Origin of the sequence: Amycolatopsis sp. cmx-11-32, assembly GCF_047608695.1 — a bacterium.
GTDB lineage: Bacteria > Actinomycetota > Actinomycetes > Mycobacteriales > Pseudonocardiaceae > Amycolatopsis.
This window is the reverse complement of sequence record NZ_JADNQN010000009.1, coordinates 1-57671: the sequence shown is the minus strand read 5'-3', so window position 1 is coordinate 57671 and position 57671 is coordinate 1. Positions and strand designations below refer to the sequence as shown.

At 69.1% G+C, this 57671-nt stretch carries 44 protein-coding genes; 11 read left to right on the top strand and 33 right to left on the bottom strand.

The features are described 5' to 3' along the window. Nucleotides 1-1337: 1337 nt before the first annotated feature. From ACM6LR_RS25585 to ACM6LR_RS25575, 3 genes are all read right to left on the bottom strand, one after another. On the bottom strand, nt 1338-1526 hold the full coding sequence (locus ACM6LR_RS25585) for a hypothetical protein (protein WP_414938334.1): 189 nt from the start codon (nt 1524-1526) through the stop codon (nt 1338-1340). 101 nt (nt 1527-1627) lie between these two features. After that, nucleotides 1628-2011, bottom strand: a complete 384-nt coding sequence (locus tag ACM6LR_RS25580; protein ID WP_414938333.1) for a hypothetical protein — start codon at nt 2009-2011, stop codon at nt 1628-1630. Nucleotides 2012-2014: 3 nt separating this feature from the next. After that, the gene (locus ACM6LR_RS25575) at nt 2015-2656 is read right to left on the bottom strand and encodes a TetR/AcrR family transcriptional regulator (protein WP_414938332.1); all 642 of its coding nucleotides are present in this window, start codon (nt 2654-2656) and stop codon (nt 2015-2017) included. A 127-nt stretch (nt 2657-2783) separates the two neighbouring features. On the opposite strand from ACM6LR_RS25575, the gene ACM6LR_RS25570 reads away from it, so the two are divergent. Next, nucleotides 2784-3110 (top strand): hypothetical protein, encoded by a 327-nt coding sequence (locus ACM6LR_RS25570; RefSeq protein WP_414944654.1) that lies wholly within the window; start codon nt 2784-2786, stop codon nt 3108-3110. 676 nt (nt 3111-3786) lie between these two features. Here ACM6LR_RS25570 and ACM6LR_RS25565 read toward each other — a convergent pair. Further along, on the bottom strand, nt 3787-4473 hold the full coding sequence (locus tag ACM6LR_RS25565; RefSeq protein ID WP_414944653.1) for a hypothetical protein: 687 nt from the start codon (nt 4471-4473) through the stop codon (nt 3787-3789). A 133-nt stretch (nt 4474-4606) separates the two neighbouring features. Here ACM6LR_RS25565 and ACM6LR_RS25560 point away from each other — a divergent pair, with 133 nt between their 5' ends. Then, nucleotides 4607-5881, top strand: a complete 1275-nt coding sequence (locus ACM6LR_RS25560; protein ID WP_414944652.1) for a right-handed parallel beta-helix repeat-containing protein — start codon at nt 4607-4609, stop codon at nt 5879-5881. Between the two features lie 61 nt (nt 5882-5942). On the opposite strand, the gene ACM6LR_RS25555 is transcribed toward ACM6LR_RS25560, so the two are convergent. Next, on the bottom strand, nt 5943-6293 hold the full coding sequence (locus ACM6LR_RS25555) for an ArsR/SmtB family transcription factor (protein WP_414938328.1): 351 nt from the start codon (nt 6291-6293) through the stop codon (nt 5943-5945). A gap of 46 nt (nt 6294-6339) precedes the next feature. On the opposite strand from ACM6LR_RS25555, the gene ACM6LR_RS25550 reads away from it, so the two are divergent. Further along, the gene (locus tag ACM6LR_RS25550; RefSeq protein ID WP_414944651.1) at nt 6340-7680 is read left to right on the top strand and encodes an MFS transporter; all 1341 of its coding nucleotides are present in this window, start codon (nt 6340-6342) and stop codon (nt 7678-7680) included. Between the two features lie 140 nt (nt 7681-7820). Here the strand turns inward: ACM6LR_RS25550 and ACM6LR_RS25545 are convergent, their stop codons facing one another. Beyond that, a complete protein-coding gene (locus ACM6LR_RS25545) occupies nt 7821-9452 on the bottom strand; it encodes an FAD-binding oxidoreductase (protein WP_414944650.1) in 1632 nt (543 codons plus the stop codon). A gap of 144 nt (nt 9453-9596) precedes the next feature. Here ACM6LR_RS25545 and ACM6LR_RS25540 point away from each other — a divergent pair, with 144 nt between their 5' ends. Further along, nucleotides 9597-12473 (top strand): BTAD domain-containing putative transcriptional regulator, encoded by a 2877-nt coding sequence (locus tag ACM6LR_RS25540; protein ID WP_414938325.1) that lies wholly within the window; start codon nt 9597-9599, stop codon nt 12471-12473. A gap of 83 nt (nt 12474-12556) precedes the next feature. Here ACM6LR_RS25540 and ACM6LR_RS25535 read toward each other — a convergent pair whose 3' ends face one another. Together ACM6LR_RS25535 and ACM6LR_RS25530 are read right to left on the bottom strand one after the other, a co-directional pair. Then, a complete protein-coding gene (locus ACM6LR_RS25535) occupies nt 12557-14062 on the bottom strand; it encodes an FAD-dependent oxidoreductase (protein ID WP_414944649.1) in 1506 nt (501 codons plus the stop codon). A gap of 1 nt (nt 14063) precedes the next feature. Next, entirely contained in the window at nt 14064-14981 is a 918-nt protein-coding gene (locus tag ACM6LR_RS25530; RefSeq protein WP_414938323.1) for an AurF N-oxygenase family protein, read from the bottom strand. Between the two features lie 110 nt (nt 14982-15091). Between ACM6LR_RS25530 and ACM6LR_RS25525 the strand changes: the two genes are divergently transcribed. From ACM6LR_RS25525 to ACM6LR_RS25505, 5 genes are all read left to right on the top strand, one after another. Beyond that, on the top strand, nt 15092-15940 hold the full coding sequence (locus ACM6LR_RS25525; protein ID WP_414938322.1) for an alpha/beta fold hydrolase: 849 nt from the start codon (nt 15092-15094) through the stop codon (nt 15938-15940). 562 nt (nt 15941-16502) lie between these two features. Next, entirely contained in the window at nt 16503-17573 is a 1071-nt protein-coding gene (locus ACM6LR_RS25520; protein ID WP_414938321.1) for a cytochrome P450 family protein, read from the top strand. 148 nt (nt 17574-17721) lie between these two features. Beyond that, nucleotides 17722-18138: a histone-like nucleoid-structuring protein Lsr2 gene (locus ACM6LR_RS25515; RefSeq protein WP_414938320.1), complete on the top strand. Its 417-nt coding sequence runs from the start codon at nt 17722-17724 to the stop codon at nt 18136-18138. Between the two features lie 257 nt (nt 18139-18395). Continuing rightward, nucleotides 18396-19160 (top strand): NB-ARC domain-containing protein, encoded by a 765-nt coding sequence (locus ACM6LR_RS25510; RefSeq protein ID WP_414938319.1) that lies wholly within the window; start codon nt 18396-18398, stop codon nt 19158-19160. Next, nucleotides 19126-19530, top strand: coding sequence for a tetratricopeptide repeat protein (locus ACM6LR_RS25505; RefSeq protein ID WP_414938318.1), 405 nt, complete (start codon nt 19126-19128; stop codon nt 19528-19530). The genes ACM6LR_RS25510 and ACM6LR_RS25505 overlap by 35 nt, the downstream gene beginning before the upstream one ends. Before the next feature lie 482 nt (nt 19531-20012). Here the strand turns inward: ACM6LR_RS25505 and ACM6LR_RS25500 are convergent, their stop codons facing one another. The 10 genes from ACM6LR_RS25500 to ACM6LR_RS25455 all read right to left on the bottom strand — a co-directional run bounded on the left by ACM6LR_RS25500 (nt 20013) and on the right by ACM6LR_RS25455 (nt 32692). After that, entirely contained in the window at nt 20013-20471 is a 459-nt protein-coding gene (locus tag ACM6LR_RS25500; RefSeq protein WP_414938317.1) for a histone-like nucleoid-structuring protein Lsr2, read from the bottom strand. 162 nt (nt 20472-20633) lie between these two features. Then, nucleotides 20634-21071, bottom strand: a complete 438-nt coding sequence (locus ACM6LR_RS25495; protein WP_414944648.1) for a hypothetical protein — start codon at nt 21069-21071, stop codon at nt 20634-20636. Nucleotides 21072-21171: 100 nt separating this feature from the next. After that, nucleotides 21172-21585, bottom strand: a complete 414-nt coding sequence (locus ACM6LR_RS25490) for an acyl-CoA thioesterase (protein ID WP_414938315.1) — start codon at nt 21583-21585, stop codon at nt 21172-21174. Beyond that, on the bottom strand, nt 21585-27056 hold the full coding sequence (locus ACM6LR_RS25485; protein WP_414944647.1) for an SDR family NAD(P)-dependent oxidoreductase: 5472 nt from the start codon (nt 27054-27056) through the stop codon (nt 21585-21587). The genes ACM6LR_RS25490 and ACM6LR_RS25485 overlap by 1 nt, the downstream gene beginning before the upstream one ends. Then, a complete protein-coding gene (locus ACM6LR_RS25480) occupies nt 27053-28039 on the bottom strand; it encodes an enediyne biosynthesis protein UnbU (protein ID WP_414944646.1) in 987 nt (328 codons plus the stop codon). Before ACM6LR_RS25480 ends, ACM6LR_RS25485 begins: the two co-directional genes overlap by 4 nt. After that, a complete protein-coding gene (locus ACM6LR_RS25475) occupies nt 28036-29934 on the bottom strand; it encodes an FG-GAP-like repeat-containing protein (RefSeq protein ID WP_414944645.1) in 1899 nt (632 codons plus the stop codon). Before ACM6LR_RS25475 ends, ACM6LR_RS25480 begins: the two co-directional genes overlap by 4 nt. A gap of 32 nt (nt 29935-29966) precedes the next feature. Continuing rightward, nucleotides 29967-30893 (bottom strand): DUF1702 family protein, encoded by a 927-nt coding sequence (locus ACM6LR_RS25470; protein WP_414944644.1) that lies wholly within the window; start codon nt 30891-30893, stop codon nt 29967-29969. A gap of 565 nt (nt 30894-31458) precedes the next feature. Further along, on the bottom strand, nt 31459-31968 hold the full coding sequence (locus tag ACM6LR_RS25465) for a VOC family protein (protein ID WP_414938310.1): 510 nt from the start codon (nt 31966-31968) through the stop codon (nt 31459-31461). Next, nucleotides 31969-32319: a PadR family transcriptional regulator gene (locus ACM6LR_RS25460; RefSeq protein WP_414938309.1), complete on the bottom strand. Its 351-nt coding sequence runs from the start codon at nt 32317-32319 to the stop codon at nt 31969-31971. A 4-nt stretch (nt 32320-32323) separates the two neighbouring features. Continuing rightward, on the bottom strand, nt 32324-32692 hold the full coding sequence (locus tag ACM6LR_RS25455; RefSeq protein WP_414944643.1) for a VOC family protein: 369 nt from the start codon (nt 32690-32692) through the stop codon (nt 32324-32326). Nucleotides 32693-32764: 72 nt separating this feature from the next. On the opposite strand from ACM6LR_RS25455, the gene ACM6LR_RS25450 reads away from it, so the two are divergent. Beyond that, entirely contained in the window at nt 32765-33967 is a 1203-nt protein-coding gene (locus ACM6LR_RS25450) for a DNA glycosylase AlkZ-like family protein (RefSeq protein ID WP_414944642.1), read from the top strand. A 75-nt stretch (nt 33968-34042) separates the two neighbouring features. Here the strand turns inward: ACM6LR_RS25450 and ACM6LR_RS25445 are convergent, their stop codons facing one another. From ACM6LR_RS25445 to ACM6LR_RS25375, 15 genes are all read right to left on the bottom strand, one after another. Continuing rightward, nucleotides 34043-34420 carry a helix-turn-helix domain-containing protein gene (locus tag ACM6LR_RS25445; protein WP_414944641.1) on the bottom strand — a complete coding sequence of 126 codons (378 nt, stop codon included), beginning with the start codon at nt 34418-34420 and terminating at the stop codon, nt 34043-34045. Nucleotides 34421-34430: 10 nt separating this feature from the next. Then, entirely contained in the window at nt 34431-34799 is a 369-nt protein-coding gene (locus tag ACM6LR_RS25440; protein ID WP_414938305.1) for a VOC family protein, read from the bottom strand. 89 nt (nt 34800-34888) lie between these two features. Further along, nucleotides 34889-35584, bottom strand: a complete 696-nt coding sequence (locus ACM6LR_RS25435; protein ID WP_414938304.1) for an ester cyclase — start codon at nt 35582-35584, stop codon at nt 34889-34891. Between the two features lie 51 nt (nt 35585-35635). After that, nucleotides 35636-36625, bottom strand: coding sequence for an ester cyclase (locus ACM6LR_RS25430; protein ID WP_414938303.1), 990 nt, complete (start codon nt 36623-36625; stop codon nt 35636-35638). Between the two features lie 208 nt (nt 36626-36833). Then, nucleotides 36834-38222: a cytochrome P450 gene (locus ACM6LR_RS25425; protein WP_414944640.1), complete on the bottom strand. Its 1389-nt coding sequence runs from the start codon at nt 38220-38222 to the stop codon at nt 36834-36836. A gap of 439 nt (nt 38223-38661) precedes the next feature. Continuing rightward, complete coding sequence (locus tag ACM6LR_RS25420; RefSeq protein WP_414938301.1) at nt 38662-39423, bottom strand: VOC family protein; 762 nt, start codon at nt 39421-39423, stop codon at nt 38662-38664. A 37-nt stretch (nt 39424-39460) separates the two neighbouring features. Next, nucleotides 39461-42400: a type I polyketide synthase gene (locus ACM6LR_RS25415; protein ID WP_414938300.1), complete on the bottom strand. Its 2940-nt coding sequence runs from the start codon at nt 42398-42400 to the stop codon at nt 39461-39463. Further along, nucleotides 42387-45974, bottom strand: a complete 3588-nt coding sequence (locus ACM6LR_RS25410) for an FkbM family methyltransferase (RefSeq protein ID WP_414944639.1) — start codon at nt 45972-45974, stop codon at nt 42387-42389. Before ACM6LR_RS25410 ends, ACM6LR_RS25415 begins: the two co-directional genes overlap by 14 nt. Continuing rightward, nucleotides 45971-47254 (bottom strand): serine hydrolase domain-containing protein, encoded by a 1284-nt coding sequence (locus tag ACM6LR_RS25405; RefSeq protein ID WP_414938298.1) that lies wholly within the window; start codon nt 47252-47254, stop codon nt 45971-45973. The genes ACM6LR_RS25410 and ACM6LR_RS25405 overlap by 4 nt, the downstream gene beginning before the upstream one ends. Before the next feature lie 2 nt (nt 47255-47256). Further along, a complete protein-coding gene (locus ACM6LR_RS25400) occupies nt 47257-50166 on the bottom strand; it encodes a type I polyketide synthase (RefSeq protein ID WP_414938297.1) in 2910 nt (969 codons plus the stop codon). Continuing rightward, complete coding sequence (locus tag ACM6LR_RS25395; RefSeq protein WP_414944638.1) at nt 50163-53000, bottom strand: amino acid adenylation domain-containing protein; 2838 nt, start codon at nt 52998-53000, stop codon at nt 50163-50165. The genes ACM6LR_RS25400 and ACM6LR_RS25395 overlap by 4 nt, the downstream gene beginning before the upstream one ends. Next, nucleotides 52997-54223 (bottom strand): serine hydrolase domain-containing protein, encoded by a 1227-nt coding sequence (locus ACM6LR_RS25390; RefSeq protein ID WP_414938295.1) that lies wholly within the window; start codon nt 54221-54223, stop codon nt 52997-52999. The genes ACM6LR_RS25395 and ACM6LR_RS25390 overlap by 4 nt, the downstream gene beginning before the upstream one ends. A 15-nt stretch (nt 54224-54238) precedes the next feature. Continuing rightward, nucleotides 54239-55282, bottom strand: coding sequence for an aldo/keto reductase (locus ACM6LR_RS25385; RefSeq protein WP_414938294.1), 1044 nt, complete (start codon nt 55280-55282; stop codon nt 54239-54241). Nucleotides 55283-55311: 29 nt separating this feature from the next. Continuing rightward, nucleotides 55312-55938, bottom strand: a complete 627-nt coding sequence (locus ACM6LR_RS25380) for a nuclear transport factor 2 family protein (RefSeq protein ID WP_414938293.1) — start codon at nt 55936-55938, stop codon at nt 55312-55314. A gap of 84 nt (nt 55939-56022) precedes the next feature. After that, nucleotides 56023-56715 carry a nuclear transport factor 2 family protein gene (locus ACM6LR_RS25375; protein ID WP_414938292.1) on the bottom strand — a complete coding sequence of 231 codons (693 nt, stop codon included), beginning with the start codon at nt 56713-56715 and terminating at the stop codon, nt 56023-56025. A gap of 211 nt (nt 56716-56926) precedes the next feature. Here ACM6LR_RS25375 and ACM6LR_RS25370 point away from each other — a divergent pair, with 211 nt between their 5' ends. Continuing rightward, entirely contained in the window at nt 56927-57355 is a 429-nt protein-coding gene (locus tag ACM6LR_RS25370) for an ester cyclase (RefSeq protein ID WP_414938291.1), read from the top strand. Nucleotides 57356-57671 lie beyond the last annotated feature (316 nt).

Below are 57671 nucleotides of genomic sequence, written 5' to 3'. Positions count from 1 at the left end.
CGCATCACCCACACGGGGGGCCGGCGTTGCGGGAGGCGCGGGCACGCGGTGAGCAAAGCCCGGCTCGGCAATCATCGGCCACGGAACCGGAGGGGCGGACGCGACGGCCGGTCTGTGATGCGGTGGGCCGCCCTGACGACTGGCGGATGGACCGCGTGATCGTCAACGGCCGGCCCGCGTTCGCTCGTGAGGGTGGGCGCGCCCAGGTTTCGAGACCGACCTGACCTCACGACCCTGACAGCCATCGAAACACTGCCACCGGACTCATCCGAGTCTCGCGCCAGGAAGGTGATACAGGAGGGCTGAGTGGGGGTGGTCGGGCCGAGACCGGTGAAACCTCGGGAACCCGGCTCAGCGCGGCGGCAGCCTGCCTGCCTGCCATCGAGTTGGCCAGGCCGATGGCCAGGTCACACAGTCTTTCCGAGCCGATGTTCTCCTTAATCTCCACGGTCACGTCGGCCAACTCGACCCGCTCGCCGTTCACCGGGTCCGGCACCCGATAAGCCCGGTGCACGATCGTGATCTCGCAGCCGGTGTCGCCATCTCCCTCTTTCTTGCCTGGTTGGACGAAGGCGTTCCGGGAACCGGCTTTGCTCTGTTTACCGTTCGGCCCGTCGGTATGGGGACGACCGCGAAAGAATTCGACGGTTATCCGAAGCGGCGAGTGTTCCCAATAACAGGTCCACTGACCGAAGTCCGGCTCCGGCTTGGCCCCCTCGCTCCCGAGGACCGCGGCCGTCTCGGACGGCCCGAGCAGGTCGCACGCGTTCAGACCGCGCAGTGAGTTCCCCGGCGCCGGGGCCCGGCGAGGTCGCTCGCTTGTCCAAGTGCCTGGCGAGACACCGACCTCGTGTCCGTCCGGCATCCAGATGTACCGCGAGCACTCACCGTCCTCCTGAGCCGGCCGCTGGATGGGCCCGAGCCTGCCCATCCGGTGAGCAGGCGGCGGGGGATCCAGTACACCTCGCAGTTCCACCCGCACCTCGGCGACATCATCGACGCCCGGCCCGATCCCATGGTGCCGATCTGAGATCCGCTCTCGGCCGGGCGCACCCCGGCAGTGGGGCACGCCAAGCGAATCCGGCCGCGAACCCCAACGCCAGCGTCATCACCACACCGAGACAGGCGAGGAGCATCCGCGTCGAGACCGTCGGGCGGCGGCGTTCAGGCCCTACCAGGACGCCGGAGGCAAAGCGTCTCAGGAGGTGGGCGATGGAATGAACTCCACGGGAATTCCCGTGAAGTCCCCTTTTCCCACGCTGAGGTTGACGCTGTTCGTCAATATTTCGGGGAAGAGTCGCGCCAACACTTCATGGAGAATTGGCCAGAACTCCGGATCAGCACGCCTCGGCAACGGGTGGGATGACACAGCACGCACCGGTGAAGCATCCGAACGCGGTTCCGGCCGACTGGTTGGACCAGTGATCGAAATGATCGATGGCGAAGTCGGCCTGCTCCGCCGTCGCGGCGATAATCCCGGTTTCGGCAAGCAGCGACCGGACGTTCTCGGCGACCATGGTCTGCATCGGATTCCCCTCGGCTCGAGGTGTTACTGGGTACCGAAATCCTCTCTCCGGCGACAAGGCGACAACAGTGCGAAGCCTCACCGGGGCGGTATGCCTTTTGCCTACGCCGAACGGCCCAATCGGGCCGCGGCCTGTCGCCACACGGCGGGCGGCTCGGGATCGTCCACGGTCCAGGTGGCGGACCGGATCGTGCCGCGCTTCCGGTACGTGCGCATGATGTCCACGTGGACGGGCAGGCCGACGAAGGCCCGCATGGCTTCCACGTCCCGCCACAGGGAAACCGAACCGGAGCGGCGTCGCCGGACGTCCACCCAGAGCCAGTGACCGACGGCGCCGTCGAGATCCGGCCAAAGTGCCGCGAGGCGGCTGCCCGCGCGGTAGATACCGGGGAGGTCGAGCAGCCGATCCGACGTGAAGTCGGTGACGCTGACCAGCACCCGCCCGCGCGGCTCGGCGGGACCGGGTTTCCACCTGGTTTTGAGCATGGTTCATGCCTCCGGGAGAACGGTGGGATCGGTGGCGGCGGCCCGCAGGCGATCGAGGACGGCGCGACGGGCGAAGTCGAAGGCCGTCTCCCGATCGGACAGCCGAGAGTGGATCACCGCGGATTCGCCGAGGGCGTCGATTTCGTAGGCGAGCTGACCGGCGTCGACCCGGTCGGCGAGTTCCCCCAGGGAGATCGCCTCTTCGATCAGTGCCCGGATGAACCGCAGCCAGTCCTGGAGCGATTCCGCGGTCTTGGCGTGCACGGAACCGGGCCGGTCGTCGAATTCGGTCTGCGCGGCGAGAAAGAAGCAGCCACCCGGCAATACGCCGTCCGCGTAGAACCTCAGCCTCGCCTCGTGGAGCGCGAACACCCGGCGCACACCGGGTGGCGTGCGCGACGCCGGAGCCATGACCTCGCGGGCCCACTGTTCGCGAGCCCGGTCGATCGTGTCGAGTTGCAACCGCTCCTTGTCCTTCCAGTGGGCGAACAGCCCGGACTTGCTGGTGCCGAGATGCTCGGCGAGCAACCCGAACGACAAACCGTGCAGGCCGTGCACCGACGCCAGCGCCACCGCCGCGTCGAGCACCGTTTCCCGCGTGCGCTGCCCGCGCAGCCGACGGCCGTCCCGCCGATCTTCACTCATCACCCGGCCTACAATACTATAAATGCGACCGATCGGTCTTGTTTAAGCTCGGGACTTTCGCCATAGCGAGATCCACCCCTGCAACCCCTCCCGTGAGGTCCTCGGTGAGCCGTAGTGAGATGACAGGATGAGTCGCCGTCCGACGATCGTGGCCGGTCCGCACGACGGCTGGCACGGATGCGGTACGGGAGCCGGCTACGCGAACTTCGGGTTTTTGGAAATCCTGCTGGCACTGGCCGTCGCCACGATGGGTGGCGCGTCGATCATGAGCCACGACGTCCCTCGGCTTGCGGGCGTCGCCGACCGCCCCGGCGTGGCCGTCGGCGACCGCGCCGACCTGCTGCTGGTGGACGGCGAAACCCCGACGAGCGCGGTGATGGACCGCGGCAAGGACCGCACGGTGCTGCACGACGGCGTCGTCGTGGCGGACGGCCTGTCGGTGGTGAGCCTCTGATCGGTTCGTGCACTTTGCCTGGGCGGGAAGAACGTGACCGATGATCACCTCGCCGGCAACGCGTTCTGTGTACCGTGGGCCAGTCCGAATCGGCACTCACGACCACCCCGACCAGGTGCCGCCATGGCTCTCTCTTGAAGTACGTGAAGGTCCCCTTCCTCGCGTCTAGCGAAGTCGCGGAGCTGTCGTTCAGTGCCGCTTTGGCGATCCTGGCCTGTTCTCGCCAAGTATCCGAAAAGGGGTGGGTCGGGGTGGCCGTGAGTGGCGATTCGGACTGGAACCAAGGGTTGGCTCGGATACCCCACTGTCGGTTGGCCGGGTGACGCCGCACTTGACGTCTGAACCACGCTTCGGTCGTGAGTGGGCAAGTCGGGTCAGGGCGGACCGGTAGTTGCTTACCCGCGTATGGTCAGCCCGACGGCGCAGGGCCTCGGACGTTGATCGAGGTCAACTCGGTAGGCAAATACAGGTCCGCCAGACCCGAATCGCCACATACGACCCGCTTGATCACCATCTCGACTTCACGTACTTCAGCAGGTACGAGGGTCGAGTTTCTTCGGCTGAGCCGACCTTCCTCTCGTTTCTGCGATATCCCTCGACACCGGCTCTCTCCGAAGACCGCTTACGGGCACTCGCCCGCCGCTGGATCGGACCGGCCCTGCGCGGCTGAGTCCGGTCAGCTCGGCGAGCTTTCCGGCTTCGGGATCGGGACACAGGGAAAACGACCGGTGTCGACCGTGGCCTCTTTGGTCGGTCCGCACAGCTGGAGACCATCGAGGTTCGCGTTGTCCGCCAAGGTGAATCCGACGACGCCGATCGCGGTCTCGCCCTTGTCGATGGTCTTGCCCAGCAGGGAATCCGCCTGCCATTCCCTGCCACGCCAGGTGTTGTCGGCGACGTCGGTCCTGAGGTCGCTGGCGGGGTATGCCTCACGGAAGCAGTGCTGGGGGACGTCGTCCGGCGAGTACGGGTCGCACTTCTTCCCGTCCGTGTTGTTGCTGCGGAGCTGCAAGTACTTGATCTTGGCCTTCTGCACGCCGCGATCGGCGAGCTCGCCGGTCACGGCGACGTACACCGCGACATAGTGGCTTCCCGCTTTGGCTGACACGCCTGCCAGTTCGGGAGTCCAGACCGCGTCCACGGCCTTCACCTGTATCCCGATGGGCATCCCTGATTCCGTGGTGACGAGAGCCTGGCCGGGGAAGTCGGCGAATTTGGTGTACTTCGGGCCGGACTGGGCCGTCGCCGAGGTGGCGGGCATCGCATCACCGGTGTCCGGCACCGGGTTGTCGCCGCCGCCGGAACACGCGGTGACCAGCAGAGCAGTGCCCGCGACAAGCGCGGGCAGGAGCCGAGTCGACATGGGTGCCTCTCCGTCAGAGAACTGTGACATTTCGCTGTTGGCTGTCACTATGACACGGCGGGGCACCGCGCGGTTCCACGGAAGTCCTGGGACCGGTCCCTGAGACAGCGCTCTATTCTGCGCCTCCATCGCGATGGAACGGGACGAATTCGGCCGGTACGCGGAGAGGGCGGACATGTTTCTACTGGGCAAGATCGCACTGAGCGTGGTCTCGATCATGGCCGCCGGCCTGCTGACGGCGGGAGTGTCGTCGGCTGAGCAGCGCCCGCACGAGGTGCCGCCACCCGTTTCGGGACGGACTCTCACGGTGGGCCCCCACGGCGAGTATTCGACCGTCCAAGCCGCGGCGGATGCCGCCCGGCCCGGCGACAACGTCCAGCTCGAAGCCGGTGTGCACGCCGGCGGTCTCACCATCAAGACCAGCGGGTCACCCGGCGAATACATCACCTTCTACGGTGAGGGCGGGACGGCCGTCATCCACGGGCGAGGTGGGCCCAAGGGCCTGCTCGCGCTAGGGAGCCATTCGTGGCTTCGGTTCCACAACATGACCTTCGCGGGATCACGCGGTTTCGGCGCCTACGCCAGCGGTGCGCACAACCTGGTCTTTCAGGATTTCGGGATCGACGGCTCCCAAGACGGCGGGCTGGTTCTGCTGAACACGAGCGACGTCGTGGTGGACGGCTGCGAGATCCAGCGAACGAACGCGCGGGGAACATCCGCGGATCACGAGGCGCTCACCCTCGGGCACGGATCGCGTGACGTCGAGGTCAAGCACTGCCGAGTCCACGACAACGGCGAAGAAGGCATCGACGTCAAGTACACCGACAACGCCAGGGTCTCGATCCACGACAACGTCTCGTCGAACAACCGGGGGCCGAACATCTACGTGGATTCGTCGTCCGATGTGGAGATCTACAACAACGTGTCCAGCGGCACCAGGAACGAGACGAAGTCCGGAATCGCCCTGGCCGTCGAGGACGCCTCCGAAAGCCGGGAAGTCCGCAACGTCAAGGTGTACAACAACGTCTCCTACGGCAACGCGCAGGCAGGCCTGAGTTTCTGGGTCGAGTCCAGCGGAACCATATCCGGCGTGCAGATCGTCAACAACACGTTCCACGACAACGCCGAAGGCTCGATCGCCTTCTACGGCGGCGACTTCGAGGGCACCAACATCCTCCGCAACAACATTTTCGCGGAAGGACCGGCATCCCACGACGACTTCGTCGACGACCACAACATCTCCGGTGATCCCGGATTCGTCGACCCGGACGCGGGCGACTTCCACCTCAAGCCCGGATCCGCCCGTGCCGTCGATCAAGGATCCGCCGACTCCGCTCCGGCCTTCGACCTCGACAGCAAACCCCGCCCGACCGGTGCGGGCCACGACATCGGAGCCTACGAGCAGTGACCGGTGGCTGCCGGAATCGGTAGCGGAGTATGCGGGTTCCTCGACGGGACAAGCCGGAAGCTCAATCGTGGTCGGGGATGCCGTGGATGTGGTGGTCGGCCGCGTTCATGACCTCCGCGAGCAGGCGGCGGACGTGCCCACCGCGGGCACGGTAGAGGATCCGGCGACCGTCACGACGCTGGCCGACCAATCCGGCCAGCCTGAGTTTGGCCAAGTGCTGTGACACCGCCGGGCGGGCGATGCCGACCGCGGCGGCCAGCGACGCCACGTCGTACTCGCCCCCGCTGAGCAGCCACAACATCCGCATCCGCGTCGGATCGGCCAGCATCCGCAGCGAGGTGGACGCGGCTTCGACCTGATCATCCGGGGGAAGTTCGGCCCACTGATCTCCGAATTTGTCATGTGCGTACATGAGCACCTATCGTGGTGAGGAGTTCTTCAGCGGAGGGTGATGAAGGGTGTCGTTGCTGGGGCATCGGGACTACCGGCATCTGTTCGGGGCGCAGCTGGTCGCACTGTTCGGCACTGGCCTGACGACGGTAGCGCTCGGCCTGCTGGCCTACGACTTGGCCGGCGCGAACGCCGGTGCCGTGCTGGGTACGGCGCTGGCGATCAAGATGATCACCTACGTGACCGTCGCGCCTCTCGCCGACGCCTATGCCTGCCGGATACCGAGGCGCCTGATGCTCGTCAGCCTCGACGCCGCGCGAGCGCTCGTGGTACCGGCACTGTTGTTCGTGGACCAGGTGTGGCAGGTCTACGTCCTGATCGTCGTCCTGCAGTCCGCGTCGGCCTCGTTCACCCCGACCTTTCAGGCAGTCCTTCCCGACATCCTGCCCAGTGAACGCGAGTACACGAAGGCGCTTTCGCTGTCGCAGCTCGCTTCGACGATGGAAAGCCTGCTCAGTCCGCTGCTCGCCGCCGTCGTCCTCGGCTTCGCTTCCTTCCACTGGCTGTTCGCCGGTACCTCGGTCGGATTCATGGTCTCGGGGATGCTGGTGCTGAGCACCCGCATCCCCGACGCGACCCGCGGTGATCGCGGCGGCGTCCGGGACCGGACGCTCGCGGGAATCCGGGTCTTCGCCGCGACGCCGCGCCTGCGCGGAACCCTGGGACTGAATCTGGTGGTCGCCGCCGTCGGATCGGTGGTCATGGTCAACACCGTCAACTACGTCCAGGACACCCTCGGCCGGTCACCGGCCGACGTCGCGCTCCTGCTCGCGGGAAACGGCGTCGGGACGATCCTCGTCGCGCTCCTGCTCCCCCGCGTCCTGGACCGGATCCCGGAACGCACGGTCATGCTCACCGGCGCCGGAGTCCTCCTCGCGGCGATGACGGGTGCGATCGCACTGTCCACAGCGGACAGTGGCGGCCGGCGGTGGACCGCGGCACTGGCGGTGTGGGCGGTCATCGGACTCGGTACCGGACTGGTCCTCACCCCGGTCGGCCGGGTGCTGCGCCGCTCCAGCCACGTGAGCGACCGGCCGTCGATCTTCGCCGCCCAATTCTCGTTGTCCCACGCCTGCTGGCTGCTCGCCTACCCGGTCGCCGGTTGGCTCGCCACCGCCGCCGGGCTCACCACGACCTGGATCGTCCTCGGCTTACTCGGCCTGGCCGGATTCGCACTGGCGACCAGGTCGTGGCCGCGCCGGGATCCCTACTTCCTGGAACACACCCACCGCGGCACCGGCACCGGCCACCTCAGTGGCGCCGAGGAAATCGGCGACGGGCTCTGGCGCCACCGCCACGAATTCGTCATCGACCGCGACCACCGCCGCTGGCCCGCGGACGCTCGCTGACGCACGTGTGGCCAGGATCGTCACGGGGTCCCACCGGTCTCGGATTTTGATCGACGGCGCCGGGGTGAGTCCGGTTGCGGTGTTCCGGTGGCGGTCGGGTCGTGAGGTCAGGTCGTCTACGTCGACAACGGGATGAGCGGCTACCGATCCGGTTGTACGGACAACGGGTGACGGAAGACGTTGCCGGGGTCCCAAGTGGACTTGACGCGCCGCAGCCGAGGGTAGTTTTCCTTGTAGTACAGCGTGTACCACGGCACACCAGAGGTGTTGTGCTCCGGATCGGCGAGGTCGACGTCGGGATAGTTGATGTATGCGCCGTCGTTGACTTCGCCCGGTACGGGCACTCCGCCGGTATCGGCGTACATCTCACGGTAGAAACCCCGGAGCCAGTCGAGGTTCGTCGCGTCCCCGGCGGAAGACGATGGCTCCGGCAGGGTGACCGAATAGATCGCCTTGAAGATCGAATCCCGTTGCGGGAGCGCGGTCGCGGCCGGATCCACGGCGTTGACCGCGCCACCGTAGGCGCCGAGCCACAGCATCGCCGGGCCGATCGCGGGATCGGCGGTGCTCAGTTTTCGATATGCCGTGTCGATCTGCTGTTCGGTGAACGTCCGACGCAGGTAAGCCGATTTGCCCTTCCAGCGGCCGGCGGATCCGGCCGTGCTCTGACCGTCCGCCGTCGCCGACGCGAGCCACGGTATCGCGACCGGCGTGATGCCCGGCCTTCCGCCGACGCCGTCGCTGACAGCGGCGAAGTAGTCGTTCAGCATCTTCGCGGCTCCGGGCGGGGTGCCGTCCATTTGCGCGGCGAGGAACAGGTCGCCGGGGAACGCGTGCGGGCCGGGGCCCTTGTTGATCGACAGCAGGCTGACGAGGCTCGCGTAGGCGGAGCCGGGAGCGCTGTGGCGTTCGTGCCAGGCACCGTGGTTGCGGATCAGTTTGCCGAACGACTCCCGGTTCAGCCCCTCCCATGACCACTGCTGGAACCCCTTGAGCACGGTCGCGGGTGGTTTCGGCAGCAGGGTGCGCGGATCGCCGCCGTCCGCGCCCGGCGTCCGGAACCAGTACCGGGTGACCACCCCGAAGTTGCCGCCACCGCCGCCGGTGTGGGCCCACCAAAGTTCACGATGAGGGTCGTCGGGCTCGCGGGTGGCGACGACCGCGGTGACCTGTCCCGGTTTTCTCGCCACGACCACTTCGACGGCGTAGAGGTGGTCCACGACCGTGCCGTGCAGCCGGGACAACGGGCCGTAGCCGCCGCCCTGGACGTGACCGCCCGCGCCGACCGAACCGCAGTCACCGGCGGGGAGGGTGACGCCCCAGCCCAGGTAGAGCCGCTGGTAGACCTCCGACAGGGTGGCACCGGCCTCGACGACGAACGCGCGGCGCGCCGAGTCGAAGTACACCGCGTCCATTCCGCTCAGGTCGATCACCACCCCTGGCGCCGGATCGCCGGTGAAGTTCTCGTAGCAGTGCCCGCCGCTGCGCAGGCCGATCCGCTGCCTGGAGAGGACCGCGTCGGACACGGCCCGCACCACCTGCTCGGTGGAGTGCACCAGCCGGAACGCGGCCGGTCTGGCCTTGAACCGCTGGTTGATCCGGCGCAGCACGAGGTCTTCGTACCGGGGATCGCCGGGAACGACGGTGACGAGTCCCGCGGGCGGCGGGCATCCCGCCGCACCTGCCGCGTCCGCCGGGGTGGCGCTCCCGATGGAGACCAGGCCCAGCGCGGCGGTACCGCCCAGGAAACCGCGACGGCTCAGCTCCGACATGATTCGTGACCTCCGAGTCGATATGACGGCGGGCCTTGGCGGCCGACCGGCTGGAACCCACCCTGGCCGGGCGACCTTCGGGAAACCTTCGGCGGAACCTTGAACCGTTCGCCGGGAGCGGCTAGACAGGAGCGGGGGGTCGGCATGCGGACAGAGTTCCGGCTGTTGGGCGAGCCGGAGGTGCTCATCGGCGGTGAGCGCGCGGGCATCGGGCACGCGCGTCAACGTGCCGTGCTGATCGCGCTCCTCGCCGATGTCAACCACGCCTTGCCGCCGGATGAGCTGGTCGATCGGGTGTGGGGCGAGCAGCTGCCTCAGCGCCCCCGTGCCGCGCTGTACGGCTACGTTTCCCGGTTACGCGGTGTGCTCGCCGGCGCGGCGGACGTGTCCCTGCGCAAACAAGCGGGCGGGTACGTGCTCGAAGCCGACCCGATGGCCGTGGACCTGCACAGATTCCGGCACCTGATCACGCGAGCCCGCGCCGAGACCGATGACGAACGGGCACTCGCCCTGTACGACGAGGCCATGGGGCAAGGGCACAAGCGGCCGGTCGACCTGCCGGAGACGCCATGGCTCACCGCGTTCCAGAACACCCTGGACAGCCAGCTGGCGGCGGCCCGGCTCGACCGCGACGACCTGCGGCTCCGCCGGGGGCGCCACGCCGAGGTGGTCGAGGACCTGACGAGTGCGGACCCGCACTGGGACGAGCGCCGGGCGGCACAGCTGATGCTGGCGCTGCACCGCTCCGGCCGCCAAGGCGAGGCTCTGGCGCACTACGAGCAGGTCCGCGCGCGGCTGGCCGAGGAACTCGGCGTCGATCCCGGAGAACCGTTGCGGCTGCTGCACCACCGGATCCTCACCGCCGATCCGGCGCTCGCCCCGGCGCCACCGTTGCCCGCCCCGCTGACCACGTTCGTCGGGCGGGACGAGGAGCTCGACCGCGTTCGCCGCCTGCTGGCGCGCGCCCGGCTCGTCACGCTGACCGGACCCGGTGGCACCGGCAAGACCCGGCTCGCCCTCGAAGCCGCCCGTCAGGGCGACGCCCGGTGGGTCGAGCTGGCTCCGCTGACGGAGGGCACCGACGTGGCGCAAGCCGTCGCCGATGCCGTGGGCCTGCACGAAACGTCGTTGACCACGACCGAACGAGGTCGCCCGCTCATCGACCGCCTCACCGGGGCGCTGTCCGGGCGGCGGCTGCTGCTCGTTCTGGACAACTGTGAGCATCTCGTCGACGACGTCGCGGCCTTGGTGGTGCGCTTGCTCACCGGCTGCGGCGATCTGCGGATCCTCGTCACCAGCCGCACACCGCTCGACGTCACCGGCGAACTGCTCTGCCCGGTGCCGCCCCTGCCCCTGCCGCCAACGGACACCACCGCCGCCGCCGCACTGGAGCACGCCGGCGTCCGGCTGTTCGCCGACCGGGCCGCCGCGGGGCTGCCCGGGTTCAGCGTGGACGAGGGCAACGTCGGCGTCGTGCTGCGCATCTGCCGGACCCTCGACGGCCTTCCGCTGGCGCTCGAACTGGCCGCGGCGAGGGTCCGCGCGCTTTCGTTGGCCGACCTCGCGGCCGGGCTGGACGATCGGTTCGCCCTGCTGTCCCGCGGCCGCCGCGCCGCGGAACCCCGCCACCGGACGCTGCGCGCGGCGGTGGCCTGGAGCTGGGAGCTCCTCGAACCTCATGAGCGGCGGCTGGCGGCACGGCTTTCGGTGTTCTCCGGCCGGATCACCGCGGGGACGGCCAAACAGGTCTGCGGGTCGGCGGCGGAAGCACTCGCGGACCTCGCCGACAAATCCCTGCTTCACCGCGTGAACGGCCCGGAACCCGCCTACCGGATGTTGAACACCCTCCGCGAGTTCTGCGCCGAACAGCTCGCCGAATCCGGTGAGCAGCAGGCCATCCGGACCGCTCACCTGGCTTGTTTCCTGAGGCTGTCCCTGGAGGCCCAGCCACATCTCCTTGGCAAGGAACAGGTTCAGTGGCTCCGGCGGCTCGACGCCGAACGCGACAACCTGAACACCGCGTCGCGTTGGGCGTTGGAAACCGAGCCCTCCCAGGCGCTCCAGCTGTTCGGCGCGCTGTCGGCCCACTGGTGGCTGCGCGGCGGTCGCGCACACGCGGCGCGGTTCGCCGCCGACCTTGTCGCCGCCGCCGGGCCCGTTCCGCCGTCCGACGAGCGCGAGACGTACGCGCTATGTCTGCTCACCGACGCCGCACAACGCCCCAGCGCAGCGGATCGGCTGACCGCGGCCGAGTCACTCATCGGCGAACTCGGCCGCCCGGCGGGACATCCCCTGTTCTTCCTGTTCTGGGGCCGGCTCGCCGAGCCGGGCCACGTTCCCGCCGTGCCCCGTGAACGGCTGTTCGGCGCGGACCCCTGGGGGCGCGCCCTGTTGCGGTACGGGGAGGCGTTCGTTCCCCTCGCGAGCGGAGACGTCGAGGCGGGGCGGACCGCGCTGGCCGACGCGCAGCTTGGCTTTCGCGCGCTGGGCGAACGGTGGGGAACCGCGCTGACCCTCTCCGCACAGGCTGGCCTCGCCGAACCACCGGCAGCGGTGGAGCTCCTCACCGAAGCCGTCACGCTCGCCGCCGAGCTCGGGTGCACCCCGGATCAGGCGATTCTGTTGTGCCAGCGAGCCGCATGCCACGTCCGCGCGGGCGAGTTCACCGCGGCCGAAGCCGACTACGACCGAGCCGGTGAGCTCGCGAAGGAGGCGGGCGCACCGGAGATTCTCGCCGAGATACACCGCGGGCTCGGCGAAGTCGCCCGGCGGCGCGGCGATCTGGCCGGGGCACGGCGCCTCGCCACGACCGCACTCGACGCGTGCTCGGCCGACCGGCACAGCTCGTCACAGGTCCTGCCCCGGATCTATGTCACCCTCGGCCTCATCGCCCGCGATGACGACGATCCGCCGGCGGCGACGGAGTGGTTCCGGCGGGCCCTCGCCGAGGTCGTTCCTTGGGACCACGCCGTGACCGCCGAAGCGCGGGAAGGTCTGGCCACGCTGGCCGCCGGTGGTTGACGCACGCTGCACCGAACTCGCGTGCTTGAACACGTGACACACGAGTTCGGCTTTCAAGCACGTGTGTTCCGTGTCCAGTCACGTCACCGGCCGCGGAAGCGGGCGGCCAGCGCGGCGATCGGCGACCGCCGGGGCCGTACCGGGAGCCGGCCGGACGTGATGTCCTCCAGCAGGGTCGCGACGGTTTCCCTGGCGCAGGTGCGGTTCGCGCCGATCCCGCCAGAGGGGCCGCGTTTGATCCAGCCGACCACGTAGGCACCATTCCGGCTGTCGACGCGGCCCGCGGTGTTCGGAATCGTGCCGCGGTCCGCGTCGAACGGCAGGCCCGGCACCGGTGTGCCACGGTAGCCGACCGCACGCATGACCTGGCCGGCGGCGATTTCGACCGGCCCGTCGTGACCGGTGACCCGAAGGCCGCGCACCTGCGTGTCACCGACGATCTCGGTGGGAGCGGAATGGAAGCGCAGGACGATCCGGCGTGAATCCGGGACCGGCGGCGCGGTCAAGTCGACGGTCTCGCGGCCGAGTTCGCGCAGCAGCTTCGCCTTGCCAGTGCCCGCGTCGATCGCGGCCCCGGTGCGCGGGTCCTCGTCGTCGACGACGAGTGGCACACCGGCACGCTGCGCCAGCGCGAGCAGTTCCGGGGAGGTGTAGGCGGCGTCCTCCGGCCCGCGCCGGGCGAGCAGGACGACTTCGCGGACCTTGCTCGTACGCAACAGTTCCAGCGCGTGCCTGGCGATCGTGGTGCCGGTCAGGCCTGCGGGATCGGCGGTGAGGATCCTGGCCACGTCCAGCGCGACGTTGCCGGTACCGACCAGCACGACGCGTTCCGCGGACAGGTCCACCGCGTTCGCGGGGACGTCCGGATGGCCGTTGTACCAGCCGACGACGGTGGTCGCGGCGATGCTGCCGGGCAGGTCCTCGCCGTCCAGGCCGAGGCCGCGTGCGGAGGAGGCGCCGATGGCGTAGACGACCGCGTCGTGGCGCTCGGCCAGCTCGTCGACGGTGACGTGGCGGCCGACCTCGGTGCCCAGGCGCATCCGCAGCCGCGGGTGCTCGTGGAACCGCGAGAAGGCTTCGCCGATCCGCTTCGTGGCGGGGTGGTCCGGGGCGACACCGAAGCGGACGAGCCCGCCCGCGACCGGCAACCGGTCGATCAGGGTGACCCGCGCGTTCGTGTGCAGGAGCAGATCCTCGACGGCGTACATCCCGGCCGGACCGGTGCCGACGACGGCGATGTCCGGCGGCGCGAAGTCGCTCGGGATGGCCCGGTCGAACGTCGGAGGGCTCCAGCGGTGGAAGTTCGGCGCGGGGTCGGCCGCGGGCGCGGTCTCGCGGTCGGCGTAGTACTGCGCGTTGAGACCCGTATAGACCTGCAACGACCCGGTCAGCAGGTCCACCGGGAAGATCGCGTCCACCGGACAGGCGTCCGCGCACGCCCCGCAGTCGATGCACGTGGCCGGATCGACGTAGAGCATCTCCGTGCTGCCGAAATCGGGCTCGTCCGGTGTGGGGTGGATGCAGTTGACCGGGCAGACCGACACGCAAGTGGCGTCGTTGCAACAGGTCTGAGTGATCGCGAAGGCCATGTCAGATCAGGTTCGCCCGCTTGTAGAACACCAGAGCGGGCCGGGTGAGCAGGCCACACGAGCCGAGGAACTCCATCAGGCCGGCGCAACTGGACCGCATCATCGACTTGTGGTGCTCATTGGTCTTCGCCTCGCGCAGCGCGCGCTCGGTGTCGAGTCCCGCGTTCTTGTAGACATCGCGGTTGACCATGCTGCTGACGATGAAATACGACGCGATCGCGATGACCAGCGCGTTGATCCGTCGGCGCAGGAAGCCCGCGCCCTCCAGCTGTTCGCGCGTCTCTTCGCGGGCGAACTTCATGTGCCGGGACTCTTCGACGACGTGGATGTTGTTGATGGTCCGCACGAACGGGACCACCCGCTCGTCACGCATCCAGTCGCGCTGCATCACGTCGAGGACTTCTTCGGCGACGAGGATCGCCGCGTACGCCGCTTCACCAGTGGCTGTCGCCTTGAAGACGCGGCCGAGCTCGACGGCGAGCCTGCGCGGACGATACGGAGGCGCGCCGAGCTTCTCCGCACCACGCGCGAACATGATCGAATGCCGGCATTCGTCCGCGATCTCGGTCAGCGCCCACTGGAACGCCGGATCGGTCGGATCCTTGGCGTAGAAATCGCGCAGCATCATCTGCTGCAGGATCATCTCGAACCAGATACCGGTGCTCGCGACCGAGGCGGCCTCCTGGCGCGTGAGCTCCTTCTGCTGCTCCGGGCTCATTTCCGCCCAGTAACTCGTCCCGTAGAGGGTGCTCCACTCCGGACTCGCGCCGTGGAAGTCCTTGTCCAACGGCGTCTCCCAGTCCACTTCGGTGGCTGGGTCGTAGGACAACATCGCGGAGGAATCGAGGAGCCGCCGCGCGGTCTCGTGGCGGCCGGCACCGGCCGTTCCCGCGCTGCGCGGCACATCGGTGCTGGTCATGAGGGACCTCCCGGACTACGTCGGCTGGGTGTAGATTTAGGCGTTACCGTGGTTCACTGTTACCCAAGGTAACACCTTAACGGCCGTGTCGCGAGTACGGAGACCCGATCATGACCACACCCCGCCGCGTCGACTCCTTCGATCACGACGGGCTCACCTTCGACGTGCGCGACACCGGCCCGCTCGACGGCGCCGTCGTCGTCCTCCTGCACGGATTCCCGCAGACCGGCGCTTCGTGGGCCGAGACCGCCGCACTGCTCAACGAACGGGGATACCGCACGATCGCGCCCGACCAGCGCGGTTACTCACCCCGGGCTCGTCCACGTGGCCGCTTCGCCTACCGGTCGAGCCGTCTCGTGGCCGACACCGTCGCGCTGATCCACGCCATCGGAGCCGGACCGGTTCACCTCGTCGGACATGACTGGGGCGCCAACGTCGCCTGGGCGACCGCGGCCCAACGGCCGGACCTGATCAGGTCACTGACCACCGTGTCGGTCCCCCACGCCGCGGCGTTCCTGCGCTCGATGCTGACCAGTGATCAGCTCATCCGGTCCTACTACATGTTCTTCTTCCAGCTTCCCTTGCTGCCCGAACTCGCCATCCGGCTCCGGCCGAGGGTGCTGGATCGCACACTCGCGAAAACCGGGATGACTGCGGCCCAAATCGACCGAGTCCACCAGGAGATCCTCCGCGGCGGAGCCTTGACCGGCGGACTGAACTGGTATCGCGCGATGCTCCTGCAACACCCGGCGACCCTGCGCACCCGGGTTCCCGTGCCGACCACGCACGTATGGAGTGACGGCGACACGGCCCTGTCCCGTCGCGGTGCCGAACTCGCCGCCCAGTACGCCGACGGCGGCTATCGGCTGGAGATCCTGACCGGCGTCAGCCACTGGGTTCCCGAAGAGGCCGCCACGACACTGGCCGCCATCATCGACCGCACCGCCGCGGACAACTGAGTACTTTCGTCTGTGGGGCTTGAAGGTCTTTGGGGCACAGGGGTTCCCGGCAGAGTCTCGGAGCTGCTGGTCTGCGCTGCTGGCGGTAATCCGGGCTTGACATCGCTAGTGCCGGCCAGGGGCCGAGCGGGGAAGATTGGGGACGTTCAACGTCTGAAATCCTCCCCACTCGGGCATGTGCCGGGGTTCTTGGGGAGGCCTTCACGGACTTTCAGCCGAGGCAATGCTGAGCAAATTGTCGAAGATCTGGTTTCGCATTCCGGAAGTCGCTCCGTACCTGAGGCGCGTGTCCGACAGCCTGAATCGTCACCATTTGGCGAATAGCCCGGCAACCGCTCCACTGGCACGCTGGACTCGGTTCACTCCACCGAGAAAGGGTGATTTCCGGTGACACGTCCCCCGGTGCTGGACCCGAGCGGCAACGACATCCATGCCGAAAACGAGCGGCTGCGCGAGCGCGGTTCGCTCACCAAGGTGGAGCTACCGGGCGGGGTGGTGGCCTGGTCGGTGACGAGCTACGAACTGCTGCGCAGCCTGCTCAACGACCCCCGGGTATCCAAGGATGCCCGACGACACTGGCCGGCACTGGCCGGCACTGGCCGACGTCAGCGCGGACTGGCCGTTACTGGTGTGGGTCTCGGTGCGGAACATGTTCACCGCGTACGGCGCCGACCACAAACGGTTGCGTTCGCTCGTGACGCAGGCCTTCACCGCGCGCCGAATCGCCACACTGGAACCCCGGATCACCCGGATCGTCACCGACCTGCTGGAAACGCTCGCGACCACGCCGCCGGGCAAACCCGTTGACCTACGGGAGAGTTTCGCCTGTCCGGTACCCATCGACGTGATCTGCCAACTGTTCGGGGTACCGGACTCGGCCCGCCGCGTGCTGCGCCACGCCGTCGACGTCTTCTTCCGAGCCTCGGCGAGCCAGGAGGCGATGCTGGCCGCCTATCGAGACATCCATTCGATCTTCACTGAACTCGTCGCGGCCAAGCGGGTGGCCCCTGGCGAGGATCTCACCACCGCGCTCATCGCCGCGCACACCCAGGACGACGGCGCCCGGCTGGACGAAGCCGAACTGATCGACACCCTGATCCTGTTCATTTCGGCCGGTCATGAAACCACCGTGAACCTGCTCGACCAGGCCATCGCCGCGCTGCTCACCCACCCTGACCAACTCGCCCTGATCCGCGCCGGGCGGGTCTCCTGGCGGGCCGCGATCGAGGAGACCTTGCGCTGGCAGGCACCTGTGGCGCAGCTGCCACTGCGGTACGCCGTCGAGGACATCTCCGTCGCCGATGTGGTCATCCGGCAGGGCGAGGCGATTTTGGCGGGCTACGCCGCCGCCGGCCGGGACCCGGCACTGCACGGGCCGGACGCCGACGCGTTCGATGTCACCCGCGCCGACAAGTCGCATGTCGCGTTCGGCTACGGAGTGCACTTCTGCCTCGGTGCGCCACTGGCCCGGCTGGAAGCGGCGATCGCGCTACCGGCCCTGTTCGATCGGTTCCCGGACATGACACCCGCGACCTCACCGGATGGGCTGCGGCACCTCGACTCGTTCATTTCCAACGGGCATCGCACGCTGCCGGTGCTGCTGCACGGCCCGAAGCCGTGCCCCGCACCGTAGGCGGGCTCTGTCCGAAATGGACATAGTTCGCCCGGCTCTCCGACGACAAGGGACCTGCCATTCCGCCGGTTCGGCACACTGCGGCTAGGCTCATTGGCACTGCGCCAACCTGAGGTGGCGTGGAATGACCTAGCGGAAGGCACTATCGATGGCACAAAAGGTATCCGTCCAGATCGTCGACGACATCGACGGTGGCGAAGCCACCCAGACCGTGCCCTTCGCACTCGACGGCGTCACCTACGAGATCGACCTCTCCGACAACAACGCCGTCGCCCTGCGCGAAGAGCTCGAGCGCTACATCGACGCCAGCAGGCGAGTCGGCGGACGCAAGGTGAGGGTCGCAACCGGACAGTCCACCGTGGCCGGTGGTACGGCGAAGACCACCGACCGCGAGCGCAACCAGCAGGTCCGCGCCTGGGCGTCGGCCAACGGCTACGCGATCGCCGAGCGTGGCCGCATTCCCAACGAGATCTATGAGGCGTTCGACAACGCCGAGGCGGCCCCTGAGCCGGTCGCCGAAGAGGCTCCCGTCAAGCGCAAGCGCGCACCTCGCAAGAAGTCCTGAATCGGCTGAATCGCGCTCTTGGCGTCCCTTTCCTGGGTGACCGGGGAAGGGACGTCAAGGGCGCATCACCCATCCCTACCCGTCCCGCCCTGGCCTGGCGCGGACTTCAGACCGGATGGTGCCCCGGCAGCTTCCAGGGTCGGTGCGGGACTTCACCGGCCGGGGCGAGCACCTGGCCGCGGCCGACGCACTGATCCCACCCGGCCCCGACCAGTTCGACGAGCGGCCGCGGTCGGTGGTGATCACCGCGGTCGACGGTGCGGGCGGGATGGGCAAGACCACCCTCGCGCTGCACTGGGCCCACCGGATCCAGCACCGGTTCCCCGGACGGCACCCTGCACGTCAACCTGCGCGGCTACGGACCCGGAACCCCGGTCACCCCCAGCGAAACCCTCAGCGGGTTCCTGCGGGCCTTGGGTGTCGCGGCCCGCACGATCCCCGCCGACCTCGACGCCCAGGCGGCGCTGCTGCGATCACTGCTCGCGGGCAAACGCACGTTACTCGTGCTGGACAACGCCCACAGCGCCGAACAGATCCGGCCCCTGCTGCCCGGCAGCGCGGGCTGCATGGTGGTGGTCACCAGCCGCGACAGCCTGACCGGCCTGGTCGTCACCGATGCCGCTCACCGCCTCACCCTCGACCTGCTCACCCCGCCCGAAGCACTCGACCTGGTCACCGGCATCCTCGGCGCCGAACGGGCCGCCGCGGAACCGGACGCGGTCGGCGAGCTGGTCCGGCTGTGCGCACGGTTGCCGCTGGCACTGCGGGTCGCGGCCAGCCGCGCCGCCGCCCACCCCCATCTGACGGTCGCCGACGTCGTCGCCGATCTGGCCGACGACCACACCCGGCTCGACGTCCTCAGCGAGTTCGGCGATGAGCGGGCCGCCGTCCGGACGGTGTTCGACTGGTCCTACCGGCGACTTCCCCCCGAGCAGGCACGGCTTTTCCGGCGCCTCGGACTGCATCCCGGACCTGGCCGCGTTCGGCGTGTTCGAGCGCGAGCTGGCCGTCGCCGAGGCTGAGATGGGCGGTGCTGAGACTGCCTTCTACCACCGCCTCTATCTGCACCTGCGCCGCCAAGCCGGAGACCCCACCGGCGAAGCATTTGCGTTGACACACATGGCACGAGCCCGGCGCCAACTGGGGGACCCCGAGGCCGCGATCGCTCTATGCCGGGACGCGATAACCCTCGGCCACAGCACACCCGTCAACCGCAGTACCACCATCGCCGATCCGCTGGACGTTCTGGCGACCTGCCTCCACCAGCTCGGTCACACCGGCGAAGCCATTACCTGCTCGCAGGAAGCCGCCACCATCTACGAAGACACCGGCTATCCCAATATGGCCGCCGAAGTCCGCCAGCGTCTCCACGACGCTCAGGCCCAGCCCTGATACATCTGTTGCGCAGGAATGCAAACGTGACAATTCGTGTTCTGACGGAACTGCCGCGACCGAACCCTGACCAGTGCCGCCGCCCCCAATGCCACATTGGAGAAACTCAGTGTCCCCAATGCCGCATTGAGGACATCGGTCCCGCAGTGTGTCGCACCACGCGGAGAAACGTCTCCTTCGCTTTCCTTTCGACAACAGTCACCGGTGCGCGCGGACACCTGTGCCCAAAGCTTGTTGTAGCGTGAAAGCAACACTGAAGAAGGGATCCGCTCCGCCCATGAGCAGTGCCTTCGAAAAGGGCCGACCCACCCATCGTGGCGGGTCCCGGCGACCGGCGGCGCGCTCTCGGCCGGTCAGAGTGAATCGGTCACGACATCGCCCGAAGGTTCTTGCCCGGTTCGGGCAAGAACCTTCGGTGCCGGGATGTCAGGAGTCCTGTCGTACGACGATGGTCGCCGAGATCGACAGTGCCGGAGCCGAGGTCAGTTGTCGGCCTTCGCCTTCCGCGGAGCGCGCTTGCGCTTCGGCTTGACCGGTTCCTCATCCGCAACGTCCGCTTCGACTTCCGCGGGGTTCGAGGAAGCCGGCTCGGCGTTGTCGAAGGCTTCATAGATCTCGTTCGGGATGCGACCGCGCTCGGCGATCGCATAGCCGTTCGCCGACGCCCAGGCACGCACCTGCTGATTGCGCTCACGGTCCGTGGTCCTCACCGCGACACCTTCGCCACCAAGGGTGGTCTGGCCTGCCGCGACACGGATTTTGCGCCCACCGGTGCGGATCCCGCCCTCGACGTAACGCCCCAACAGCCCCCGCAACGCCTCGGCGTTCGCGTCGGACAGATCGATTTCGTACTGTACGCCGTCGAGCCCGAAAGGCACCGTCTGCGTAGCGTCACTGCCATCGAGATCGTCAACGATCTCGACAAGAACCTTCTGAGCCATCCGCAGAGCCTTTCACCATGTCGAACCGGGTATTACGCGTCAACGACAATCCTACCCGGCGGCACGGCCGACGAAACCGGGCCATCCGGATTTGCAGGCCGAGGCGTCATCTGCTCGGCTACCGGCCCCGCGACGGAGACGAACCAGGCCACCCGTCCGACTTCAGAGCGCCTCGAGCAGCGCGGAAATTCTGGCGACTCGATCATGCGAATCGAATTCGAAATGCGCACAGTGTTTATTGACCTCGTACCGCCCGAAAGGGGGACCGACACGTTCCGGATCACCCAGGAGTGCGATGACTTCGGCGCGCGTTGCGGTGGGTGACAGTCCCTTCACCAGCGCCGCCGGCCGTGGATACCACCCGTAGGTGTCATCCGGCCGCGTCCGCACCATGCTCATTTCCAAAACGTCTTCTTCGAAGGCCATTTCCGTTCCGACGGGCTTGAAGAGGAGGTGCGTCGAGTTCTCGCCATCGAAGTGTGCTCCCATCAGTACGATCGCTTCGAGGATTCGACTGTCACCCTGGCGGTGGTCCGGCACATCCAGCACGATTTCGCCGTAATCGTCGTCACATCCCTTCTTTCGATTCGCCTCGCGCATCTAATCGAGGGCCGCGTCCGCATCCTCGGGCGAGTGGCCGAGATCGATGAGGTTCTTGCGTGCCGAGCACGGAGTCCTGATCCCCTGAGTGGGCGGGGTGTCAGCTGAAGTTCGCCAGCGCGTGCTCCAGTTCGGCCGGTATCCCGGCGGGCCGGACCCCGCCGTCCGCCCGGCGCATACAGGCGACCGTCTGGGTTCCGCGCGCGGTCAGCGTCCCGCCGCGGCGGAATTCGAAACCCATCTCGATCCGGTTGCCGGAAGTGGCCCGCAGGGTCATTTCGACGCCGACCTCGTCGAGGGCGAAACACTCGGCGTAGTAGTCCATCGAACAGGAAACGGTGACCATCACGAAGTCACCGGCGCGCAACGCTTTCAGCACACCCGGCGCGTGCTCGGCGAGGAAGAACTCCCGGCAGTGTCCTTGCCAGTGCACGTAATGCGCGAAATACACATTGCCGACCAGGTTCGTCTCGTCCAGGGTCACCACGTGGTCGTGGCGATAGACCGCCGGCATCAGCGCCGCCCGATCGCGAGCGCGATCACGACCGGGTCCCCGGTTTCCCGCACCCGCACCTTCGCGGTGAGCACTCGCAGCGCATCGGAACTCGCGACCACGACGCCGTCTTCGGTGACCTCGTCGATCCGCAACGGTGCGAGCGCGGACTCCCCGAGCGCCTCCCGGTACGACCGCACCCTGGTCGCGGCCGTACCGACGTCCTCGCCGAGTTTGTCCACGAGCGACGCGGCGAGTTCGCTGTCCGCCGGGTCCAGGCCCGCATCGGTGCCCGTGACGGGGGTGGCGGCCCAGCCGGTGCCCGGCGGCGGTGCGGTGAGCGCGATCGGGCTTCGCACACCGGCGTCGGTGCTCAGTTCCAGGCGGTCCTCGATCCCGCATTCGATCAGCCGCCGCGAAAGCCACGGGCCGATCAGCCGCACCGGCATCCCGTCCGGCCAGTCACGGGTGCCCACCGCGCGCAGCCGCAGCGACCGCCACCCGGCGACCGCGAGCCCGTCGGGGCGGACGAGGCCGACGTCGAAACAGTATTCGCCGTCGGTGTGCGAAAGCTCGGTCCCCAGTACGCGCAACGGCCCGGACGGTTCGCGCCAGACGGTGAACTCCTCGGCCCCGATCGGCAGGGCGAGCCGGTGCGGGACGCAGGCGAGCAACGCGTGCAGGGTGGCGTCGTGCGCGGCGGGGTCGCCGAGCCACAACTGTCCACTGTGGAATTCCGAGAACCAGGGGCCCGGCTCGCCGTCGTTGAGCCATGCGTCGATCGCGAACGCCGACAAGTGCCGGTACCCGGCCACTCGGCGGAACCGTCCACTGTGGAAGAACAAGGAGCCGTACCACGGACTGGTCCCGGTGATCGGCTCCGCGGCCCCGGTCTGCGCCGGCGGCTCGGACGCCTCGCGCACCACCGCCGAAAACCGCGGGGCGGCGAACCTGTCGGTGTCGTCGCGCAGTTCCACCGCGGTCCCGTCCGGCGTGGTCAACGCGGCGACCCGGATGACCCTGGTGTCACTGGCGCCGACGGTGACCGGCACCCGGAACCGCGGTTCGGCCAGCGCGGTCGCGCCCTCGGCGTGCCCGGCGAGCGCGGCGGCCTGCCGCATCGCTTCCAGGCCGACCACGGCGGGCAGCACCGGCACGCCGTCGAGGCGGTGCCCGTCGAGGTACGGGTCCGCCCCCAGCGCGAGGTCGGCCTCCAGCACCGCCTCCACACCTGGCACACGCACGCGGGTCCGCTCCGCGAACCTCGGCGGGGAACCGGCGGGTGTCGCGGCGGACAGGGTCGGCGTCGCGGGGAATCTCGAGGTCAGCAGGACCGTGACCGGCGATCCGGGATCGTCGAGCACTCCGGTCATGGCCCGCACACCCCGATCCGGGGTGATCGGGTCGATCCCGAGCCTGCGCAGCCGGTCCAGCACGTCGAGCCGGACCCCCATGCCGATCTCGGACCAGACCGACCACTCCAGCAGATGCGCCCGGCAGGACGGGTGGACGGCCGCCCACCGCTCCAGTTCGACGCGGAGCCAGTCGTTGGCGACGCAGTATTCGGATTGCCCGGCGAGCCCCTGCCTGCCGATGATCGAGCCGAAGCCGAGTACCAGCTTGAGTTCTTCACCGAACTCGCCGAGCAGTGCCCGCAGGCCGCCGGTCTTCGGCCGCAGGGTCGCCGCCAGCGACGCGGCGGTGACCTCGCTCATCCGGCGGGGTTCGTTCAGGCCCGCGCCGTGCAGGAGACCGCGCACCGGGCCCGGGCACCGTGTTTTCAGCGCACGCACCTGCCCGGCGTCGGCGACGTCGCAGCGTTCGTAGCGTGCCGTCACGCCGGCCCCCGCGCGCTCCAGTCCCGCCAGCACGTGCGGTGCGTCGGACGGCGAACGGCCGGTGAACACCAGCGCGCAGCCGGTCCGCTCGGCCAGCGCGATCGCGGCGTACGCGGTGATCCCGGAGACCCCGCCGGTGACAAGGCAGACGTCCGCCGCCGTGAGCGGTTCCGGTGCCCCGGTTCCCGGCTGCCGCGCGAACAGCGTGGCGCGGTGCACCGATCCGTCCCGGCCGTAGCGAAGTTCGAGGTACCGTTCCGGCGCCGCTCCCGCCAGCATGGCGGGATCCGGCCGGAAGCCCACGTCCGGCAGTTCGGCGACGACCACCGCACAGGACAGTTCGACCGCCGCGCTCCTGGCGATCCCGGCCGCCGCCGGATGTCCACAATGGACCACGAGTAGCCGCTCCGGCCCGGCGCCCGCGATCAGGCCGAGCAGCTCCGCGACCTCGGCGGGACCGGCCTTCTCCGGAACTTCGACGGCGAGGCCGGGTTCGCCCGCACCACCGGGCAACTCGTACAGCCAGTGCCCGGCGGTGGCGTGCACGGTCCACCGCACCGGCCCGGCGGGCTCCGCCGTGAACGGTTCCCACCGCTGCTCGAACGGCCGCACCCAGTTCGCCACCCCGGCCACCGAATCGGTCTCCAGTGGCGCTTCGGGCAGGCCGGTCAGCTCCGCCGCCGCGTCCGCGACGGTTGCGGACGCCAGCGAAAGCGGGGTGTCCGGTGGGCGCTTGCCCAGTTCCGCCGCCACCGTGCTGATGATCTGCACCACCTGCAACGAGTTCAGGTGCAGATCCCCGAGCAGTGAACTGCCGGCGGTGATCGAACCGGCGGGCAGTTCGAGCGTGGTGGCCAGGTGCGCGGTCAGCACGGCGAGCGGATCAGTGCCGGTCTCGACGGGGTTCACCGGCACTTCGTCCGGCACCGGCACCGTCGCCTCGCGCTCCGGTGCGTCGACCCAGCCTGTCCGGTTCTCGCACGGGTTCACCACGAAGTCCGGCACGGCGTCCAGCGGCAGCGGCCGGTTCGCCCTGCCCGCGAACCACGGCTCCAGGTCCGCACCGGCGCAGGCGGCCAGCACCGCGGTGGCGAACGCGTGCCGCGCGGGTTCACCGCCGGTGTCCATGCTCAGCACCGGCAGGCCGGTCGCTCCGGCGAGCCCGGCCAGCATCGTGCCCGGCCCGGCTTCCAGCAGCAGATCGCAGCACTCGGCCAGTTCCGCGAGCGCGCGGCTGAACAGCACCGGCTCGGTGAGCTGGCGGACGAGCAGGTCACGCAGTTCGTCGCCGCCCGCGGTCACCCGGGTGCCGGTGATGGTGGAGAACACCGGACGGCCGGGCGCTGGCAACGAGAATCCCCGCAGGGCTTGACGAAACGGCTCCTCGCTCGCGCTCATGGCCGGACTGTGGAACCCGTGGGAGACCCGCAGTTCGCTCGCGGTCACGCCGTCCGCGCGCGCCCGGCGCAGTACCTCGGCGACGTCCGGGCGGGGGCCGGAGACGACCACCTGGCCAGGCCCGTTGATCCCGGCGAGCACCACCGGGGTTCCCGCCAGCAGTGCGGCCACACCGGAATCCGAAAGGCCGAGGCTCGCCATCGTGGTGCCGGCGGCGCCGTGTTCGGCCATGATCCGGCCACGGACGGCGGCGAGTTCCACCGCCGTCTCCGCCGAACAGCAGCCCGCCCACCGCAGGGCCGTGAGCTCACCGAGGCTGTGCCCGGCCGCGGCCTCCGCGCGCACGCCGAGTTCGGCGAGCCAGGCCAGTGCGGCGAGGGACTGCCGCACGATCGCGGGCTGCGCCACACTCGTGTCCACAGTAGACAGCGCCGATCCGGTGGGCAGCCCCGGCACACCGAGATCCGCCGCCCAGCCGGGCAGCGCGGCGCGGACCGGCGCGGCCTGCCCGGGGAACAGCAGGCCCAGCCGGGCCGCGCGCGCCGAACCGAGTGCGAAACCGCCATACCGGTCGAACTGTGGTTCGCCGGACCAGCCCTCGGTCGCGGCCGACGCGGCCTTCGCGGCCGCCGCCAGCTCGTCGGGGTCACGCGCCACCAACGCCGCGCGTAGCTTGCCCGGCCCTGGGTCGTCCCGCCATGCGGTGGCCGCGAGATCGCCGACCTCGGCCGTGCTCAGCAGTTCGGCGCTCGCGGCCAGTGCGGCGAGCCGGGTGGAAAGGTCCGCCGGACTCGTCGCGCCGAGCAGCACGATCTCGGTTTCTTCCCGCCGTGCCGACCAGCGGCGGGTCGCGGCGGACAGGCTGCGGACCGAGTCGCCGGGCGAGCCTCTCAAGACCACGTGCGCGTTGATCCCGCCGAAACCCATCGAAGAGACACCGGCGACCGGGATCTCGTCCGGCCACGGCTCGGCCTCGGCGAGCAGCCGCAGCGGCGCGGAATCCGCGCGCAGCAGTTCCTGCGGCCGTTCGCAGCCGGTGACCGGTGGCAGCACCCGGTGGAAGACGGACAACGCCGCCTTGATCAGCCCGGCCACCCCCGCCGCCGCCTTGGTGTGCCCGATGTTCGCCTTCACCGTGCTCAACGCGGCCGGCGCCGCGCCGGCGCCCCGGACCTCGGTCAGCGCCTCGAGTTCCACCCGGTCACCGACCTCGGTGCCGGTCCCGTGCCCCTCGATCAGGCCCGCCGACTCCGGGGCCAGCCCGGCGACCCGGTAGGCGCGGCGCAGCGCGAGCACCTGCCCGGCCCGTTCCGGGCGGCTGAGCCCGCCCGCACCGTCCGACGAGGACGCCCAGCCGACGAGCTGCGCGTACTCGCGCAGCCCGCGCCGTTCGGCGTCCCCCGCCCGCATCAGCGCGATCACCCCGCAGCCCTCACCGGGCAGGAAACCGGTCGGCCGCTCGTCGTAGACCCGCATCCGGTCGGTGGCGAGCGCGCCGAGACGCGAGAACCCGATCAGTTCCAAGGGGTCGATCGACATGTCCACCCCGCCGGCGAGCGCGAAGTCCAGCTCACCGGCGGCCAGCGCACGGGCCGCGGTCATCACCGCGAGGAGGCTGGACGAACAGGCGCCGTCCACTGTGTACCCGGTGCCGTGCAGGTCGAAATGGTTGCAGATCCGGCCGGCGATGGTGTTGGCCAGCGTCCCGGTGAGCATTTCCTCCCCCGGTTCGGGGAACGGCTGCTTGACCAGGTGTTCCAGCCTGCGGAGCACGTCCCCGGACAGCTCCGCCGGAGCACCCGCGCCCGCCAGCGCGGTCGAGGCGGCGTCGGCGAGGAACGGCCAGCGCAGCCGCAGGGTCGCCGCCCTGGTGAACTCACCGGTCAGCGAATTGCCGAGCACCACCCCCGCCGTGTCCCGGTCGAGCCCGTCGCCGCCGGGGAAACCGGCGTCGGCCAACGCGTCGGCCGCGGTCTCCAGCGCGAGCCAGTGCGTCTGGTCGGCCGCGCGGTACAGCGGGCCGGGGATCCCGAACCGCCGCCGGTCGAACGCCCAGTCCCGCAGCACCCCGGCATGGGTCACGTAGGTGAGATCGGCGTCCGCGCGGCCACCTTGGTACCGGCGGGACAACCGGCACTCCGGGATGCGCCGGAACGCGCGGCGGCGCGCGAGCACGTTCTGCCAGAGCCGGGCGGGCGAGGTGGCGTCCGGGTACCGGCAGGCCATTCCGACGATCGCGACGGGCTCCCCGGTCACGACCCGGTCCCGGATCTGACCCGAGACGTGTCCTTCGACGCCGTCGGCCGGTACGCGCTCACCACCAGTACCAGCCCGCGCAGCACGCAGGTGATCACCAGCGCGAAGAACAGGCCGAACACCACACCCGAAACCACCAGCAAGCCGTAGATCAGTCCGGTGGCGACGCCGAAGATCACCTGGTTGCGTGGCTTCGACGGGGTGGTTCCCGGATCGGTGATCATGTAGTTGGTGTAGAGGATGAACGCGACCCCGGTGACCGGGAGCAGCGCGCCGATCAGCGCGTGGTCGAGCAGCAACCACCGCAGCACCGCTTGCGCGGCGAAACCGCCTGCCCAGCCCAGTATCAGCGGGACCTTGCCGGTGAGCTTGGCGTTGAGCATCGTGCCGAGCATCAGGATGCCCAGCGGGATCAGCCAGTCCACCGTGCCGGTGACGAAGTTCGTGAAGTGGTACGGCGGCGCGATCCCGACCCACGGATAGATCAGCAGCACCACCACGATGCCCGAGTTCGACGGGTTCAGCACGTGCCGCAACTTGCCCTTGAGCCGCACCCGGACCACGTACTTCGTCGCGTTGGCCACCACCACCGCCATCAGGTACGGCCACACCGAGGCGTTGCCGTACAACAGCATCGCGCACGCCAGCGCGGTGATATGCGGCGGCAGCAGGAAAGTCACCATCGCGCTCGCGCCACCGGCGTACTCCGGGGTCCGCCCGTACGCCCAGCTGTCCAGCCGCTCGAACAGCAGCGCGGTCACGTAACTGACCACTATCGCGAGCAGCGGGGTGATCGGCGCCTGCTCGAACCCGAGTACGAGATGGCCGACGATGGTGAACGCCGTGATCGACATCGCGAACCGGCGCAGGGCCTTGATCCGTTTGTCCGGGCCGGGATCCGGGACCGGCACGGTCGTCGGCGACGCCGGGGGCGCCGGTGCCGTCGCGGCGGAGTTCCGCCGCGATTCGGTCGTGCTCGTCATTTCAGGACCGCCGTTCCGTTCGCGCCGAGCAGCACGGTGTGGTGACCGGGCCGGAGCTCGACCTCGGCCCGATGGACCCCGGTGCCGTCCCGCCAGGTGATCGCGGCCCGTGCGGATCCGCCGTCGGGCAGCGCCAGATGTGCCTCGCCTGCCGAGACGCCGGCGTGCCCGTTCGCCGGGAACAGCTGGGTCCGCAGCGTCCGGTCGCCGGAGAACACCTCGATCCGCGCGCCGATCGCCGTCCGCTCGCCACCGGCCGCGCCGGGGGTGACCAGACGCAGGTCCGCCGCTTTACGACCGGACTGGCCGATGTTGCGCAGCAGCAAGGAATCCTCCCACTGGTTGGCGACCAGTGCGTCGAGCTTGCCGTCGCCGTCCACGTCACCGAAGGCGAACCCGCGGGTGTTGTACGGCGCGCCGATGCCGAGCTGACCGGCGAGGTCGGTGTAGCGGCCGTCGCCTGCTCTGACGTAGAACGGGTTCGCCTGGTGCCCGGAAAGGTCGTCGCCGAGCACGAACTTCGGCCACGCTTGCGGGTACTTCAGCAGCTGGTCGTTGCCCATCGCGAGTTCCTGCAGTTCCGGCCACCGGTCGCGGTCACCCTTGAGGAAACCGGTCGCCTGCACGAGCTGGTCGACACCGGAGTTGTCGAAGTCGCCGGCCTTGATGTCCCACGCCCAGCCGCTCCTGGCCAGGCCGAGATCCTCGCTGCGCTCGGCATAGGGCAGCTTGCCCGCGGCGAGGTCGGCACCGGTCCCGGTGGGCACGAACGCGAAGTTGCTCTCATGCAGTGCGTACGGCGTGGTGATGTTGCTGACCGCGATCATCGGCAGTGGGTTGCCATCGGGATAGGTGAAGGTGACCCCCATGCCCTTGAAGGAATCATGCCCGAGCACCTCCGACCGCGGGGTGAGCAGATCGCGGTCACCGTTGACCTCGGCCAGCCGGGCCTTGCCCGGCGTGGACCTGTTGACCAGCAACTGGTCCGGGCCGAAGTCGTTGGCAACGTACATCTCCGGCAGGCTGTCGCCGGTGAGGTCCTGCAGCCCGAACGCGAGGGTCCACGACCGCGCCGAATCGTCCGGGAACGCGGTGCTGGCGTCGGTGATCACCGGCAACGTGGACGGTGCGCCCGACGGTCTGGTCAACAGCAGCCGGTTCACCCCGGCGTTGCGCGCCTTGCCCATCGAGTCCTGCATGTACATCCGGCCATCGGACCCCGCGACCGGGTCGAGCACCTTGGCGCCGTCCGGGAAGTAGTTGCCCACCAGGACGTCGAGGTGCCCGTCGCCGTCGACGTCGCCGAGGTTCAGCGCGGTGGAGTTCCATACCTGCATGGGCGAGACCAGTTCCACCGGCCGGAAGTTCGCCGCGGCGGGCGGGGTCCCCGGCGCGGCCGAGTTCAGGAACAGCACCGGCGACCGGCCCCAGTAGTAGACAAGGAGGTCCTGGCGACCGTCCTCGTCGAGATCGGACGGCACGCAGCCCATCGGGGCCATCGTCTCGTCGTAGGCCAGCGGGCGCGGGTCCAGCGTGAACTTCGGATACGCCCGCCCACCCGCGTCCGGCACCGGGGCCACGGTGACCGAGTCGTCGCGCGGGTCGACGAGACAGAAGTCGGCGGAGCGCTTGAGCTCACGCAGATCGGCCAGCGCCACCGCCGCCCCGACCGCGGAGATCCAGGCCCGGATGGGTTCGAGTTCCGGTTGCACCTGACGTTGCTGCCGCGCACCCGGCGACGTGGAGTTCAGCGGGACCTGGTCGAAGGCGAACCCGCCGGCCAGCGAACGGTTCTCGTTCGCGCTCAGTCCCGGCCTCGCGGTGAAGATCCCCGCGGTGAGACAGAGCAGGAGCGCGACCGCCACCGGGACCACCCTGCGCCACGGCTTTGGCATGTCGAATACCCTCTCCCACCCGGAAAATCGGCTCAGAACCGCCGCTCGGCCAGTTCCCGCAACCGGGCTTTCCATTCGGTGTACGCGGACAATTCGGTGGATCCGGTGAGGCCGTGCGCCGCCTCGTCCGTCCACCCCGAGACTTCCTCCGGCGTAGCGGAGAACAACTGCTCGCACACGCGTCCGGTGTGCTCCGGCACGATCCGTGCCCGGTACCTCGCGGCGCCGGCGAACAGCACGCCCTGCCCGAAATGTGGTGCGTACGGCCCGCTGGACCGCACCAGTTCCGCGACCGCGCCGGGTCCGGCGCAACCCGCGTAACACGCGGCGAGGCCGATACCCGACCAGAGCGGGCCACGGGCGGGTTCGGGCGTTTCGGCGATCACCCTCGCGACCCCCACCGGGTCCGCGGCCTGTGCGAACCACAGCGCACGGCCGCAACCGGCGACCCTCGCCCGCCAGCGTTCGCTCGGCCGCCGGTGACATCGCCGCCGCAACGCGCGGAGGCCACCGAAGTACGTTTCCGCGAACCCGGCTCCGTCCAGAGCGAGCCATCGGAGCAGCGGAGTGGATGGGACGGCCACCGGCAGGGGCACCCGCGTCGGCACCAGCGCCCAGCCGTAGCCGACATGGATCAGGTGCGTGTACTGGTCTCCCGGCCCGCTGAGCAAGCGCGCGAGCGCGCCACCTCTGCCGACCGGGGCGAGGTCGTACAGCGCCGCGAACATCCCGGCGCCCTCATAGGCGAATCCTCGTTCGGCGTCCGGAATCTCCGCCAGCTCCGAATGCGCGTCACGTGATTTCGCCGCCACATTGAACCCGGTCAGGAAATAGCGAGCGTGCTTTTCCAGTTCGGCGCGTTCACTTTCCCGGTCGAGCCTGAATCCGCGCCGGGAGAAATCGGCCATTGTCAGGGGAAGTCGAAGGACACGGGTTACCGGTGGCGACCCGACGGCCATTCGAGGACTATTCCCTGCCCACATCGTCACATGACACCCCTGGCAGAGCGATGCGATACTCGAATAATGATGAGCACAAGTACATACTAAGGCGATGTCCCCGCAGTTGAACACCCATGGAAAGGCTGACACAGCGAGATGGACACGGTCAAACGACTTCACCCAGGTGGCGCAAATTACTCACCCGGGGGAAGCGACGAAAGATCAAGAATCGAAAGTCCACAGTGGATAATTGTCGGAGCAATTCGAAGGCAATCCACCCGAGCCCGTTGAAAATATGTTTCGGCAATTGCGTGACACCGCCGGACGGGCGCCGAAATCACCGGTGAACACGACGAGAACCGCACCGGCGGGCGCCGCCGGGCAGGGCACGGCGGGGCGGACTCGCGATCGGCGCGGTCACCAGGGCAGCCTAGGGTCGGCGCCCGGCGCCGGACTTCTCTTGAATTGCGCATCTCCCCCGCGGAGCGCGGGTGCCAGGCCGGGTTCCGCCGCGTGCTGTCCGGCTGATCACGCGAGATCGGTGTTCAAACACGGGCGGCAAGCCGACAGGACTCACGCGACGCTAGTCTCGCCGTTCGGCGGCGGTGCCGTTCGGCGAGACCCCGGCGTTGCCCTCGGCCCACTGGTCGGCCCGTTCCTGCAACTCGGCGACCGAAGGGTCGGCCGCGCGCCGCGCCACCGACCAGCGATGCCCGAACGGGTCCTCGATCATCGCGTACCGGTCGCCCCAGAACGCTTCCTGCGGGGCCATCAGCTCGGTCGCCCCTTCCGCCAGCGCGGCGGCGAACACCGCGTCGACGTCGGCGACGTACAGGTGCAACACCACCGGCGTGCCGCCGAGCGCGACCGGACCACGCCCGGCGCCATGCTCGGGGAACTCGTCGTGCAGCAACAACCTGCCGCCGCCCACCAGCAGCTCGCAGTGCATCACCCGGCCGTCCGGGGCGTGATTGCGCAGCAGCTCGTCGGCACCGAACACCGCGGCGTAGAAGCGGACCGCCGCCGCCGTGTCCGCCACGGTGAGCTGGGGCGTGACCCCGGCGAACTCCTCGTCCGCTGCCCAGCCGGTCATCTACTCGCCCCTCTCGTCGGAGCGGAGAACGGCTCGCGCCGTATCGCTCGCGAGCAGGTTAGCGAGTCTTCTGGCCTCGCCGCGGACCGCCCGCGACCCGGTCGGAGTGATCCGGTAGCTACGGCGGCGCTCGGCCCGGCGGTCCGCGCGGACCGCTTCCTCGTCCGTGTCGCTCTCCTCGACCATGCCGTCCACCCGCAGGCGCTGCAGGGTGCGATAGAGCGTGCCGGGACCGAGCACCAGCGTGCCGCCGGTGAGGCGCTCGACGTCCGCGATGAGCCGGTAGCCGTGCTGCTCGCCCTCGGTCAGTGCGAGCAGCAGGGCGAAGGCCGCCGGGGTCAGCGGTGTCACGGGCTCATTCCTGGCTGATCAGGAACTCGTGACCGTCCGGGTCGGTCACCGTGACGAAGGTGCCGAAGTCCTGCGTCTCCGGCTCGGTCACCTGCACACCCTTGCCGGACAGGTCCGCGTGCAGTGCCCGCACGTCCGCGCACTTCAGGGTCACGTCGGCCGAGTCGCCGACCCGGTCCGTCTTGCCGAACGCCTCCGCGTTGGCCAGCACGAACGCCGTCCCGCCACCGCCGGGCGCCACCTCGAGCCACCGCCCCATACCTCCCATGTCCGAGTCCGTGGTCACGTCGAAACCGAGCATGTCGACGTAGAACCGCTTGGACCGTTCCTGGTCCGTCACATACAGCGCGACGGTGTTCAGCTTGGTGATCATGTCATCCTCCTGGGTCGGCCCGGCGGACACTGAAATGTATCCACTACGGACCCAAAATGCCATAATGGCGGCATGACTGCTGAGATCTCTCTCGACAAGCTGCGCGCGTGGTGGTCCCACCGCCAGGGGCTCGACGGCTCGCTGACCGGTGCCTCGCCGGAGGAGGTGCTCAGCCGCACCGGCTGGGCCCGCTCGGTCGGCGGATGCAGCCCCTACCTGGGGTTCTTCGCCCGCGCCGGACTTGACCGCGAGGTCGTCGACAAGGCCGTCGCGAACCTCGACGTGCACGAACTCCCGTCCGCCCGCGGCTGTACCTACATCCTGCCGAAAGAGGACTTCGCCCTCGGGCTGACCGTGGGTTCCGGCGCGCCGGAGGGCGAACTCGCGGCGGCGGGCAAACATCTCGGCGTCACCACCAAGGAAATCAACCGATTGTGTGACGGCGTCGTCTCGGCGCTCGAGTCCGCGTCGGAGCCGCTCGACGCCGCCGGTTTGCGCGACGTCGTCGGCGACGAGGTCCGCAACCTCGGCGCCGAAGGCAAGAAACGCGGTCAGACCACGACTCTGCCGCTCGCACTCGGCCTGCTCCAGTCGCGCGGCCGGATCCGCAGGGTGCCGGTGAACGGCAGGCTCGACCAGCAGCGGTTCGGCTATGTGCCGTGGACACCGTCGCCGCTCGACGGCGACGGGCCGGATGTGGACGCCCAGCGCACCGAACTCGCCAGGCGGTACTCCTCCTGGGCCGCGCCCGCTTCGCTGAAGCACTTCCGCTGGTTCTCCGGGCTCACCGCGGCGGCCGCGAAGAAGGCGATCGAGCCGCTGGACCTGGAGCCGATCGGTGACACCGACCTGCTGCTGCCCGCCGACCTCGCCGTCGAGTTCGAGAAGTTCACCGTGCCGCGCAAACCGTCTTACGCGCTCGTCGCCGGAATCGACGGCATCCACCTGCTGCACCGCGAGCTGAGCAGGCTGGTGAACCCCGAGGACGCCGCGAAGCGTTCCCCCGGTGGCAAGGTGGGCCGGACCCTCGGCGACGAGACCGACCCGCAGTGCCCGATCGTCGTCGACCGCGGCCGGGTGGTCGGGCTGTGGGAGTACGACGTCGACGCGAGCGAGATCGTCTGCCAGCCGTTCGTCAAAACCGACGCGGCACTCAAGAAGGCGATCGCCGGCGCGGAGAACTACGTCCGGGACCAGCTCGGCGACGCCAGGATGACCAGCCTGGACTCCCCGAAGAGCCGGGCTCCGCGCATCGCGGACCTTCGTGCGGGGTAGGGGCTGAAGGGGACTTTCCCCTCGTTACACGCGGCGAAGGGCGCCTTCCCCACGTCCCATGCGGGAAAGTCCCCTTCAGCTCGTGGGCGCCTTGGGATCGCGCGGCGTGGCGATGTACCAAGGCGCCCACGATCCGCTGACCTCGACGAAATGTCGCGCGCGGTATTCACTCGGCGAGCATCCGACGTACTTGTGGAACCGGTCGCTGAAGGTGCCGGGGCTGCGGTAACCGACGCTGCGCCCGATCCGCCGCACCGGATACCTGCTGTGCCGCAGCAGGAACTGCGCCCACTCCATCCGGACGCGCTTGAGCAGCCGTCCCGGCGTTTCGCCGTAACAGGCCGCGAACCGGCGGTTGAACTGGAAGCTGGACAGTTCGACGTCCGCGGCGAGCGAGGACACCAGCAGATCCGTCGCGTATTCGCGGTGCAGCCGCTCCCAAGCGCGGCGCATCGCCGGTACGTCAGGCGTCTTCGCGGAGCACGAAGACATTGTCGTCGGGGTCGAGGAAGGTCGCCATCGCCCCGCCCGCCTGGCCGGACGGCTCCTCGGTGACCGTCACCGCACGCGCGCGCAGCTCGGCGACGGTGGCCTCGATGTCCGCGCAGCCGAACACGATCCCGGTGAAGGTCCCGATCCGGTCGGTGAGATCGGGCGGGGTCCACAGGGTCACGCTCGTCGCCGCGCCGGGCGGGCCGACCTCGATCCAGCGCGCGGCGGGCCCCATCGGCTGGTCGGCCCGCACCTCGAACCCCAGCGCGCCGGTGTAGAAGTCCAGCGCCCGCTGCTGATTTCGGACGTAGACGGCGACCTTCACCACGCTGGAGATCATGGCTTCCTCCCGTCGGCACGCTCACGGCCACGACGTGGGCCGTGTGACAACCCGGCACACGTCGTGGCCGTGGGACCGCGAGAGCGGGGTCAGCTGGACGACCACCCCCGCTCCGGGCGCAGGTAGTCCTCCGCCGCGGTGCCCACGTTTTCGGCGTCCGCCTCGGTCATCTTGACCGCCCACGGCACCTCGGGCCGCTTCACCGCGTCCGGCACGTCACGCTGGACGAAAGTGAGGTTGGTGCCGATCTCCTCGGCGGTGCGCAGGAAGTCGTAGATTCCCCAGTGCTCGGCGATCTTGCCGTCGCGGATGCGGACGACCTCCATCCCGGGGATGACGACCTCGCGGTTGGTCGGCGGCACACCCATGAACTCGCCGTTGTGGTGGGCGTGCAGGTTGTACATCACCCCGAGGAGGTCTCCCTCGCCGATGATCGCGATGTTGTCCTCCATCGGGTCCTCGAACGCCGAGGACCATGCCGAGAACCGCATCTGCACACCTTCGAACCCCGGCGGGTCACCGGGCATCGCGGCGTGGTCGACGAAGTCCTCGGTCAGGTTCCGCGCCAGCGTCTCGGTGCTCCAGTCGTGGCCGTTGAACACTTCCTTCTGGAAGCGCAGCAGCACCTTCTTGTTCTCCTCGATCCTGGGCACGTCCAGTACCGCCTGCACGATCTCCTCGGCGCTCAGGTCCGCGCCCAGCAACTCACGGAGCCGGTTCGCGGCCGCGTCCACTTCGGACTGATGCCTGCTCTGCTGCTCGGTGCCTTGCCTGGCGGAAGTCATCTTCACTCTCTCCTCATCTTGGGCCGGATCGGGCCTTTCCCGGTGAGCGCGCTATTCCAAGCCGTCGATGCCATAGCCGTGCTCCTGGTGGTGCTCGCAGTAGATCTCGCCCGGCGGCGCGATCATGGCGCAGCGCCGCAGCGTGCCCTTCAGCAACACCTGGCACTGGCGGCGTTTCACTTCGATCAGGGTCTTCAGCTCGGTCAGCTTCTGCGGGTCGGCACCGGCCGCGACCGCGGCTTCGTACGCCCGCTGCGCCATGCTGCTGTCGAAGCCCTGCTGGGCACGGACCGCCATGATGTCCTCGGTGAGCGGTGCCATGATCTGGTTGGCGAAGATGTCTTCGAACGGGTTGATGTGCCGGTGTTCCACGATGAGGCCGTCACGCACCTTGATCGCGTGGAGGGTGGGGATGGCGATCTGGTGGTCCTTCGGCGGCCTGCCTGCGAACTCCTCGAATTGGGTGCCACGCCCGGTGATCAGCCCGACCACCGCCTCGTTGTCCGCCGAGACGATCTCGTTGATCACCATGAACCAGTCCGGGAACGAGCGGAACAGGCCGAGCAGCATCCTGGTGTGCGCCTTCGGGCTGATCGGGTCGTTGCCGAAGTAGGTCTTGCTGCGGAACTCGGTGGGATGGAACAAGTTCTCCATACCCTCGTAGTTCCGCGAGTTCTCGTACTCGATGTACTTGTAGAAGATGTCGATGTTCCGCTGCCGCAGATCCTGGCTGACCGGGGACTGGGAAACCGTGATGGTCCCGTTGATCTGCCCGGAGACGGTGGCCAGGAACTGGTCGAACAGCTGCTCCCGCGCCGGGGTCGGCAGCCGGGTGATCAGGGAGAGGTTCTCCCGCAGCGCCAGGCCGAGATCCTTGGGCTCCTCACGCTCCGCGGTCGCGACGTCGGAGACCGGCCTGCCGTTGGTCGTGCCGGCACCGTTCGTCAGTCCCCCCGCCGACTCGAACCAGCGGCCCTGGAGTTCCTGGAGCGCGCTCTCGTCGGGCTGCTGGTCGTTCTCCGTATGACTCGTCGCGCTCATGGGTACCCTCCCGGGAGTGGCAGCTTGGTGATCAGTCGCTCTGCCCGGGTCGCCGCCCGGGAACCAACCGTCGCCGCGGCCGGACCTTCCGGCCGAACCAACTCCATGGCGAGTCGGTTCGACCGTGCGGAAAGTCTTGCCGCACCGTCGAAATCGATTCTTTCACCGGCGTCGTGGCGGTAACTTCTTCGGCGTTGCTGGGCGGCCCTCAGCCGAAATCGACCATGGACCGGATCCCGCCGCGCAGCTCGGTCCAGCCCGCGATCGGGCCGCCTGGCGCGCGCAGGCGCACCGGGAGTCCCCGCTTGGGCTGGGAGACCATCAGCCCGCCACAGTCCACTCGCGACCCCGGCTCGACCTCGAACCGCCACCGCCGCAACAGGATCGCCAGGATCTGGCGCATCTCCATCGTGGCGAACCCCGAACCGAGGCACATCCTGGGTCCGGCGGCGAAGGGCAAATAGCCGTACGGTCCGGGATCGTCGTCCAGCCAGCGGTCGGGGACGAACCGGTCCGGTCGGGGGTACAGTTCCGGCAGGCGGTGGGTGATGTAGGAACTGAAGATCACGTGCGCGCCGGTGTCCAGCCGATACGGGCCGAGGTCCACCGGCGCCGAAGCGACCTTGCTCCACCACATCACCGGCGGCAGCAGCCGGAGGCTCTCCTTGATCACCCTGTCCAGCAACGGAAGCTTCGGGGCCGCGTCCTCGGCGGCGCCGAGTTCGTCGACGACGTCGCCCAGGATTCCGGGATGCGCGCAGAGCAGCAAGAGGGTCCAGGTGAGCGCGCTGGCGGTGGTGGCGTGCCCGGCCATGAACAGGAAGGTGGTCTGGCCGATCAGCTCGTCATCGGACAGGCCGGTGCCGTCGTCGTCGTTGGCCTTGGTCAGCCGGGTGAGCACGTCCGTGCCGCCGGTCTCCCCACCGCGGCGCGCCTCGATGAGCCCGCGGACGGTGGTTTCGAGGCTTCCGGACAGCTTTGTCAGCCTGCGATAGGGAAAGCCGGGCAGATCGACCGGCACCGCGAGCGCGGGCACCGAGAACACGGTGTCCATCCAGTCCTGCAGGAGGGAGCTCGTGGCACGGCCTTCCCGCTCGGGTTCCAGCCCCAGCAACGTTTTCACCGCGACCGCCATGGTGATCGCGCGCATTTCGGCGAGCAGATCGACCTCCGCGCCTGCCCGCCAGCCCTCGATCCCACGCCGCGTGATGTCCGCGATGTCCGGCGCGTACGCCTCGATGTGCCGTCGCTGCAACGCCGACGCCATCAGTTTCCGCTGCCGCCGATGCTTCGCGCCGTTCATGTTCGTCAGCCCCGCGTAGAGCCGGCTGAGCGGCGAACCCTCGGACATCCGCACCGGCGTCGACGCCGCGTCGATGTTCTGGAACAACTCGCTGTCGCGAAGCACGATCTGGTTGTAGCGCGGCGAAAACACGAAGACGTAATCCGTCGTCCCGCGCGCGAGCGACGCGATTTCCCCGTACTGGCCGTGTAGTCGTCGCAGATACTTCACCGCGTCGAAGGCGAACACGGCGAAGTTCCCACGGACACCGACCAGCGGCAAGGCGCGCGGGCCGGGAATGACAGTCGTCGTCACCCCCGAACGGTGTCACCCCGCCACCCACGCAGCTTCTTCGCTCTTGCTGGGCCGGATGGCGGGTCCGTGAAGGCCTCCTTGAGGGACCCAGAGTCCCTCAAGGAGGCCTTCACGGACTTCGGGCAAGGTCGTGTAGGCGTGCAGGGGTGACCACACCACCGCTGCCCTCTCTGAGGGGTAAGGCAACGGTGTCGTGTTGGTAAGGCCCGGTCGGTCGAGACGGTGCTCCACGCGGCACGACACACCCGCAGGACTGCTGTCCCCAAGGCGACATCGGGGACAGCGGCCCTCGTCGGCGCGGTGGTCGTGAGTGGCACTTAGGGTAGGGCCAAACGTGTTCTAGGTACCTACGGCGGACCTTCACACCTTCAGGTGGGCAGGCCGCGCCGGGGACGACATCGTTTCAGTGGAACCCGACACGCCACCCTTGCCCTGCCCCTCAAGACTTCGCGGGGCGGGTGATGACGGCGAAGCGGGCACCGGCGGGGTCGGTGAGTACCGCCATGCGGCCGAACGGGGAGTCCTCCGGTTTTTCGACCACCGTGCCGCCGTGTTCGGTGGCGACCCGTACCGCGGCGTCGGTGTCTTCGACCTGGAAGTACACCAGCCAGGCCGCGTGCCCCGTCTTCGGCCTGGCTTCGTGGCTGTAGCCGAGGATCCCGGCGACTTCCGTGCCGTCGGCGCGCAGCTGAACGTAGCTGTACTTGGGGAACGGGCGTTTGGCTTCGAGGCCGAACACGGTCGCGAAGAACTTTCCCGCCGCCTTGGTGTCCTTGCTCGACGCCTCCGCCCAGCAGGGCGCGCCCGCTTCGTTCACCAGCTCGCTGCCGTCGAAGGACTCGCCCCGCCACAGGCCGAAGTATCCGCCGGTGGGGTCGGCGACGATGGCCATCGTGCCGCCGGGGACGTCGTGTGGTTCCTTGATCACCTTGCCGCCGGCGGCTTCCACGGCGTGCGCGGTCGCCGCGGTGTCCCTGGTGGCGAGGTAGATGTTCCAGTGGGAGTCGTCCTCCGGCTCCCCGGTGCTGATCGCCGCGACCGCCTTGCCCCGGATCGTGGCCTGGTGATAGCGCCACTCGCTGTCCGCGAACTCCCAGCCGAGCAGGTGCCGGTAGAACGCGTGCACCGGTTCCGGCTCGCGGACGGTCAGATCGAACCAGCACGGTCTTCCCGGCGCGTAGGGTTCAGTCACTTCGCTCATCTGCGGGCTCCTTGTGGAGACAGTGGTCGTGCCGGTCCTATTCTGCCGCCGGATCGCGCCCCGGCGCGTGTTCCGGCGCCCGGTCACCCGATTGTGCGCGTACGGTGTCGACGCAGTCCGCCAGTCCGGCCACGGTGGGGGATTCGATCAAGGTGAGCAGCGAGAGTCCGGTCCGGAAGCGTGCGTTGACCCGTTTGATCACCTCGGCGACGAGCAGCGAGCTGCCGCCCAGTTCGAAGAAGTCGTCGTGCACGGACAGCCGCGGCACGCCGAGCGCCTCCCGCCAGATCGCGGCGATCACCCGCTCGGTCTCGGTACCCGGCCCCGAAAAGTCCACGGTGGACGCGACCGGCCCGGAACGGCGAGGGCGGCGGGAACGGCCGCGTTTGGCGTACCAGTGCCGTTCGCCCTCGAACGGATAGGTCGGCAGCGGTATCCGGCGCCGGTCCTCCCGCGCGGCGAAACCCGCCCAGTCGATCTCCACCCCGGCCCGCCAGAGCCTGCCGAGCGCGTCGAGCAGCGCGGGCGGCCCCGTAGCCGGATGCAGTGACGCCACGGCCAGCCGGTCTTCCCGTGCCCGGACGAAGGTGCTCAGCGTCCGGCCGGGCCCGACCTCCAGGCACACCCGGCCGGGGTGGTCGAGCAGGGTCGTCACGCATTCCGCGAACCGCACGGTGCCCCGCAGCTGCCGTCCCCAGTACGCCGGGTCGGTCGCCTGCTCGTCGGTGATCCAGGTGCCGGTGAGGTTCGACAGGAACGGGATCGACGGCGCGGACAGCCGCACCCCGGTGAAATATCGTTCGTACGGGGCCACGATGGGGTCGAAGAGGCGGGAGTGCCCCGCCGTGCCCAGCGGAATCCTGGCGGAGGTGACATCACGCGCCGCCAACCGGGACTCCAGGTCGTCGATCAGCTTCGCCGCACCGGACACGACACAGGTGCCGGGGGTGTTCACCGCGGCGAGATCGAGCCGATCCCCCATGAGCGCGCGGGTCTCGGGCTCCGGCAGCGCCACGCTGAGCATCGCGCCGGGCGCGGTGCTCTGGACCAGCCTCGCCCTGGTCAGCACCGCCCCGAGCGCGGCGGGGAAATCGAGCACTCCCGCGAGGTGGGCGGCGGTCAGTTCACCGAGGCTGTGCCCCAGTATCGCGGCCGGGCGTACGCCCCAGGATCGCCACAACACGGAGAGCGCGTCTTCGACCAGGAACAACGCGGGCAGCTGGGTCAACGGCCGGTCGGAGATCCGCTCGCCGCCGAGCAGCGCGCCGGACAGGTCGGGCCCGTCCAGCGTCGCGAGTTCGGCGAGGCCGTACTCCAGGCGTTCCCGGAACACCGGTTCGGCGGCGGCCAGCCCGGCGGCGAGACCAGGCTTGCCCGCACTGCCACCACCGGGGAACAGGAACGCGACCGGCCGGGTTTCCGGTGGTGTCCGGTTCACGCGGGGCGCCTCGCGCAGCGCGAAGACCGCCTCGGCCCGGTCACGGCAGACGACGGTGCGCCGGTACGCGCCGGGCTCGCGGCCGATCTGCAGGGTGTAGGCGGCATCGGCGAGATCGACTTCGGTATCCAGCCGCGTGACGAGATTCGCCGTCAGCGTCTCCAGCGCGGAAGCGGTCGCGGTTGACAGCGCCAGCAGCTGGAACGGCCTGGACGGTCGTGGCGGTGGGCTCGGCGGGGCCTGCTCCACCACCAGGTGCGCGTTCGTTCCACCGATGCCGAGCGAGCTGATCCCGGCCCGGCGGACGCCCTCGGCCGACGGCCACGGAGTGCGCTCCGCGTTGACGTGGAACGGAGTGGTCGCGAAGTCGATTCGCGGGTTCGGCCGCCGGTAGTGCAGGCTCGGCGGGAGCGTCTCGTTTTCGAGGGAGAGGACCGTCTTGATCAGGCCGGCGATCCCGGCGGCCGCGTCGAGGTGACCCAAATTCGTCTTCACCGAACCGATCGCGCAATAGCCGGTACGCCGGGTGCCGCGCTGGAACGCCGCGGTCAGCGCGGCGATCTCGATCGGATCGCCCAGCGCGGTCCCGGTGCCATGAGCCTCCACATAGGACACTGTCGACGGATCGACTTCGGCGTGTGCCAGGGCCTCGGCGATCACCTCTGCCTGGCCGGTGACGCTCGGCGCGGTGTAGTCCACCTTGGCGAAACCGTCGTTGTTCACCGCCGAGCCCTTGATCACCGCGCGTACCGTGTCACCGTCGGCCATCGCGTCGGCCAGCGGCTTGAGGACCACCACCCCCGCGCCGCTGCCGAACAGGGTGCCGCCGGCGTCCGCGTCGAAGGCCCGGCAGTGCCCGTCCGGCGAGAGCACGCCGCCTGCTTCATGCCGGTAGCCCGCCCTCTGCGGCACCTTCACCGACACTCCCCCGGCCAGCGCGAGTTCGCATTCGCCGGTGAGCAGGCTCTGGCAGGCCAGGTGCACGGCCACCAGCGAGGTGGAACACGCTGTCTGCACGGACATGCTCGGCCCGGTGAGCCCGAGCTTGTACGACACCCTGGTGGCCAGGTAGTCCTTGTCGTTGGCGATCAGGGTGAGCAGGTAGTCGTCGCGCAGCCGGTCCGCGACGCCGCTGTGCAGCAGGTAGGTGTTCAACGCCGAACCGGCGAAGACCCCGATCGCGCCGGGGAAACGGCTCGGCGCGTAGCCCGCGTCCTCCACCGCGGTCCACGCGCATTCGAGGAACACCCGCTGTTGTGGATCGAGCGCCGCGGCTTCCCTTGGCGAGTAACCGAAGAAGGCGGCGTCGAACCGGTCGTGCCCGTCGAGCAGCGGCGCGGCGCGGACGTATCCCGGCCGGGTCCGCTCCCGCCACCCGATCCCGGCGGACCGCAGGTCACGGTTGGTGAGTTCGGTGACGGATTCCACGCCCGCCTCGAGATTCGCCCAGAACTCCGCGCTGCCGTCGGCACCGGGGAACCGGCAGGCGAGGCCGATCACCGCGATCTCGTGGCCGTTCAGGCCGTCAGCCGGGTCCATGACGCCTCCGGGCTCGCTGAGCTATCTCGCGCCTGCGCGCTCCCCGACGCCGTCCGGAGGTACCGACGGGCTCCGCCGCCTGCTCACCCGGCCGGAGCAGCGCGGCCATCGCGCGGATGGTCGGGCGTTCGAACAGGCTGGTCGGGGGTAGCGTGGTACCCGCCAGTTCGTCGAGCCCGGTCATCAGCCGGACACCGAGCAGCGAGCTGCCGCCGAGGTCGAAGAAGTTGTCGTCCACCCCGACCTCGCGCAGCCCGAGCACTTTCCGCCACAACACGGCGAGCTCGCGCTCCACGTCGTCGTCCGGACCGCGGAAAGCGTTCGGCAGCGCCGGTCTCGACCGCAGGTTGGCCCGGCGCACCGCGGCCAGGATGTCCTCGGGGGTCCGCAGTTCGGTCGCGACCCGCTGGTACCAGGTGGACGGCAGGCCGCTGGATACTGTCCGGGGTGTCCGGGGTGTCCGTGGGACCGGCGGCGGAGGGGTGGACGGCCGGAACTCCACCCGGGAAGCCGTTTCGGCCGCCATGGTGAACGACTCACCGGCGACTTCTTCGAGAAAGCGACGCGCGGGCTCATTGCGTCCGGTCGCGGTGAAAGACAGCTCGATCCGAGTGAGCCCCCGGTGCGACGCGGACTCCCCCAGCACGGCCAGCATCCGGTGTTCCACGCCGCGCCCGAGTGCCCGGCAGCTGAGCAGGAACGTGTCCACCCGCAAGGTTTCCCCGTCCGCTACGGAAAGAACGACCCCGACCAGTCCGTAGTCCCCGAACCGGTCCGACACCCGGACGGTGTGGCAGTCCAGCCCGCCCGAGCCGAACAGGTCCCGCAGCTCCGCCTCGGTGCGGCGGACAGCGCTGGTGGTGAACTGGTTGGTGCGCTGCGTGAGCTGAGCGATCCGCGGCAGATCGCGGTCGGCGTACGTGCCGATGCGCACCACGAGTTCCAGACCATCCAGAAAGGACTCGAAGGTCAGCGCCCGCTCCCGCGCGGTTCGCCGTCGACGCTCCGCGAGATACCTGGCCGGACGTTCCCGATCCTCGTCGGTCGGCCGAGCCCGGTCGAAAGCCCAGACGTGATCGAGAAAACCGGGGATCTCCTCAACCTGTGCGGGCAGCTGGAGGGTCAAAACCTCGGGAAGGTTCGCGCGCACTTCCGCGCACTCGACCGGACTGTCGTCCAGGAAGACGAAGGTGTCCGTGCCGAAACCGAGTTCGTCGGCGAGTCCGGTGAGCCCGGTCGATTTCGGCTGCCAGCCCACTCGTCGCGCGATGATGTGCTCGTCCCGCACCGGCAGGTCGGTCCGCCGGTCGAAAACCGCTCGCACGTCCTCGTCGTTGTTCCTGCTGCACAGGCAGAGCAGGACCCCGTCCCGGTGCCGCGCGAGCGCGAACTCCTGCACGGCGGCTCTCGGCTGGACTCCGTCCGGTCCGTCCTCGCCGCAGTATCCCTCCCACAGCGTCTGATCGCAGTCGAGCGCGAGCGCCTTGACCGGCCGGTGCGTGGACAGCTTGCGCGCGATCATCGTGCCCAGCGCCGCGAAGTAGGCGGGCCGGTAGGGAATGTGCCCGAGCCGCTCGGCGTCGGGATCGTCGGGGTCGGCCACCGGGTAGGCCCGAGCCAGTTCAGCGGTGGTGATCAGCTCGACGCCGGGAATCCCGGCGAGGCCCTCGGTCAACTGTTGCTCCGCACGTTTCAGCACGGGATCCCGCCGGGCGTCGGCCGAGGGTGGGCACAGTGCGATCAGGCAAGGCAGGTCCGCGCCGCGCACGGCGTCGATGAACTCACCGGCCACTCGGTCCAGGTCGACGGTGCGGTTGGCGCCCGGACGGCGCGCGAAGACACCGGCGAACCCGGTGCCGAGCAACAGTTCGTCATCACGATCCACGACGACCTGGAACCCTTTGTCGCGCAACAGGCTCGCGATCCGCTCCGCGCCATCGGGATCGTGCGCTTCCAGCACCAGTTGGCGGATGCGGGGCCACTGCTCGTCCCCGATCCCGGCCAGGATGTCCTCCTCGCTGCCCTCGGCGTCGATCTTGAGCAGGTCCACCCGTTCGACGCCTTGCTCGGCGAACATCGCGGACAGCGTGCGGACCCGCCTCGGCAGGACTTCGGCGGCCAGCCGGTCACGAGTGAGGTGATCCACGAGTTCGGTGGACTCGTTCCGGAGTACGTTCGCGACGACCGCGGTCACGGCGGCGTGGTCACGTTCGGCGTCCGCGGCGAACCCGGAGAACGCGGGCGACCGCGAGTAGCTCGTGAACGGGAGTTCGCCGTCGACAGCGGCGAGCCCGTAGTCGAAGATCCTCGTCTCGGGCGCGTACAGCGCGGTGTTGCGGCGCAGGGCCTCGAACGCGGGCGGGTTCGGTTCGAAGGCGTACACCTCGGCGCCAGGACAGCGACTCCGCACGAACAGGCTGAACAGCCCGATGTTCGCACCCACGTCGAAGACGGTGTCGCCGTCGCGCAGTTCGATACCGTGCCGCAGATAGGATCGCCGGGTGAAGATCTCCTCGTACAGGTAGTCGGTCTCGTACGGCACCAGGTGTGCGATATCCCCGATCCCGGGCAGCCGGTGCCGCCGGGACCCCGCCAGTATCGAATCCCGGGTCGCCGAGTCCGCTTCGGACACTAGCGGAGCGATCGGGGAAAGCCAGTCCTGAGGCCGGATCAGCAGCACGTTCTCGCCGTCGCGGTTACCGGACAGCAGGCCGCCGGTGTCGAGAAGCTCCTGGAACACCTGCTGGTACCCGGCGAATTCGACGGACACCGGGATACCGAGCTGCCCCGCCCAGAAGGACAACGTCTCCTCGATGGGCTCGGCCGTGAACGTCGCGGCGACAGCGATGCGCAGCGGCGATGACTCCAGGAAGCGCAAACGCGCACCGAAGACCTCGGCGGCGACCCGGCCGTCCGGATCGGACAGCAGCATGTCGCCGACGAGTTCGTCACCGAGCTCGCGAAACCTGACGCGTACCGTGCCCATCCGGCCCGGCGAGCGGTGCAGGACCAGCCGATCCCAGCCCGCCAGCACCACGGCCCGCCCGGCCGCGGCGGCGGCCAGCAGCTGCATGGCGGTGTCCAGTACCACCGGATGCAGGACGTGCCCGCCGACCGGCACCGGGATCCGCAGTTCGGCGGTGGCGGCGCCCTCCCCTGAGCAGTACCGGTCGATCCCGCGGAACGCGGGCCCGTAGTCGTTCCCGGCCTTACGCAGGGCGGCGTACGGGTTCGCACCAGGAAATTCCTCACCAGGGGCCGGGGGTTCCCATTCACCGGCGGGAACTTCACCGCGACGGATCCGGCCACTCGCGTACCGGACACCGTCGTCGCCGGTCGCGGTGAACTCCCGCCAGCCGTCGATCGGCGGCCCGATCGTGGTGTTCAGTGCCTTGGTGCCCTCCGCCGGAACCACGAACACCCGGTCGAACCGGACATCGTCCACAATGGAGGGCACGGCATCTTCGAGCGCGCTCAGTGCCAGGTCCAGGTACACCGCGCCGGGCAGCACGAGCGTGCCCTGGACCCGATGATCGGCCAGGTACGGGAATTCCCTGAGCCCGAGCCGGGTCATCGGCTGCCTGTCCTGGCGTCACCCACCGCCGGGACGAAGACGCGGAAGATGACCTTCAGCCCGGCGCCCATGTTCGGGGTGGTCGCGATGTTCGGCAGGCGCTGGCTGAAGAACACGCCGAGCAGCGGGTCGGCCGAGTCCAGTTCCAGCCAGCAGTAGGTCATCTTGCTGCCGAGGTGCTCCAGGGTGCCGGAGCCCTGCCCGTACGGGGTGTTCGCGGTGCGGTAGCCGAAGCCCATGGTGTGCCCGAAACCGTGGTCGTCGACGAGCAGCTTCACGATCTCCGGCGACAGGATCCGCCGCTCTCCCGCGCGGCCACCGTCGCGCAACACCCGCAGGAACGCGAGCAGGTCGCCGACGGTGGTCATCATCCCGCCGTCCGGGAAGACGAACCGCCAGCCTCGGCGGAACTTGTCCCAGCTCCCGTCCGGGCCGGGCGCGACCTCGGGTGGCAGCGCGCCGTCGCGGGTGATCATGGTGATGTCGGCGATCCGCGCGCGCTGTTCTCCGGTGACACCCTCGCCGATCCGCGCGTCGATTTCCGCGTCCCCGGTCGGTTGCGCGACGAAGAACGAGTCGGTCATCCCGAGCGGTTCGAACAACCGCCGTTTCAGGTAGACGTTGATCGACGTGCCGGTCAGTGTCTCGGCGATCCGCGCCGCGATCACGTGGTTGATCGGGCTGTAGAAGTACTCCGCGCCCGGTTCCTTCACCGGCTCGTAGCACTCCATGAGGGCGGCGCTCACCTGCTCCACGGTCAGCGTGCGGGACGGCCTCGGCCGCCCGTCGACAAAGAGGTATTCGTTGGTGCCGCCCGGATAGCAGGTCCATTCCGAGGTGGGCCCCAGGCGGGCGTCGGCGTCGGCGAACGACGGCGGCGGTCCGCCGGGGTCGTTGCACGGGGTCGCCGGACTTTCGGTGTAGTGCTGGATCGTCGGCAGCCCGGAGGTGTGCTGAAGCAGGTGCCGGACCCGGATCTTCCGCTTGGACGGCGAATCGGCGTAGGCGCCCATCCCCGGCAGTCGCCACACCTCGGTCTCCACGTCGAGCATGCCGTGCTCCTCCAGCGCGAGCAGCACGGCGGTCGCGGTGAACGCCTTGCTCATGGTGCCGATCTCGCAGATGGTCCGCTCGGACCAGCCGTCGCCGACCGCGCTGATCAGCGGCCCGTCCGCCCGTGTCTCGGCCCCCAACACCGCGCCCGGCAGGTTCGCCGGATCCGCGCGCCGCGCCTCGGCCACCCGCTCGACGGCCCGCGCCCACCACTCCGGACTGTTCATCCTTACCTCCATGATCGCGCCAGCTCGCTCCGGACCCGGAAGACGTCCTCGATGCGCTCGGCCAGCTCAGCCACCGTCGGCGCCTCGACCAGGCTCAGCACCGGCAGGTCGAGCTGGAAGGTCGCGCCGAGCCGGGCCACCACGTCCGGGATCAGCACCGAATGCCCGCCGAGGTCGTAGAAGTTGTCGCGCACCCCGATGTCCCGCACGCCAAGCACGGCCTGCCAGACGCCGATCACCGCGGCCTCGGTGGGCGTGCGCGCCTGCTCGGTGTCGGCCGTTTCTTCGCGCGTTTCCTCCGGGGGCGGCGGGACCGGCGCGGGTATCGTCGCGCCGTCCGGTTCGTACCAGTGACGCCGACGCTCGAACGGATACCCCGCCAGCGGCACCCGGCGTCGCTGTTCGTCCCCGGCCAGCGCCTGCCAGTCCACCTCGACCCCGGACAGCCACAGCCTGCCGAGCGCGGCGAGCATTCCCGCCTGCTCCGGCTCGCCGGAGATCGACGGGAACGCGGTGAAAGCCGCGGGCTGACGGTGTGCCAACCCGCTCAGAGTGTGCCCAGGGCCGACTTCGAGCAGCACCGGGCGATCCAGCAGGCTGAGCGTCCGGAACCCGTCAGCGAGCCGGACCGGCCGGCGCAGCTGTGCCGCCCAGTACTCCGGCGAAGTCGCTTCGTCGGCGGTGATCCAGGTGCCGCTCACGCCGGACACGAAGGGGATTTCCGGTGGTCGCAGCGTGCACGCGGACAGTTTCTCCAAGAACGGCGCGACCGCCGGTTCGACCATCGCGGAGTGGAACGCGCGAGAGACGTCGAGGGGGTGCACGGACACCTTCAACCGGGTGCCGAGTTCCCGGATCGCGGCCGGTGGCCCGGCCAGCACACACCTACCGGGGCCGTTGATCCCGGCCAGCGAGATGTCACCGTCCAAATAGGACTGACAGGCCGCTTCCGTGAGGGCGACCTCGATCATCGCGCCCTCGGGCAATCCCTGCGTCAGCCGCCCGCGCGTCGCGACCACCGACACGGCGTCCGCCGGCGTGAACACCCCGGCGAGACAGGCGGCGGTGAGTTCCCCGATGCTGTGCCCGAACAACGCCGACGGCCGCACCCCCCAGGACCGCCACAGTTCGGCGAGCGCGTAGGACACGCTGAACAGGGCGGGCTGGGTGTATTCGGTCCTGGTCAGCCGTCCGTCGCCGATGATCTCCCGCAGGTCCACGCCGAGTTCCGCCGCGAAGAGCCCCGCGCAGTGATCGAACGCGGCCCGGAAGACCGGTTCCGACGCGGACAATCCGGCGCCCATCCGAAGCCGCTGCGCGCCCTGGCCCGGGATCAGGAACACCGGATTCGCGGCACCTTCCGGGCAGTCGCCGGTCCAGGCGCGACCGGCGGCCGGCGCGCGCAGGCCGGTCACCGCGTCCGCCGGACCGGTGCATACCACCGCCCGGCGATGCCGGAACGGCCGCCTGCCGACCCGCAGGGTGTGGGCAACGTCGGCCAGTTCGGCGTCCGGCCGGTCGGCGAGATCCGCGGCCAGCGCGGCGGTCGCGGCGTTCAGCGCGGCCGGGGTCTTCGCCGACAACACCAGGAGTTGCCACGGCCGCGACGGTGCGGCAGGCAGCGGTTCCGGCGCTTGCTCGAGAACGAGGTGCGCGTTCGTGCCGCCGACGCCGAGCGCGTTCACCGCGGCTCGCCTTGGCCCGTTCCCCTGCCAGGGGGTGAGCGCGTGGCACACCGAGAACGGGGTGGCGGCGAAGTCGATGCCAGGGTTGGCTTGGGTGTAGTGCAGGCTCGCCGGGATCTCCGCTTCCCGCAGCGCGAGCACGGTCTTGATCAGCCCCGCCACCCCGGCAGCCGCGTCGAGGTGTCCCAGATTCCCTTTGACCGAGCCGAGCAGGCAGTATTCGCGGTCGTCGGTCCATTCCCGGTACGCGCGGGTGAGCGCCTCGACCTCGATGGGATCGCCGACCCTGGTACCGGTGCCGTGCGCCTCCACGTAGCCGATGGTCGACGGGTCGACGTCCGCGTCGGCGAGTGCCTCCACCACCGCCGCCGCTTGCCGGTGCACACTCGGCGCGGCGTAGCTGACCTTCTCCGCGCCGTCGTTGTTCACCGCGGAACCCTTGAGCACCGCGTGCACGGTGTCCCCGTCCGCCAGTGCTTCGGCGAGCCGTTTGAGCACCACGACACCGGCGCCGCTGCCGAAGATCGTGCCGTCGGCGTCCGCGTCGAACGGGCGGCAATGCCCGTCACCGCTGAGGATCCCGCCGCGTTCGTAGCGATACCCGGCCCGGTGCGGGACCCGGACCGAGACCCCACCGGCCAGCGCGAGGTCGCACTCGCCGTGGTGCAGGCCCTGCGCGGCGAGGTGTACCGCGACCAGTGAGGTGGAGCAGGCGGTCTGCACGGTCAGGCTCGGACCGGTGAGGTCGAGTTTGTAGGACACCCTGGTGCTGAGGAAGTCCTTGTCGCTGGCGGTGAGGGTCCGCACGTACTCCCCGGTGAACCGCGACAGGAGCCCGCTGAACAGCAGATACGTGTTGATCGCCGCGCCGCCGTAGACACCGACCGGTCCCGGCTGCGCGCCGGGGTCCTGTCCGGCGTGTTCCAGCGCCGACCACGCGCATTCCAGGAAGATCCGCTGCTGGGGATCGATCATCGCGGCCTCGTTCGGCGAGTATCCGAAGAACTCGGCGTCGAACAGGGACGGGTCATCGAGTACGGGCGCGGCGCGAACGTAGTCCGCACGGTCCAGCAGCGCCTGCTCGACGCCGTTCTGCCGCAGTTCCTCCTCTTCGAAGAACGAGATCGACTCCACCCCGGACCGCAGGTTGCGCCAGTATTCGCCGAGGTCACGCGCACCGGGGAGCCGGCAAGCCATCCCCACGATCGCGATGTCGGCGCCGGTCATCCCGGCTCACCGGCCCGTCTGCGTGCCCGGCGAAGCCGCCCACGATCCCTTTCCCCGCTGAAGTCAGGTGTGCGCCCGCGATCGTCGAGGGCGGCCGACAGCGCTCGCACGGTCGGCAGGTCGAAAAGCCGTACGAGCGGTAGCCGCGGGTCGAAGGTTCGTCGCAGTTCCTCGATCACCTGGGCGGCTTTGAGCGAGTTCCCGCCGAGGTCGAAGAAGTTGTCCGCCACGCTCACCGCGGGTACCCCGAGCACCCTGGCCCAGATCTCGGCGACCGTGCGTTCGGTGACGGACCCGGCCCGCTGGAGTGTCGGCGCCCCGAGCGCGGGTTCCGGCAGCGCGTCGAGATCAACCTTTCCGTTGGGTGTGAACGGTAGCCGCGGCAGTACCGTGATCACCGACGGCACAAGGTGGTCCGGGAGGCTCGCCGCGAGTTCGCGACGTAGCCGATCCCCGAGCGTCCGCGCCTGTTCGGCGAAGATCGGATCGGTGGCGTAGTCGGCGGGCTTGCGCGCCGAAGTCCTTTGTGGACTGGCCGGAGCCGGCGCCCCCGGGTGGTGGAACACGGCGTCGAACGCATGGGGATCGGCGGCCCAGCCGATCTCCGCGGCGAGCCCGAGCCGCTCGGCCAGCCGCCAGAATTCCTCCGGGTGTACACCGTGGCCGGTCAGCCGCGCGTTCGGCACACCGCGGATACCGAACGGCGGAATCCGCTCCCGCAGGACGTCCGCCGGTTCCCCGTCCAGCGGCCAGTCGAGCCAGTCCGGCTCGCCGGTACCGGCCTTGGCCCCGATCCGGAGCACCACGTCGTACCGGAAGCGGGTCAGCTCGTTGTCGGCCCACCCTCGCCGGAGCTGGACACGCACGTCCCCTATCTCCGGAAACCACTGAGCCAGCGCGGGAAAGAGGTCCGGGTCGAGGACCAGCTCCGGCTCCTGGCGGACCCGTTCGGCGACCGCCTGCCCTCCGCGTCGCGAGCCGACCGAGCGATGGAACTCCTCCAGCAACGGCAGGCTGCGCAGATCGCCGAGGAAGATCGCACCGCCGGGCCGGATCGCCCGGACAGCCTTGCGCAGCACCCTGAGCAGGTAGTGGACGCTGGGAAAGTGCTGCACCACCGAGTTCAGCAGCACCAGGTCGAAGGTCTCACCGGCCATCCCGGAGAAGTCGTCCGCCCGCCGGTTCAACAGCCGCACCTGAGGCAACCCCGCGACCTGTGGGCCCAGCTCAGCGAGGGCGACCGCGGAGAAGTCGGTACCCCAGTAGAGTTCGGTCTCCCCGGCCAGGGGTAACAGCAGCAGGCCCGTTCCGCATCCGATCTCCAGCACCCGACGGGGACGCAACTCCCGCACCCGCGCGACCGTCTGCTCCACCTGCTCGCGCATCTCCGCCTCCGGCACCGGCTCGCCGGTGTAGCTGCTGACCCAGCCGGTGATGTTGAACCGCGGATCACCGCCGTCGATTCCCCGGTAGGTCACCTCGTCGTACAGTCGCCGCCACTGCCCCACCACGCCTTCGCCGCTCGAGCGGTCGGGCACCACCCAGGCGTCGAGACGGGCGGGTTCACGTCTGGCCACCACCACGGCCTGAGCCACGCCGGGCCTGGCTGTCAGCGCGGCCTCGACCTCGGCGGGTTCGACCCGGAACCCCCGCAGCTTCACCTGCCGATCGCGGCGGCCGAGATGGTCGAGCGCGCCGTCCGGGCGGTACCGGCCGAGGTCGCCGGTCCGGAACAGCCGGGCGCCCGCCACCGCGACGAACCGGGCGGCGGTCGCGTCCGGCCGCCGGTGGTATCCGAGCGCGAGGCCGTCCCCGCCGAGGTACAGCTCGCCGACCGCATCCGGGCCCGCCGGCCGCAGCCGGTCGTCGAGCAGGTGGATTTCGGTACCGGGCACGGGAAAGCCGATCGGAACGGTGGCCGCGTCCGGTGGGACCTCACGCACCTCGTACCACGTGGAGAAGACGGTGTTCTCGGTCGGCCCGTAAGCGTTGAGCAGGCGTCCAGGGCGACCGGCCGCGAGGACCGCGCGTACCGTCGCGGCATGCACGGTGTCTCCGCCGACGAGCAGCTGCGCGACGGTGACGAAGGCGTCCGGGGCGGTCGAGGCGATCAGGTCGAAGTGCGCGGAAGTCAGCCACAGTAGGGAAATGCGCTGAGCGCGCAGTTCGGCGGCGAAGCTTCGCGGGTCCAGCACCAGTTCGTCGGGAAAGACGACGAGGCAGGCGCCGGCGGCGAGGGCGCCCCAGATCTCGAAGGTCGAAGCGTCGAAGCAGATGTTCGACGCGTGGGCCACCCGGTCGGCCGCGGCGACCGGGACGAACTCGTTCCCGTGCACCAGCCGGAGCACCGCGCGATGCGGGATCACGCTGCCCAGCGGCCGCCCGGTCGACCCGGAGGTGTACATCACACACGCCGGATCCTCTGGGGTGGTTCCCTGCTCCGGTGGATCGTCCCTTTCGGACAGTCCATCCAGGCACAGTGGATCACCGGGCAGCCTGTCCGACCATCGCCGGGAGGTGAGCGTCAGGGAGACCGCCGCGTCGGCGCACAGGAACTCGATGCGGGCGGTCGGCAGCGCGGGATCGATCGGCAGATACGCCGCACCCGTCTTCAGCACTCCCAGCAGCGCGACCGCCAGATCCCCGGATCTCGGCAGGCAGACCGCGACCAGCGATCCCCTGCCGATTCCCCTGGCCAGCAGCAGCTGAGCCACCGCGTTCGCACGCCGGTCCAGTTCGCGGTAGGTCAGGTGATCCGCGCCGTCGATCGCCGTCGCGTCCGGTGTGCGACCGGCCTGCCGGCGCACCACCTCGTGCAGGCAGGGCGCGGTCATCGCGCGCCCTTGCTCACCAACGGGACGAAACCCCGGAAGATGGCCCGCATCCCGTCGACCATGTTGTTGTTCACGATGGCGTTGGCGAGCCGCTGGCTCAGGAACACCCCGTGCAGCGGGTCACCGTCGCGCGGATCGCACCAGAAGTAGGTCATGATGTTGCCGAGGTGGTCGAGCGTGCCCGGCCCCTGGCCGTACGGCGTGGTGCTCCGCCGGTACCCGAACGCCATGGTGTGGCCGAAACCGTGATCGGTCACCATCAGCTTCACCACCGCGGGCGGCAGTACCTGCTCGCCCTCGTGCACCCCGTCGTCGCGCACCGCGCGCAGGAACGCGAGCAGGTCGGCCGCGGTGGTGTACATCCCGCCGTCGGGGTACACGAAACGCCAATTCCGCCGCAGGATGTCCCACCCGCCGTCCGGACCGGGCGCGACCTCCGGTGGCCACTGTCCGTCCCGGGTGATCAGGGAGACTCCGGCGATTCGCGCCCGCTGCTCCGCCGTCACGTCCTCGTCGACGCGCGCGTCACCGGTGGGCTGCGCGACGAAGAAGGAATCCCGCATCCCCAACGGCCGGAACAGTTTCTCGGCGAGGAAGACGTTCGGCGACTTGCCGGTCAGCCGTTCCACCAGCCTGCCCGCGACCACGTAGTTCGCCGAGCTGTAGGTGTAGTCTGCGCCGGGCTCGTGCCGAAGCGGGTAGGTCCGCATGATGTGCTCGCTGACCTGGTCCAGGGTCAGCAGGCGGGACGGCACGTACCGGCCGTCCACCAGGATCGGCTCGTTGGTGTAGCCGGGTGAACCGATCCACGGCACCGTCGGCCCCACCAGTTCCGCGCCGGGCAGGACCGGTGGTTCTTCCTCGGTGGCGAGGAAAACCGGCATCCCGGTGGTGTGCTGCAACAGATGCCGCACCCTGATCCGGCGTTTCACCGGGTCCTCGCGGTAGATCTCCATCCCGGGGAACTCGGCGACCGGCGACTCGACGTCGAGCCGGTCCGTCTCGGCCAGCGCGAGCAGCACCGCGGTGGCGGTGAACGTCTTGGTCATCGAGCCGATGTTGCAGATCGAACCGGCGGACCAGCCCTCGCCGACGGCCGCGACCAGCGGCCCGTCCGCGCGGGTCTCGGCGGCGAACACCGCGCCAGGCAGGTTCTGAGGGTGTTCCCGCTGGAAGTCCGTCATCCCGTCGACGACCCCGGACCACCACCGCGGCGTGCTCATCTCCGCCCCGCCCGGCTAGCCGCGGCCACTGTCGATGAGGTCGACGTGATCGCCGTACATCAGTCTGCGCACCATGCCGCTGCGCAGGAAGTCGTGCGGGAAACCGAGCTTGATCCGGCTCACCGCGCTCAGCCTGTCGACCTGGTCGGTGGACAGCTCGAAGTCGAAACAGGCGGCGTTCTCCTTGACCTGCTCCACCGAAGTGGCACCGAAGATCGGGATGGTGCCACGGCGGCGGAGCCAGTTGAGCGCGACGTGCGCGGGCAGGCAGCCGATCTCACCGGCGATCACGCACACCTCCTCGGCGATCGCCACGGTCCGCTCGTTCCTCGGCAGGAACCGGCTCATCACCGGATCGTCGAGCCGTCGCGGCCTGCCCGCGGCGGAGTCGTCGCGGGCAGGCAGGTACTTGCCGGTCAGCCAGCCGCTGGCCAGCGGAGTCCAGGCGGCGATGGCGAGGTCGAGTTCCTTCGCCATCGGGACGAACTCACGGTCGACGTCCCGTTCGACGAGGCTGTACTCGACCTGCAACGCGCAGAACGGCGTCCAGCCGCGCAGTTCCGCGAGCGTGGTGGCCCTTGCCACCTCCCACGCCGGCGCGTTGGCCACGCCCACGTGGAGCACCTTCCCGGCGCGCACCAGGTCATCCAGCCCACGCATCAGCTCGTCGACCGGGGTAAGCGCGTCCCAGGCGTGCAGCCACAACAGGTCCACGTAGTCGGTCTTCAGCCGGCGCAAGCTGTTCTCCACCGAGCGCAGCATGCTCTTCCGGTGCCCGCCCGAGGCGTTGACGTCGTCCGGGGCGAGGGTGCCGCCGAACTTGGTCGCCAGCACCACCCGGTCCCGGTCGCCCTCCAGGTACTCGCCGAGGTATACCTCGGTCGGCCCGTAGGTGTGCGTGTCGATGAAGTTGCCACCGGCTTCCAGGAAGGCGTCGAAGATCCGGTGCCCGTCCTCTTTGGACACACACCAGTCGCGGCCCGCCGCGTCGAAGGTCATCGTGCCGAGGCACAGCCCCGACACCCGAAGCCCGCTCCGGCCCAGCAGCGCGTATCTCATCGATGCCTCATCCTGTTCTGGACGCCTGACTACGAATGCGCCACCACGGCTTCTTCACCGCCGGAGGGGATCTCCGTCATCTGCGAAGCCTCGAGCCGCCAGTGCGCGTCCTCGAACACGTAGGTGTGCATGGTGCGGTACGTGCCGGAGAAGTCCGTCTCGTGGACATCGCCGGTACTGAGGTTCCTGGTCTCCCCGGAGCCGCTCATCTTCACCGTGCTGGTCAGCACCGCGGCGCCGGGGCCGTGGATGTGCAGTGATTCCTCGGTCGTCTCGAAACCGTCGCGGCCGAACGAATCGAAGTGCACGAGCCCGGAAAGGATCACGGAGATGCTCCGCTCCCGGTTCTCGTTGTGGCCGAACGGGGTCACAAAACTGTAGTCCTCGGTCATCAGCGCTTCCAACCGCGACCGGTCGGCCTCGACCTCTTTCTCACCAAGGGTTTTCACCGGTTCGGCGCCGGTGCGCCCGGCTATTTCGTTGTACTTGGCGGTGATCTGCGCCGATTCGGCGACCACCGCCCGCACACCCTGTTGGATCCGTTCGATCTCGCCACCGTCCAGCCCACAGGACCGTGCGCTGGACGCGTCCACCGTGAACTGGCCGATGGTCTCTTCGAGCTGCTTTTCGGAAAGCCGCGTTTCCGGTGCGGACATGGTCTTCCTCCTTTGCCGGTCAACTGATCATTGTCCGGCGGCGAGGGGTTCGCGGCGCTTCTTCCTCCTTGCGGTTGAACCGGTTCAGTCTTCCGGGCGCCAGTCGGCGGGACGGTCGGTACCCGGACCGGTGGCGAACCGCACCTTCGGCTTGGGCGCGTCGGTCATCTGCGACGCGGTGAGCTGCCAGCGTCCGTCACGGAACGTGTAGGTGTGGATCGTCCGATAGGTAAACTCGCGCGGCTTTTCGGTGATCCGACCGGTGCCCTCGTCCTCGGTGAGCCATTTGCCCTGCATACTGAACGTGCCGGTGTACACGGCCGTGTTGCCGTGGACCTGGAGCACGTCCTCGGTCGTCTCGAAACCGTCGCGGCCCAATGCCTGCGGGCGGATCGCGCCGGACATCATCCGATCGATACAACGTTGCTTGCCGACGATCTCACCGTGCGGAGCCACCAGCCGGTACTCCTCGCCGACGAGGTGGTTCAGCAGTGCCCGGTCGGCGTCGACCTCGGCCTGGTCGATCAGTTCCGCCACGGGCTTGCCCGTGCTCTTCGCCAGCCCCTTGATCTTGATGTACTTGTCGCTGATCGTGGTGGCGTCGGCGACCAGCTGCTTGATCGCGACCCGCGTCTCGGCGATCTGCTCCTCGGTGAGCCCGGCCGCCTGCGCGCCGCTCTCCTCGACGGTGAATTCGCCGATGGTCTGGTCGAGTTCTTCCTTGGTCAGGTCTGTCCATTTCTCGCTCTGGCTGCGTTGCTGCTTCTCCACCGACATGACCCGCTCCTTCGTCGACCTCTCGGTGATCGCTGCTGGAAAGTCTGCCCCGTACCAGGTTTTGTCTACTTCTTCAGTGTTGCTTATGCGGGCTGGCAAGGCTGAAGAAGTAGTTCTTCCCTGGAGAGGACAGCATTTCGGTGGGCAGGAAATGACCTCACCGCTCGCTCCCGCGGGCAGGTGCCATCCGGCACAAGGAAGGCGACTCGCGATGTCGACTGAGGAGAACAAGGATCTGGTCCAGCGCTACATAGCGACGTGGAACCGCGGGGACCTGGAAGGCATGGCGGAGTTCTGGGCGCCCGACATGGTCCACCACACCCGGATGGGCAGCCACGGCTTCGAGTCCGTGCTGACCATCGTGTCCGACTTCATGCGGGCGTTCCCCGATTTGCAGTTCACCATCGAAGACATCCTCGCCGACGGCGACCGCGTCGCCACCAGGATGACCGCGACCGGCACGCACACCGGCAGCTATATGGGCAAGGAAGCCACCGGCAACAAGGTGAGCTGCTCGGTCTTCGGCATCGCGCGCGTCCAGGACGGCAAGCTCGTGGAGCACTGGGGCGTCACCGACGAACTGCACCTGATGGAGCAGGTCGGCCTGGTGCCAGAGGAGTACCTGGCCGCGATGGCCTGATCCACACCTTCCGCCACCGCCAGTCCATCGAACCCGCGTGATCAGAGCCGTAACACACGTGTTTGGAGGCGCATCACGCGTGCTTGAACACGTAACACAGGACTAACGGCTCCAAGCACGCGTGACGTGCGCCCCTTTTGAAGCGTGTCGCGAAAGCCACTTTCGGGACGTCAGACGTCGCGAAAGTGGCTTTCGCGACGTCAGAGGTCCCGAAAGTGGCTTTCGCGACACCGTACGGCAGTTGCGCGACTTTGCCGGGACCCTGACCTTGAGGGTAGGCAAGGAGGCCTTCGCGGACCGGCCCAAGCGTTGCCAG

Coding starts and splice junctions, on each gene's coding strand:
- ACM6LR_RS25585 (WP_414938334.1), bottom strand. CDS start 1,526: ATGCAGACCATGGTCGCCGAGAACGTCCGGTCGCTGCTTGCCGAAACC.
- ACM6LR_RS25580 (WP_414938333.1), bottom strand. CDS start 2,011: ATGCTCAAAACCAGGTGGAAACCCGGTCCCGCCGAGCCGCGCGGGCGG.
- ACM6LR_RS25575 (WP_414938332.1), bottom strand. CDS start 2,656: ATGAGTGAAGATCGGCGGGACGGCCGTCGGCTGCGCGGGCAGCGCACG.
- ACM6LR_RS25570 (WP_414944654.1), top strand. CDS start 2,784: ATGAGTCGCCGTCCGACGATCGTGGCCGGTCCGCACGACGGCTGGCAC.
- ACM6LR_RS25565 (WP_414944653.1), bottom strand. CDS start 4,473: ATGTCGACTCGGCTCCTGCCCGCGCTTGTCGCGGGCACTGCTCTGCTG.
- ACM6LR_RS25560 (WP_414944652.1), top strand. CDS start 4,607: ATGGAACGGGACGAATTCGGCCGGTACGCGGAGAGGGCGGACATGTTT.
- ACM6LR_RS25555 (WP_414938328.1), bottom strand. CDS start 6,293: ATGTACGCACATGACAAATTCGGAGATCAGTGGGCCGAACTTCCCCCG.
- ACM6LR_RS25545 (WP_414944650.1), bottom strand. CDS start 9,452: ATGTCGGAGCTGAGCCGTCGCGGTTTCCTGGGCGGTACCGCCGCGCTG.
- ACM6LR_RS25540 (WP_414938325.1), top strand. CDS start 9,597: ATGCGGACAGAGTTCCGGCTGTTGGGCGAGCCGGAGGTGCTCATCGGC.
- ACM6LR_RS25535 (WP_414944649.1), bottom strand. CDS start 14,062: ATGGCCTTCGCGATCACTCAGACCTGTTGCAACGACGCCACTTGCGTG.
- ACM6LR_RS25530 (WP_414938323.1), bottom strand. CDS start 14,981: ATGACCAGCACCGATGTGCCGCGCAGCGCGGGAACGGCCGGTGCCGGC.
- ACM6LR_RS25525 (WP_414938322.1), top strand. CDS start 15,092: ATGACCACACCCCGCCGCGTCGACTCCTTCGATCACGACGGGCTCACC.
- ACM6LR_RS25520 (WP_414938321.1), top strand. CDS start 16,503: ATGCCCGACGACACTGGCCGGCACTGGCCGGCACTGGCCGACGTCAGC.
- ACM6LR_RS25515 (WP_414938320.1), top strand. CDS start 17,722: ATGGCACAAAAGGTATCCGTCCAGATCGTCGACGACATCGACGGTGGC.
- ACM6LR_RS25500 (WP_414938317.1), bottom strand. CDS start 20,471: ATGGCTCAGAAGGTTCTTGTCGAGATCGTTGACGATCTCGATGGCAGT.
- ACM6LR_RS25495 (WP_414944648.1), bottom strand. CDS start 21,071: ATGCGCGAGGCGAATCGAAAGAAGGGATGTGACGACGATTACGGCGAA.
- ACM6LR_RS25490 (WP_414938315.1), bottom strand. CDS start 21,585: ATGCCGGCGGTCTATCGCCACGACCACGTGGTGACCCTGGACGAGACG.
- ACM6LR_RS25480 (WP_414944646.1), bottom strand. CDS start 28,039: ATGACGAGCACGACCGAATCGCGGCGGAACTCCGCCGCGACGGCACCG.
- ACM6LR_RS25475 (WP_414944645.1), bottom strand. CDS start 29,934: ATGCCAAAGCCGTGGCGCAGGGTGGTCCCGGTGGCGGTCGCGCTCCTG.
- ACM6LR_RS25470 (WP_414944644.1), bottom strand. CDS start 30,893: ATGGCCGTCGGGTCGCCACCGGTAACCCGTGTCCTTCGACTTCCCCTG.
- ACM6LR_RS25465 (WP_414938310.1), bottom strand. CDS start 31,968: ATGACCGGCTGGGCAGCGGACGAGGAGTTCGCCGGGGTCACGCCCCAG.
- ACM6LR_RS25455 (WP_414944643.1), bottom strand. CDS start 32,692: ATGATCACCAAGCTGAACACCGTCGCGCTGTATGTGACGGACCAGGAA.
- ACM6LR_RS25450 (WP_414944642.1), top strand. CDS start 32,765: ATGACTGCTGAGATCTCTCTCGACAAGCTGCGCGCGTGGTGGTCCCAC.
- ACM6LR_RS25445 (WP_414944641.1), bottom strand. CDS start 34,420: ATGCGCCGCGCTTGGGAGCGGCTGCACCGCGAATACGCGACGGATCTG.
- ACM6LR_RS25440 (WP_414938305.1), bottom strand. CDS start 34,799: ATGATCTCCAGCGTGGTGAAGGTCGCCGTCTACGTCCGAAATCAGCAG.
- ACM6LR_RS25435 (WP_414938304.1), bottom strand. CDS start 35,584: ATGACTTCCGCCAGGCAAGGCACCGAGCAGCAGAGCAGGCATCAGTCC.
- ACM6LR_RS25430 (WP_414938303.1), bottom strand. CDS start 36,625: ATGAGCGCGACGAGTCATACGGAGAACGACCAGCAGCCCGACGAGAGC.
- ACM6LR_RS25420 (WP_414938301.1), bottom strand. CDS start 39,423: ATGAGCGAAGTGACTGAACCCTACGCGCCGGGAAGACCGTGCTGGTTC.
- ACM6LR_RS25415 (WP_414938300.1), bottom strand. CDS start 42,400: ATGGACCCGGCTGACGGCCTGAACGGCCACGAGATCGCGGTGATCGGC.
- ACM6LR_RS25410 (WP_414944639.1), bottom strand. CDS start 45,974: ATGACCCGGCTCGGGCTCAGGGAATTCCCGTACCTGGCCGATCATCGG.
- ACM6LR_RS25405 (WP_414938298.1), bottom strand. CDS start 47,254: ATGAACAGTCCGGAGTGGTGGGCGCGGGCCGTCGAGCGGGTGGCCGAG.
- ACM6LR_RS25400 (WP_414938297.1), bottom strand. CDS start 50,166: ATGACCGGCGCCGACATCGCGATCGTGGGGATGGCTTGCCGGCTCCCC.
- ACM6LR_RS25395 (WP_414944638.1), bottom strand. CDS start 53,000: ATGACCGCGCCCTGCCTGCACGAGGTGGTGCGCCGGCAGGCCGGTCGC.
- ACM6LR_RS25390 (WP_414938295.1), bottom strand. CDS start 54,223: ATGAGCACGCCGCGGTGGTGGTCCGGGGTCGTCGACGGGATGACGGAC.
- ACM6LR_RS25385 (WP_414938294.1), bottom strand. CDS start 55,282: ATGAGATACGCGCTGCTGGGCCGGAGCGGGCTTCGGGTGTCGGGGCTG.
- ACM6LR_RS25380 (WP_414938293.1), bottom strand. CDS start 55,938: ATGTCCGCACCGGAAACGCGGCTTTCCGAAAAGCAGCTCGAAGAGACC.
- ACM6LR_RS25375 (WP_414938292.1), bottom strand. CDS start 56,715: ATGTCGGTGGAGAAGCAGCAACGCAGCCAGAGCGAGAAATGGACAGAC.
- ACM6LR_RS25370 (WP_414938291.1), top strand. CDS start 56,927: ATGTCGACTGAGGAGAACAAGGATCTGGTCCAGCGCTACATAGCGACG.